Raw genomic sequence first — 57,671 nt, forward strand, 5'->3', positions numbered from 1 at the left:
ATTTGAGCGAGGACGCTCTTTGCAGACTGCTAGAGTTGCGCGCACAGAGTGACGGTCAGAGACCGGCTTAGAGGCAGCTGCTTGGGGGGGGGGGGCGCCCCCCCCCCCCCCCCCCCGGGGGGGGGGGGCCCTCAGCGCCGGCGCCAGTCACCCCTCCCCGCCGCTTCGCGGCGACCCTCCCCATCCAGGGGAGGGTAAAGCGCGATCGGCCGAAGGCCGCAAGCCCGACCGGGCGTCCGAGCCGTTGCGAGGCGACTCCCGCGACGCCGAAGGCGCGCAAAAAAGAGGGGGCGGAGGGCCCGCGCCGGCAGGCGTGGAACAGCCCGTGAGCGTGAATATTTGCTGCGTCGGCGACGACGACCAGTCCATCTATGGCTGGCGTGGCGCCGAGGTCGACAACATCCTGCGCTTCGACAAGGATTTCCCGGGCGCCACCATCATCCGGCTGGAACGCAACTACCGCTCGACGGCGCACATCCTCGGCACCGCCTCGCACCTCATCGCCCACAATGAGGGTCGCTTCGGCAAGACGCTGTTCACCGAGAAGGTCGCCGAGGACGACGAGAAGGTGCATGTTCACGCCGCCTGGGATTCCGAGGAGGAAGCCCGCGCCGTCGGCGAAACCATCGAGACCTACCAGCGTGCCAAGCACAAGCTGAACGACATGGCCATCCTGGTCCGCGCCTCCTTCCAGATGCGCGAATTCGAAGACCGCTTCGTCACGCTCGGCCTCAATTACCGCGTCATCGGCGGCCCGCGTTTTTATGAGCGCATGGAAATCCGCGATGCGCTGGCCTTCTTCCGCGTCGTCGCGCAGGGCGCCGACGACCTCGCCTTCGAGCGCATCGTCAATGTCCCCAAGCGCGGCCTGGGTGAAGCCACCATCCGGCAGATCCACGACACGTCGCGTGCGTTGCGCATCCCGATGCTGGAGGCAGCCTCCAAGCTCGCCGAAAGCGATGAATTGAAGCCCAAGCCCCGCGCGGCCTTGCGCGAAGTGGCGGCCAATTTCGAGCGCTGGCAGAAGGCGCTCGAAACCACGCCGCACACCGAGCTCGCCGAGACCATTCTGGAGGAGAGCGGCTACACCGACATGTGGAAGAATGACCGCTCGGTCGAGGCGCCGGGCCGGCTGGAAAACCTGAAAGAGCTGATCCGCTCCATGGAGGAATACGAGTCATTGCGCTCCTTCCTCGAACATGTCGCGCTGGTCATGGACGCCGAGCAGAATGCCGAGTTGGACGCCGTCAACATCATGACGCTGCATTCGGCCAAGGGCCTCGAATTCGAGACGGTTTTCCTGCCCGGCTGGGAGGAAGGCCTGTTTCCGCACCAGCGCGCGCTGGACGAAGGCGGTCGCTCCGGCCTGGAGGAAGAGCGCCGTCTCGCCTATGTCGGCCTGACCCGGGCCAAGAAGAACCTGCATTTGTGGTTCGTCTCCAACCGCCGCATCCACCGCCTGTGGCAGTCGACCATCCCGTCGCGCTTTCTGGACGAACTGCCGGAAGCCCATGTCGAGGTCGCCGAAAGCGGCAACTCCTACGGCGGCTACGGCAATTCCTATGGCGGCGGTTCGTTCGCGTCGGGCCGTGGCGGCCAGGGCGCAGGACGGCAGAACCCCTACGGCGCCTCGCGCTTCGACAATGTCGGCGCGGAAAAATCCGGCGCCTTTTCCAACACCTATGCCACGCCGGGCTGGCAGCGCGCCCAGGCCAACCGCACCGAAGCGACCGACCGCAACTGGGGCTCGCGCTCTGGCCACCAGGTCGAGCGCATCGGCTATGGCGAGACCGACAGCGGCTACGGCGCCGGCCGCACCTCGGTCAAAGGCCGCACCATCGACGGCGAACTGGTCGCCAAATCCGTCGCCGACACGCCGTCGCCCTTCAGCGTCGGCGACCGCGTCTTCCACCAGAAATTCGGCAACGGCAACATCTCCAACATCGAAGGCAACAAGCTGACCATCGACTTCGACAAGGCCGGCCAGAAACGCGTGCTGGACGGGTTTGTGGCGGCGGTGTGAGCGCCCGCTTGTCCTGTTGTCCTACAAGCGACCACATTGTTGTAGTCTGGCGGAGCCCTCCCCGCCTCGTCATCCACGGGCGGAGCAAGGAGCGTAGCGACGCAGCGTAGACCCGAGGATCCATCCCGCGTCTTCAACGCGTTGCCACGGTGCGGAATCCTGCGCAGCTGCACGCCAAGGTCGCGGAATGGATTCCAGGGTCTACGCGACGGAGCTTCGCTCCTGCTCCGCCTTAGAATGACGAAGCGACGGGCGTCTGCCCAGTCGTCGGGGCATGCGGTCCGCAACATGAGCGTCCCCGTCAATTTAGCCCGCCCCTCACCTGTACCGCGCCTGGTTCCACTTGTGCCCCAGCAGCGACAGGATGATGATCAGCCCGTTGAAGAACTGGACGTAGAAGCCGCTCAGGCCCGCCGCCACGACGCCGGTCTGGATGAACGACACGGTGACCGCGCCGATCGCTCCACCGGCAACCGTACCGATGCCGCCCCAGGTCGGCGTGCCGCCGACGAACACCGAAGCCAGCACCGGCAAGAGATAGCCGTCGCCCGCGGTCGGCCACCAGGTGAAGTTGATCATCACCGAAAACGTGCCGGCGATCGCGGCCCCGATGCCGGTGAAGATGAACACTTTCACCCGCACACGCTTGACGTCGATGCCCATTTGCTGGGCGCTGTCGGGGTTGTCGCCGACGACCCTCACCTGCGCGCCGAAGCGGTGCCGGTTGTAGAGCATTGCCGAAAAAATGACGAAGGCGAGTGCCCATAAGACCTGTACCGGAAAACCCCACACCTGACCGGAGAAGATGGTGTACGCCCAGCTGTCGCTGAGACCGGTCAATGCCGTCGATCTGCCCTCGTTGATGATCTGGATCAGTCCCCGCAGCAGGAAATTCATGCCGAGGGTGGCGATCAGCGACGACAGCCCCCCATAAACGACCAGGGATCCGACGAGAAAGCCGAGCAGCGTGCCGGTGAGAATCGCCGCTGCGATGCCGAGAAACGGATCGTAGCCGGCCTGCACCACCAGCGCGAACACCCAGGAGGCAAAGCCCATGGTTGCGGGAAACGACAGGTCGATCTCGCCGCAGGTGACGACGAAGACCAGCGGCACCACCACGAACAGGGCAACCGGCAGCGTGGTCAGCACGGATCTGTAGAGATACCAGGTGGTGAACACGGTCGGGTTGGCGATCAGGAACGCCGCCATCATGATGATGAACACGGCGAGCGTGCCGAGCGCTGCGCGGTTGTCGATGACGAAACCGCGCAGCCAATGGTCGGACGGGTGCTTCCACTCAGGCCGGGCCGCCTTGCCGCCGAGCGGGCTCTGCAGATCGGGTTCCATGGTCTTGCTCATCGTGCTGCCCTCTCCGCGTCGCCGGCCTCGTGCAGCCCCGGCAATCCTCCGGGATGCGCAACGTCTTCCATGAAATTGATCAGCTCTTCGGCCGACTTGACCTCGGTGCGATCGGCGGTCAGCGCCACCTTGCCGCGGTCAATCACCACGAAGCGGTCGGCGATGTCGAAGACATGGTGGATGTTGTGGCCGATGAACAGGATCGAACGGCCGCTCGCCCGCACCTGGCGCACGAAATGGAAGACCTTGGCGGTCTCGGTCAGCGACAGCGCCGTCGTCGGCTCGTCAAGGATGATCAGCTCGGCCTGCTTGTAGATGGCGCGCGCGATCGCCACGCCCTGGCGCTCGCCGCCCGAGAGCTGGCCGACGATCGAGTGCGGCGTGAACACCTTCGAGGTGAAGCCGATCTCGCGCATCAGCCGGCTCGCCTCCTCTATCTCTTTATTGACCTTCAGAAAGCCCATGAAGCCGGTGAGTTCGCGGCCCATGAAGATGTTGCGCACAATGGTCTGCTGCACGGCCAGCGCCCGATCCTGGAAGACCGTCTCGATGCCGGCGTCGCGCGAGCGTGCCGCACTCCAGCCGGTCACCGGCTTGCCGCGCACCAGGATCTCGCCGCTGGTCGGCTTGACGACGCCGGACAGGATCTTGATCAGCGTCGATTTGCCGGCGCCATTGTCGCCGATCAGGCCAACCACCTCGCCGCGGTCGACCGAGAGATTGACCCCGCCCAGCGCATAGACCTGGCCATAGGATTTGCTGATGTCGCGCAGTTCGATGATGCGTTCGGCCATGGCGATCCTCGCTCCTGTGGTATCATCCCGGCCTGGTGCCGGCGGTCCTGCCGGCCGGGCTTGCGCCCAGCCGGCAGTTTGGGAGGTCAGCGCAGCGCCTGCTTGGCGAGCTCGGCGACGATCTCGTAATTCTGCGGCGTGACGAAGCCCGCCCCGGTGTCGACATTCATCGGCGCCAGGCCCAGCACCACCTGCTGGCAAAGGCTGAGGATCGGCAGATAGCCTTGCAGAAACGGCTGCTGATCAGCCGTCAGCTGCACCCAGCCGCCCTTGAACGCCTCGACGATCTGCGGGCTGGTATCGAAGCCGAAGTTGAAGACGTCGCCGGGCTTGCGTCCTGCCGCCTGCATGTAGGTGGCGACGTTGCCCAGCATCTGGCCGCCGGGATAGCCGACCGCCTTGACGTCGGGATTGTTGAGCAGGGCCGCGGTGATCACCGGTATCGCCAGATTGGGGTCGGACGCCCATTCGCCGCTCGGCGGCGACGACAGCTGGATGACCTCGACGCCGGCTTCCTTGAGTGCTGCCACCGTGCCGCGCTCGCGCGCGCCGCGGGCCTCGTTCTCGAACGGACCGATCATGATTGCCTTGTCGCCGGACTTGAGCTTCCCGAGCTTGAACGCCTCAGTGCCGAGCGCGCGGCCCTGCTGCTCCTGCTGGGCGCCGACATAGCCGCCGCCGAACGCGTCCACCACCTTCGGCACCGGCACGTTCTGGTACATCATCTTGATGCCGTCCTTATGCGCCTGTTCGGCCAGCGGCATGATCGCGGCGTCGCCCGGATGGCCCATCATGGCAATGCCGTTTGGCTTCACGGCGACGGCCTCACGCAATTGCTGCACCATCTTCTCGACGTCCCACTGCGAGAAGATGTAGTCGACCTTCGGCCCGAGATCGGACGCCGCCTGCTTGGCGCCATTGTAGACGATGGTGCCGAAAGCGTCGCCCTCGGCGCCGCCGACGAAAAAGCGGATGTGGACATCCTTGCACCACTGGGCGTCGAGCGCCTGCGCCGGCAGAGTGGAGATGGCAGCGCACAGCGCCGTGGCGGCGGCCACGACGGTCGAGCGCAGAAGTGTCGTTCTCATTGCGATGCTCATGCACGTTCCTCCCTTTTGTCCTCGGTGAGCCGAGGGGTTTCGTCGTTCGCCTGTCGGCAGTGCTTGTCGGCAGTGCTTGGCAATCTGTCAGGCCGGCTCCTCCCACCGGCCCTCGGTCACGCCGGGTTCGGCAGGTAGGTCGCTCCTCCCCGGCATTGCTTGAGGTATTCCAGCCCGCGCACCTGGCCTGTGATTTCGAGGTCGCCGCGATAGACCGGGTCGTGCCAGCCCTCGATGTCGATGGCGCCCTTGTAACCGGCCAGCCGCAATTCGCTGATCACCCGCGTCCAGTCGCTGTCGCCAAACCCGGGCGTGCGCATCTGCACGAAGGGCAGCTTGCCGAACACGCCGTGCTCGCGGATCACATCCCAGCGCACCGTCGCGTCCTTGCCGTGGACATGGAAAATGCGCGGCGCCCATTTGCGGATCTGCGGCATCGGGTCGATGAGGTAGACAAGCTGGTGGCAGGGCTCCCATTCGAGGCCGAGATTGTCGTCGGGCAATTCGTTGAACATCAACTCCCAGGCATCGGGATTGTGGGCGATGTTCCAGTCGCCGGCCGCCCAGTTGCCATCCATGGCGCAATTTTCGAAGGCAATGCGCACGCCCTTGTCTGCGGCGCGCCTGGCCAGCGGACCCCAAACCTCACGGAAGCGCGGCAGGCTGTCTGTCAGCTTCTTGCCACGCAGACGTCCGGTGAAGCCGCTGACGATCGAAGCGCCGAACAGATGCGCATTGTCGATGACGGTTTCCCAGGCCGCGAGCACGCCGCGATCGACCTCGCCATCCTCCAGCGGATTGCCGAACACGCCGATCGACGACACGGCGACATCGGCATCGCCGATCGCCTCGCCAATCTCACCGGCGAGCCGCGCCAAATCCTTGCCGCCCAGCGTCTGCCAGAAGAAGGGCTGGATGCTCTCGAAGCCGAGCGGCAGAATCTCTTTGATGTAGGCGGCCGGGTCTTCGAGATTGGCCCGCACCATGGTGCCGATCCGGATGTCGAGAAGCGGGTTTGGCATCATGATGCTTCCTGTGTGATTGCGACGCGCCGTCCGGTCTCGGCGCTTTCGATGGCGCCAAAAACCATGGCCAGGCTTTTGATGTTGTCGCTGCCACGGGTTTCCGGCTCGCTGCCGGTCTCGATGGCGTGCATGAAATCCTTGATGATGCCGAGATGACCGCCGACGCGGTCGGCGGAATCGAGCGGCGGTACTGTGATGGGCTGGGTCAGGTCGAACAGGCCGTCGCGGACCGACAACACAACTTCGGCCTTCAGTCCGTCCTCGCCGTCCCAGAGCAGGCTGCCGTGCTCGGCGACGATGCGCCATGTGCTCTCCCAACTGGTGCGGAAGCCCGCCGCGCACCAGGAGCCTGCATAGGTGAAGCGCTTGCCGCCGCCGAGATCGAAGATAGCGCTGGCCGACGAGCCCTGCCGGTACCAGGAATTCGCCGGATCCCATTCCTGGCAATAGACGCCGGCGGGATCGCCTGCGACCATGTAGCGGGCGGCGTCGAATGTGTGGATCGCCATGTCGAGCAAGAGCACATGCGCCATCTCCTCGCGAAAGCCGCCGAAATGCGGCGCGACGAAGAAGTCGGCATGGATGCTGGTTGGCTTGCCGATGGCGCCGGAGTCGAGAAAGCGCCTTATGCGCCGGACATTGGCGACATAGCGGCGGTTCTGCACGACCGCATGGACGCGCCCCGCGTTACGCGCCGCATCGACGATGGCGCGCGCATTTTCCGGAGTATCGGCCAGCGGCTTTTCCGTCAGCAGATGGCAATTATGGGCAAAGGCGGCAAAGGCGACATCACGCCGGGCGGCTGGAACCACGACATCGAACACCGCGTCGGGCCTGGTCTGGTCGAGCACCGCGTCGAGGCTGGTGCGGATGACCGCGCCGTCGAGCCCGTATTCGTGCGCCCTCGCCTTCGCCCGTTCGGCGTCGAGATCGACAAGGCCGACAATGGCCAGCCCGTCGATCTGCCTCGCGGCATCGAGCCAGGCCTTGCTCATCGCACCACAGCCGACGAGGACGGCATTCATCATCCGGCATTCCTCCCGTCCGGTCCCTCCAGACCGAATGTCACGGCATTTCCGGCATCACCGTAAACGTTTCTCCGTAAACGTTTACGAGAACACACCCGATGGCGTAGAATGTCAATCGGCTGTCAGCGAAAATCATCCCGAAGCCTTGGCCTGGGCGGCAGCCGGTGCTAGCCAAGACAGGGGGAGAACTGTCCTTGGCGTCCAGCATCCATGACCTCGCGCGTCACCTGAACATTTCGATCGGCACCGTGTCGCGGGCGTTGAACGGCCGCGCCGACGTCAATGCCGACACCCGCCAGCGCGTGCTCGCCGCCGCCAAGCAATTGAACTATTCGCCCAACCAGTCCGGCCGCAGCCTGCGGCAAGGCACCACCCATTCGATCGCCTTCATGCTGCAGCCGCATCCGGGCGACCAGCAATATGGCGAACCGTTCTTCATCCCGTTCCTGATCGGTCTGCAGGGCCGGCTGGCCGAGGATGACCTGGATCTGATGGTCGTCATGGGCGAGCCCGGCCAATATCAGCAGGAGAGGCTGCGCCGCGTGGTTGAGACGCGCCGGGCCGACGCGGTCGTGTTGGCCAATACACGGCGGGAAGACGATCGGATCGACTATCTCAGCAAGGCCGGCTTTCCCTTCGCCACGCTTGGCCGAAGTCAATCCGGCGACGACACCTATCCTTCGCTCGATATAGATTTCGAGAGGGCGGGTGATGAAGCCGTCGACCGGCTGGTCGCGCGCGGCCACCGCCGCATTGCCGCCATCCGCCCTTCGCTTGATCTCAACTTCGGCTACCTTTTCCTCGACGGCTACCGCAAGGGGCTGGAGCGGCATGGCATCGAAGTCGACCCCGGCCTGATCGCCGACGGCTTCATCAACGAGGCAGGCGGCTACCAGGTGACGCCGCGCGTGATGCTCTCCAAGGACCGGCCCACAGCCATCATCTTCAACAATGACGCAATGGCGCTCGGCGGCTGCAAGGCACTGGCCGAGATGGGCATCAGGCCCGGCCACGACATCGCGGTGATCGTCATCGTCGACACGCCGCTCTGCCGTTATTTCTCGCCGGCGCTGACCGCCTTCCGTCCGTCGCTGGAGCCCATGGGCCGGCGGCTGGCCGAAATGCTGCTGGCATCGCTTCCGGCCTTTGCCGGCCCGGAAGGCCCGCGCATCATCCGCGAAGTCTGGCCCCTGGAGCTGATCGCGCGCGACAGCGATTGATCATTGCGCTCTTCCCTCTCCTACAAGGGAGAAGGAAGAGGCCCTCTCTGTCACGCAAGTATCATGTTCGCGTCCTAGACCGCTTTGCGAGAGGGCGACATCGTCCATGCGATGCGGTGGCCCCTTTGCGCCGCTCAAGGCTTGTCACAAAGAGGATCTCCATGAAAAATCTGCACCGAACCGTGTCGCTCGGCGCCGCATTGGCGCTGTTTACCGCCCTGACCCCTGCCCTTGCCGACAGCACCGCCACCGTTGGCGGCTTCGTCAACAAGGGCCTGGTCGGCGTCGGCCGCATTCCGGCCGATCAGAAGGACAAGTTCGGCGAGACCTTCGGCTCCGGCTCCGGCATGTCGATCGACGCCGCAAGCTGGACCCGTGGCGCGGACGGCTACAAGGGCTCGCTCTGGTTGCTGCCCGACCGCGGCTACAATGTCGTCGGCACCACCGACTACCGGCCGCGCCTCAACACTATTCATATCGAATTCACGCCGACCGCACTGGGCGCCACGCCCACCGCCGGCCAGGAACGGACCGGCGTCAAGGCGACGCTAGCCGATTCCCTGCTGCTCACCGACGACAAGGGCGCAGACGCCACCGGTCTCGATCCGCTCAACGGCGTGCGCGCGGCCAATGGCGACCTGCCGATCCTGCCCGAGGCCAATGGCAAGCTGGCGCTCGACAATGAGGCGATCGCGCGGCTGCCCGACGGCACCATGTTCATCTCTGACGAATACGGCCCCAACATCTACCGCTTCTCGGCCGACGGCCATCTGTTGTCGGCAACGCAGCCGCCCGCCGCTTTGGTGCCGATGCGCAAGGGCGCGCCGAACTTCGCCTCCGACAATCCGGGCCCCGGTGCAGCCGAACCCGATCCGAAGGATCCCGAAACCGGCCGCCAGAACAATCAAGGCCTCGAAGGCATGGCGCTGACGCCGGACGGCAAGTCGCTGATCGCTGTGCTGCAGTCGGCGCCCCGCCAGGATGGCGGCGATTCGCCCGCGACGCGCCAGAACACCCGCGCGCTGGTCTACGACGCCGCCGACCCGGCCCATCTCAAGCTGGTGCATGAATATGCCGTGCCGCTGCCGGTGTTCAAGGACGCCAAGGACAAGACCAAGGTCGCCGCGCAGAGCGAAATCGTGGCGCTGTCCGACAAGACCTTCCTGATGCTGGCGCGCGATAGCGGAAACGGCCAGGGGGTGAAGGGCGATACTTCGCTGCTGCGCCAGATTTTCGTCGTCGACGTCTCTGGCGCCACCGACATTGCCGGCGGCGCCTTCGATGCCGCCGACAAGCCGCTGGCGCCCAAGGGCGTGCTCGACCCCTCGGTGACCCCGGCCAAGCTGACGCCGTTCATTGACATCAACGACAACAAGGAACTCGGCCGTTTCGGCCTGCATGACGGCAAGCCGAACGACAAGGACAATCTCTCGGAGAAGTGGGAAGCGATGTCGGTGGTCAGCGTGCTCGATCCGGCGCTGCCCGACGACTATTTCCTGTTCGTCGGCAACGATAACGACTTTCTCACCCAGGACGGTTTTCAGGTCGGCGCGCCCTACAAGGCCGACGACGGCGCCGATGTCGACACCATGTTCCTGGTCTATCAGGTCACGCTTCCGGGCCTCGCCAACAAGTAGCCGTATACGGAAAGGGGGACGCGCCCGGCGCGTCCGCCTCTAACCGTTTGTCGGCGATCAGCGATGCCGTGAAGGCACCTATTTCAAGATCTCCGCATCCCTTGGCACGCCGGCATCGATCGGCTCGGCGGTCCGGCTCGACACAGCCATGATCTTGCCCGCGGCCGACAGGTTCGGGCGCACATAGACCTGGGCTACGCCGTTGACCCGGCTGTAGAGGTCGATGATGTCCTGGTTCATGAAGCGCACGCAGCCCGACGACGCGTTCTTGCCGATGGAATCCCATTCCGGCGTGCCGTGCAGCCGGTACATCGTGTCCTTGCCGTCGCGGAACAGATAGAGCGCGCGCGCGCCGAGCGGACTCTGCGGTCCGGGCGGCATGCCGTCCTTGTATTTCGCCAGTTCCGGCCGGCGCTGGATCATTTCGGGCGGCGGCGTCCACACCGGCCATTTCTTGCGCGCCTGGATCACGGCGCTGCCGGTCCAGCCAAACCCGGCCTTGCCGAGGCTGACGCCATAGCGCATTGCCTTGCCGCCGTCGCGCACCAGATAGAGAAAATGCTCGGATGTATCGACAACGATCGTGCCGGGTTTTTCGCCGGTCGGATCGTCCACGATCTGGCGCACGAACTTCGGATCGAGCTTGGCCACGGGGATTGCCGGCAATGAAAAGCCCTCATCGACGCGCGCCGAATACATGGTGGGCGGCATCGCCCAGAGCCGGTTCAGGCGCCGGGGCGGGCGTTGGCGGCACCACGACATCGGTCGTGGTGCAGGCCGAAAGTGCCATGGCAGCGGCACCCAAAGTGGATATTCCAAGAAACGCGCGCCGGTTCAGGCGCTCGGAAAAAAGCGGATTGTCGGACATGATCCCCCCAGCCTATTCATCATATCCAACAGGATATGCGACCCCACGCGGCGACGACCCATATCCCATTCCGGATGTTTTGAGAACTGATTAGCGTGAAGCCGCCAGGTGGCATGTTCCAATGCCGCATCGACCTTGTCCGTCAAATCGGCGATCATTGCCGGGCGGACTTTGAGATGAACCTTCGCCGAACAGCCCATGGACGAAAAAATACCACCGCGCCGGCGCACCGGCGACCTGACCAGCGGCCCGATTCCGCGCACGCTGCTTTTGTTCGCTCTGCCGGTGCTCGGCTCCAACGTGCTGCAATCGCTCAACGGTTCGATCAACGCCGTCTGGGTCGGCCGCTTCCTCGGTGAATCGGCGCTGACCGCCACCTCCAACGCCAATCTGGTGCTGTTCCTGATTCTCGGCACCGTGTTCGGGATCGGCATGGCCGCGACCATCCTGGTGGCGCAATCGGTCGGCGCCCGCGACCTGCCCGAGGCGCGGCGCATCGTCGGCACCAGCGCCAGCTTCTTCTTCCTCGTCTCGGCTATCTTCGCCGTCTGCGGCTGGATCTGGGTCGACGCCATCCTCAACACACTGGGCACCCCGCCCGATGCGCTGCCGCTGGCGCGCTCCTATCTGCGTATCATCTTCGTCGCCGTGCCGATGATGAATCTTCTGTCCTTCGTCATGACGGTGCTGCGCGGTGCGGGTGATTCGCGCACGCCATTCTTCTTCATGGCGCTCGCCGTCGTGCTCGACATCATCCTCAATCCGCTGCTCATTCGCGGCATCGGCCCCTTCCCCGAGCTCGGCATCGCCGGCTCCGCCACCTCGACGCTGATCGGCCAGACAGTGAGCGTGATCGCCATCCTCGTCGTGCTTTATGCCAGAAAGCATCCGCTGCGGCTCGCCGGCGCCAACCTCGCTCTGCTGCGGCCGGATCCGGCGCTGCTCAGGATCGTCGTCTTCAAGGGCGTGCCGATGGGCCTGCAGATGATCGTCATTTCGGCGGCGGCGCTGACCGTCATGGGCATCGTCAACTCCTACGGCTCGCAGGTCGCCGCCGCCTACGGCATCGCGGCGCAGCTGTGGACCTATATCCAGATGCCTGCACTGGCGATCGGAGCCGCAGTCTCGTCGATGGCGGCCCAGAATGTCGGCGCCGGGCGCTGGGACCGCATCGGTCGCATCGCGGCGTCCGGCGTCGGCTTCAACCTGGTGCTCACCGGCGCCCTGGTGGCGCTGCTGTTCCTCTTCGACAGGCCGGTGCTCGGCCTGTTCCTTAGCCGCGACAGCATCGCAATCGACATTGCAGCCCACATCAACAAGGTGGCGTCCTGGTCGTTCATCCTGTTCGGCGTCACCATCGTGCTGTTCGCCACCGTGCGCGCCACCGGTGCCGTGATGCCGCCGCTGATCATTCTGGTGATTTCCGTGCTGGTCGTGCGTACCGGCTTTGCCTACTTCTTCAGGAGCTACATCGGCGAGGAAGCGCTGTGGTGGAGTTTTCCGGCGGGATCGATCACCTCGCTGGTGCTGGCCGCCGCCTATTATCGCTTCGGCCGCTGGCGCACCATGCACATGATCGAGGACCGGCCGGCCGCCGGCGAGCCGCCCGACACCGGCCTCGGCATCCCGCGCGGACGGGCAAACATGGCGCCCGAGACGCCAAACGGGTGAGGCTCAGCGCGCGTATTTGACGCCGAACCCCAGCGCTACGACAGAGAACAGCGTGATCATGCCGGCGAAGGCCAGGCTTGCCGTCGTCGGAGTGGCCCAACTCGACAGCAGCCCAATGCCGATCACCGGCAGCGCATTGCCGCAGAAGCAGCAGATGAAGAACGCCGACACCAATTCGGCGCGACGCTCGGCAGGTGCGATCTGGTTCACCACCTGCAGGCCGCCGCGATAGCCGAGCGCCGCCGCCACGCCGCACACAGCGGTGGCGGCAACCATCAGGGACATCGACGCGAAAAACTGAGCAGCAACCATCAGCCCTACGGCCGGGATCATCAGCGCCAGCGCGGCCAGCATGCCGGCGCGGCTGGACAGTCGGGTCGTGGCCAGAATGGTCGCGGCCGCAACGATCGACAGTTCAAAGAACAGCGCGCCGGCCTCGGCATGGTTGGCCACATGCAGTTGCTGCGCCAGGATGCTCGGCGCCAGGGCTGCATAGAAGCCGACCAGCGCCATGGCGCCGAAACCGGTGACCGCCGGCGCCACGAAGGCAGCGCGGATATCGCTCGGCACCGATAGCCGTGGCCGCAACGAAACGTCGGTCAGCCTGCCCGGCCGGGACACGGTTTCGCGGGTACGCCAGATCAGCAGCGTCACCACCACCAGCAAGGCAAGATAGACCGCAAACGTTAGTCTCAACGGCCAGGGCGCATATTCGGCGAGCAGGCCCGATGCCAGCGCGCCGAGGCCAAGGCCAACGAAGTTGGTGCTGGTGGCGATGATTGCCGCGCGCGATTTGTCCTTACCTTCGATCAATTCGGCAAGCCAGGCCGTGCCGGTTCCAGCGCCGACGCCGATGCCAAGGCCGCTCAATATGCGGGCGACATCGAGCCATGCGACATTCTCGGCCAGCAGGAACACCACCGCGCTGACCACCGCTATGGCCATCGACGCCAGCGCCGCAGGACGGCGGCCAATGCCGTCGGACAAGCGCCCGAACATCAGCAATGCGCCGAGATTGCCGACGACATAGACGGCGTAGACCAGCGTCAGCGTGATCTGCGAGAAACCGAAGGCCTGCTTGTAGATGACGTAAAGCGGCGTCAGCACCGTGCTGCCGGCGAACAGCGCGGCGATCATGGCGGCAACCGCGGCCATCGCGGGCCGGCCATCGAGTCCGTTGTCGCGCGTCGTGGTCTCGGCATAGCTGGTCATGGCAACCTCCGGCCAATCGCCCAACGCCCAATTGCGCCCCAACGTCCATGTAAGGATGGCCGTTCCACGCGCCGAACTTCATCCTGACAACCTTGTCAGGATGGTCTTGCCCGAAGTCCTCGCTTAACGTCTTTCCATCGAGAGGGAGAAACCATGGGAAAAGGTAGAGTCGAGGCATTCACCGATGGGGTGGTCGCCATCATCATCACCATCATGGTGCTGGAGCTGAAAGTGCCGCATGGCGAGGATTTTTCAGCGCTTCTGCCGCTGTGGCCGATCTTTTTCAGCTATGTCTTGTCGTTCATCAATGTCGGCATCTACTGGAACAATCTGCACAACATGTTCCACACCGTCCAAAGGGTCGACGGCCGCGTGCTGTGGGCCAACCTCAACCTTCTGTTCTGGTTGTCGCTGATGCCGGCAACGACGGCCTTCATGGGCGAGAACCATTTCGCGCCGGTCCCCGTCGCCGTCTATGGCATCGACCTGGTGCTGTGTGCGGTCGCCTACACCTTTCTCGCCACCAAGCTGCACCATTTGCACGGCAACGACACCGCCTTCGCCAAGGCGCTGGGCAATGACCGCAAGGGCAAGATCTCGGTGGCCCTCTACGCCGCAGCCGTCCCGCTTGCCTTCGTCAACCAATGGATCGGCGTTGCGATCTTCGTGCTGGTGGCCGCCGTCTGGTTCGTGCCGGACACGCGTTTTTCGCGGGTGCTGGAAAAGTAGCGTAGGACGTCTCTACTTGCGCATCGCCTTCAGCTTTTCGGCAACCGACGCCGCAAGGTCGGCATAGCGCTCCTCCAGCCGCTCGGCCGCCTTGATGATCGAAAAATCATGGCCGAATTTTTCCAGCGCCATGCGCAATTTCTCGACGAACTCGGCCTGTTTTTCGAGTGCCGAAAACAAGGTCTTCACCTGCGCTTCGCTTATGTCCGGATTGGCAAGCATCTGTGGCACCTCGCGGCCCATCTGGTCGCCGGTGGCGGTCTGCTCCTTCAGGATCGCAACCCAGTCGGTCAATCGGCAGTCTCCTGTTCAGCCGCAGCATGCACGGCCGCCGTTGATGCGGTCAACCCGAACACGCGGGACGGCCTTGCACGATGCGCGTCCCGCGCTAAGTTCGGCGCCACCCGAACCCTAGGAAAAAGATCATGACCTCCGACGCCGAAATCCAATCCGCTTTGCCCGCCCTCAACCGAGGCAACGTCGCCGTCGTCACCGGGGGCGCCAGCGGCATCGGGCTTGCCGCCGCCAAAAGGCTGGCGGCTATGGGCATGAGACTGGTGCTGGCCGACATTGGCGGCGCGCGCCTCGATGCGGCCCGCCAGGCAGTCGCCGCGATCACCGGCGAGAATGCCGTGCTTGCCGTCGCCACCGACGTGTCGAAGGCCGACGAACTCGGCCGGCTGGCGGAAAAGACGCATGCCGCTTTCGGCGCCGTATCGCTGCTGATGAACAATGCCGGCGTCGGCAACAATCCGGGAAAACCGTGGGAGAACGGCGACGCCTGGAAGCGGCTGATCGACATCAATTTCTGGGGTGTCGTACATGGCGTCGAGGCCTTCGCTCCGGCCATGCTGGCCTCCGGAGAGCCTGGCCTGATCATCAACACCGGCTCCAAGCAAGGCATCACCACGCCACCCGGCAATCTCGCCTACAACGTCTCCAAATCGGCGTTGAAGACGTTCACCGAAGGCTTGGCGCACGCATTGCGCAACGAGCCGGGCGCGAAGGTCGCGGCGCATCTTCTCATTCCCGGCTTCACCTTCACCGGCCTCACCGAAGGAGCGGTCGAAAAACCGGCTGGCGCCTGGACCGGCGAGCAGGTGGTCGACTTCATGCTGGCTTCGCTGGCGCGTGGGGACTTCTACATCCTCTGCCCCGACAATGAGGTGATGCGCCCGACCGATGAAAAGCGCATGGCCTGGGCGATCGGCGACATCATCGAGAACCGGCCTGCTCTCTCGCGCTGGCACCCCGACCATAAGGACGCTTTCGCGGCCTTTATGGGAAACTGATCGTCGAACTCAGCCAAAGCCGAGACTCAGGCGGGCGCGCGTTTTTTCGCGGTGCGCTTTTGCGCGACGGCCTTCTTGGCCGCGAGTTCGGCGAGCTCGTGGTCATGGCGTTTTGCCGCCCGCTCGCATTTGTCTCTGATCTCCTCGACCTCGGATTCGGTCAGGTGCTCGATGCCGATGAAATGATTGTGGCCCTCGCTGACGCGGATCAGTTCGTCGAGCTTGGCCTGAACCGCGGCGCCGTCGCGGTTCTGGGTGTTCTGGATCAGGAACACCATCAGAAAGGTGATGATCGTCGTTCCCGTGTTGATGACGAGCTGCCACGTATCGGAAAAGCCGAAGAATGGCCCGCTTACCGCCCAGACGATAACGATGGCGCAGCAGGCGATGAAAGTCGGCGGCAGGCCCGCCAAGTGCGAAACGGTGTTGGCGATTCTGGTAAACAGCTTTTCGATCATTCACATCCTCGACCGTTCAAAGCGCGATAAACTGCCCGACGCCCATTCATCGCTCCAACAATAAACAACCGGCAGCCGCTTCCGGTTCCCTGTCGCAGAGGGCATCGCTGATGCAATTGTATGCACGCCAAAGGCGCAGCGCCGTGAAAAGCCGCCTTATCGGTTTGTTGCCATAGTCGCCATGCAGGCCAAAACCTGTTCCTTCCGCTTCACGCGGATTTGTCTCCAAGCCCCTTCCGCTGCGCCACCCCCGCATGGCGGAAGGGGTTCGTTGCGTTGCCGCAGCCGGCGGAACTCTTCCCGACACGTGCCGTTCAGAATTTTGGCGCCAGGATTTCGGCCAGCCAGTCGATGAAACCGCGCACGCGCGGCGAGCTCTCAGGAATGCTCTTGCTCCCAGCGATGGAGGAAATCCTCAATCGGCAAGGCCTGCATGTCGGGAACCGCTTTGGCGAGTTTCTCCGGCGGCCAGTCCCACCAGGCGAGGCTTTCGATCCGCGCCGCGATCTCGGAGGGAAAGCGCATGCGCAACGGCTTTGCCGGTACGCCGGCGACGATTGTGTAGGCCGGTACATTCCGCGTCACCACCGCATTGGCGCCGACGATGGCGCCATTGCCGATGCTGATGCCGGGCATGATGACGGCGCCATGGCCGATCCAGACATCGTTGCCGATGCTGACCGCCTTGGCCTGCCGCCGCGCGCGGAACGCTGCGTCGACGCCCAGCCAGCGGAAATACTCGTTCGGCCGGTAGCTGAGCTTGTGCTGCGTGATCCGCTCGATCGGATGCTCTAGCGCATTGATGCGGCTGTTGGCGGCGATCGAGCAGAATTTTCCGATCGTCGTGTAGATCGCCTCGGCGTGGCGCTCGAAATAGGAGAAATCGCCGACATTGACCTCGCGCAGCACCACCCGTTCGCCGATCGAGGCATAGCGGCCAAGCTTGCACGCTTTCAGCTCCGCGGTCGGATGGATGCGCGGCTCCGGATCTTTCAGGACGAGGTTTTCGGTACGGTCCATCTGGCGGATTTACCCCCGCACAATTGCGGAAGCAATTGTCGCGTTGCGCCCGGAGAATCCGCTATTTCGGCTTGCCGCCGGTCCACACCACGTTCTGGCTGAACAGCGGCACGGTCGTCACCGACATTTTCGCCGAGCCGTCCTGCACCTGGCGCGAATGCGAGAGATAGATCAGCGTCTCGTTCTTCTTGTCGTAGATGCGGTTCACCACCTGCTTCTTCCAGATCAGGCTGATGCCTTGCTTGAACACCTCTTCGCCGCCCTCGCTCATGTCGATGTCGCCGATGGTGATCGGCCCGGTCTGGCGGCAGGAGATCGAGGAATCAGACGGATCCTCGAACCAGTTGCCCTTGTGCAGCCGGTCGATGACGCTGCGGTCGAAATAGGAGACATGGCAGGTCACGCCGTCGATCTTGGGATCCTTGATCGCCTCGACGATGATGTCGTTGCCGACCCAATCGACGCTGACCTTGCCGACTTCCTCTGCCGCTGCGGCACCGGCGCCAAGGGCAATGCATGCGGCCAGCGCGCCGCCGATCAGTTTCTGCCCAATCCGTCTCTGCCCAGTCCGTCTATGCAAGGGAGCCTCCTCAGGTTCAGTTTGCCGGTCTCAGGTGGGATAAGGGCCAGCTGTTTGCAAGGTAGCGCCCAGCCCGGTTGCGGCAACGCGGCATCTTTGCCTTGCCCCCTGCGACCGGCTAAGACTGCCGGCAGAGAGGCGCCGATCCGGCGCTCGATGATTTCTGCTACGGACAATTCCTGATGATGCGTTCAATTCTGGTCGGCATTCTCGTTCTGATGGCGGCGGGCATCGGCTGGCTCACCTTTGACTTCTATCGCGGCCACTATGGTGGCGAACCGTATGGCGCGCCATTCACGCTGGTCGACCAGAAAGGCGCGCCAATCACCGAAGCCGCCTTCCGGGGAAAACCCAGCATCGTCTTCTTCGGCTTCACCCATTGCCCGGAAGTCTGCCCGACCACTTTGTTCGAAATGGCCGGCTGGCTGAAGACGCTGGGCGACGACGGCAAGAACCTCAACGCCTACTTCGTTACCGTCGATCCAGAGCGCGACACGCCGCCTGTGATGAACACTTACGTCAGCAATTTCTCCGACCGCATCGTCGGCATATCGGGCGATCCCGACAAGGTGCACGCCATGGCGAAGTCCTTCAACATCTACTGGAAGAAGGTCGACACCGGCGACGGCGATTATACGATGGACCACACCGCCTCGGCGCTGCTGCTCAATGCCAAGGGCGAGTTTTCGGGCACCATCGCCTATGGCGAAAGCGCCGATACCGCGATTGCCAAGCTGAAGCGGCTGGCAGCAGGCTAGGCATGATCCCTAAATGTGGAATCCGGTTTTCTCGGACAGAAAAGTGTTGTCCAGAGATCATGCTCAAGCAAGAGACCAACTGATGGGTCAGACCAGGCTCCACTTCATCGCTGGGAAGATCGAGGCCGACCGCATATTTGCCGCGCTCGAGCCGGCTTTCGAGGATGAAGGCCTGCCGATCGCCGTGCTCGAAGTCGATGAAGACCGCGACATCTATGAGGTTTCGCTCTACACCGACGGCAATGTCGACGCGGTTGAGGCGCGGCTAAAAGACAGCCTTGTGGGACTGTCCCTGTCGAAGCCGATCGAGCGCGAGGTTTTGCCCGACATCGACTGGGTGGCGCGCTCGCTGGAGGGACTGAAGCCGGTGCGCGCCGGACGTTTCTTCGTCCATGGCGCGCATGACCGCCGGAAGCGCCACAGCGGCGAACTCGCCATCGAGATCGAGGCCGGCCTTGCCTTCGGCACCGGCCATCACGGCACCACGGCCGGCTGCCTCGAAATGCTGGAACGGGTCGTGCGCCGCGAACGTCCCAGGAATGCCCTCGACCTCGGCACCGGCAGCGCGGTGCTGGCAATCGCCGTCGCCAAACTGGCGCATATTCCGGTGCTGGCGACCGACATCGATCCGATCGCCGTCAGGGTCGCCGCCGCCAATGCCCGCCTCAACCACGTCAAGGCGCTGGTTGAAACGGTGACGGCGCCCGGCTTCCACCACCCGATCTTCGGCAAGCGCGCGCCTTTCGACCTCATCGTCGCCAACATATTGGCGCGGCCGCTGATGCGGCTGGCGCCTGAGATGGCCAGGCACATCAGCCTCGGCGGCTCGATCGTGTTGTCCGGCATCCTCGAGCGCCAATGCAATGCGGTGATCTCGGCCTATGTCGGCCAGAATTTCCGGCATGTCAGGACCCTGCATCGCGAAGGCTGGGTGACGATCCACCTGAAGCACTGAGACGCAACGCGCTTTGGACCAATCCGAGCCTGTTGCGATTGGCGAAAATCGATTCCGGTTTTCCGAGTCATGCGCTACGGTCGCGCCCGATACAGGAGGCATACCATGTTCCAGACCTTCGATTCCGCAGGCGACCCCAGCGTCGGCAAGCCGCGCGTGACGTTGCTGCGGCGATGGCTGGCGGATAATGGCCTCGACGGTTTCCTGGTGCCGCGCGCCGACGAGCACCAGGGCGAGTATGTCGCCGATCGCTCGGCGCGGCTGAAATGGTTGACCGGCTTCAGCGGCTCGGCGGGCGTAGCACTTGTGCAGCGTGACCGCGCCTTCATGTTCGTCGATGGCCGCTATACCTTGCAAGTGCGCCACGAGGTCGATCTCGACATTTTTGCGATCGAGAGTCTCGTCGACAACCCGCCGGCCTCCTGGATCAAGGACAATCTCGGCAAGGGCGCCAGGCTTGGCTTCGACCCGTGGCTGCACACGATCGCTGAGGTCAAGGCGCTGAAAACCTCGGCCGAGCAATCCGGCGCGACGCTGGTGCCGCTCGACAGGAACCCGATCGACATCATCTGGAAGGATCAGCCGGCGCCGCCCGTGGCGCCGGTCGAAATCCACCCGATCGGCTTTGCCGGGGAACTCGCCAAGGACAAGCTGGCGCGGCTGGTGGCGGCAATCGGCAAGGAGGGCGCGACGCACGCCGTGCTCACCGACCCCTCCTCGATCGCCTGGGCCTTCAACATCCGTGGCGGTGACGTGCCGCACACGCCGCTGGCGCTCGGCTTCGCGATCCCTGCCGCCGACGGCAAGCACCAGCTGTTCATGGACCAGCGCAAGTTTTCGCGCACGGTCGCCGCCTATCTCACCCAACTCGCCGATCTGCACGAGCCCGGCGAATTCGAGGCGGCGGTCGTTACCCTTGCCAAGGGCGGCGCCAAGATCGCGCTCGACCCGGTGCTGGCGGCGGAGAAGCTGAGAATGCTGGTCGAGGACAATGGCGGCGCATTTGTTTCAGCGGCCGATCCCGCCCGCATTCCGCGCGCCACCAAGAACCAGGCGGAAATCGCCGGCAGCCGCGCCGCGCACCGCCGAGACGGGGCGGCCGTGGCGAAACTGCTGTGCTGGCTGGAACGGCAAAAGCCGGGCACGCTCGACGAAATAACCGTTGTCACCAAGTTGGAGGAGGTGCGCCGGCAGACCGGCGAGGAAACGCAGATGCCGCTGCGCGACGTCTCCTTCGACACCATTTCAGGCAGCGGTCCGAACGGCGCCATCATGCACTACCGCGTGTCGCGCGCCACCAACCGCGAGCTGGCAAAGGGCGAGCTGTTCCTGCTCGATTCCGGCGCCCAGTATCAGGACGGCACCACCGATATCACCCGCACGGTGCCGATCGGCCAGCCGACCGAGGAGATGCGCGAGCGCTTCACACTGGTGCTGAAAGGTATGATCGGCATTTCCACGCTGCGCTTTCCCGCCGGCACGCGCGGCTCGGAAATCGACGCGGTGGCGCGCATGGCGCTGTGGAAGCATGGCTGCGACTTTGCCCACGGCACCGGCCATGGCGTCGGCTCCTATCTGGCGGTGCACGAAGGGCCGCAGCGCATCGCCCGCACCGGCACCGAAAAGCTGCTGGCCGGCATGATGCTGTCCAACGAGCCCGGCTATTACAAGGAAGGCTCCTACGGCATCCGCATCGAGAACCTGATCCTGGTGACACCGGCTGAACAGGTGGAGGGCGGCGACATCGCCATGCACGGTTTCGAGACGCTGACGCTGGCGCCGATCGATATCAGGCTGATCCGCACCGACCTGTTGACGCGCGAGGAGTTGCACTGGCTGGATACTTACCATGCCTGGGTGCTGGCCGAGATCGGCCCGATGCTCGACGGCGAGACGCTGGCTTGGCTGGAGAAAGCGACAGCGCCGCTGCCGCACGACGCCAAGATCTGAAATGAGCTTCTTTCTCCCCGTCACTATACGGGGAGGTGAGGAGCGGTCCGCGAAGCGGACGAAAAGCCAATTGCTTGGCTTTTCGAGTGACGAACGCCCGCCAGGGCAATGAGCGGCGGCGCCGACAGTTCGAAACTGTTCCGCGCGCAGGCGCCCTATGCCACAAACTGCCGCGCGAGGACCAGCACCACCGCCCCGGCCAGAAACATCGCCATCAGGCCGCCGCGCAGCGAGACCACAGCGGCGACGACCAGCGCCGCCCATTCCGCCGGTCCGGCGCTAAGTGCGGCGGGCGCCACCAGCGTCGTCAACACTGCGGCCGGCACGGCATTCAAACCCGCCTCGACGCGTGGATGGATGTGGTCGAAGCGCGAGATCACCAGATGGCCGCCGACGCGGGTGAGATAGGTGGCGATCGCGCCGGCAATGATGATCCACAAGGTCGCGCTCATCGTTTTGCCTCCACACCGCTATGGTGCGGCGGCAGGATGACGGCCAGAAGCACGCCGGCAACGGCGCCGATGGAGACGTGCCAGGGCGAGCCCACAGTTTTGTAGGCAATGATCGATGCGGCGGCGCTGGCGATCACCACCGGCAGCCACAGCGGCCGGTTGCGAAAGCCCATGACCAGCCCGAGGAAATAGATCGGCAGCAGGAAATCGATGCCCAGCGCATGCGTGTCGGGGATCAGCTTGCCGAACACCGCGCCCAACGCGCTTTCAATCCCCCAGAACACATAGACCGGCAGGCCAAGGCCCATGTACCAGGCAAAACCGACGGTCTCGCCGGCTTCGGCCCTGCGCTCGGCCACCGCGAACTGCGGATCGGTGAGCACGAAATAGCCCAGCGCTTGGCTGATAACCGGCCAGTGCGCGATTCGCCGGCCGATGCTGGCGGAGTAAAGCACGTGGCGGAAGTTTACCGCGAAGATCGACAGCACGACCAGCCATGGCGCGACATGCTGGCCGAACAATTCGATGCCTACCATCTGGCTGGCGCCGCCGAAGATCAGCGCGCTCATTAAAAAAGCTTCGAGAACGGAAAAGCCGTTGTCGACGGCGATGGCGCCGAACAGCAGCCCAAATGGCGCCGCGGCGACAACCACCGGCATCGACAGCCGCACGCCGTCCCAGAAGTCGCTGGCCACAGAATTTTCGCTTAAGGTCTCTGCCGACATGTCACATTCCCATCTCGCGCTGCTATGTAGGAGCCGGCGTTTGAAAAGTCAGACGAATTCGCTTGAGCCAACAAATCAGCGAAACTGATGTTGTAAAAAATGAGGGGTTCGGATGATCGCTTATGATTTCACCGGCAGGCACGCGGTCGTCACCGGCGCCGGTGGCGGTATGGGCGAGGCGATCTCGCTGGCGCTGCTCGAGGCCGGCGCCTCGGTCACCGCCATCGACGTCAAGCCGCGTCCGGCGTCGCTTGCCGCCTATGACGACCGGCTCACCTTTGCCCAGGGCGACCTCACCGACGCCGCCTTTGTCGAGCAGACCATCAATGCCGCGGGCCGCGAGCGCGGCGGCATCGACTATCTCGCCAATGTCGCAGGCGTGCTCTGGTTCGGCCGCGACAAGTCGGCCCTCGAGATGGACCTTGATGTCTGGGACCAGGTCTTCAACATCAATCTGAAATCCTTCGTCCACACCGCGCGGGCGGTCGTTCCGCATATGCGGGCCGGCGGACGCGGCGGCGCCATGGTGCATTTTTCCACCATCCAGTGGTATCGCGGCGACCCGACCCCGCAGGATGCCTACCAGGCCTCCAAGGCCGGCGTCTGTGCGCTGTCGAAGTCGCTCGCCATGCAGTTGGCGGGCGATGGCATCCGCTCCAATTCGATCTGCCCGGGCATGGCGTTGACGCCGCTGCAGGCGCGCTGGGACACCGAGGAGAAACGCGCTGCCGTTGCCAATTATGCGCCGCTCGGCCGCATCGGCACGCCGCAGGACATGGCCAATGCCACGCTCTTCCTGCTTTCCGATGCGGCAAGCTACATCACCGGCATCGAACTGGCAGTCGACGGTGGGCTTTTAATGCGGATGTAGCCGTGCAGCGCGCGGGGCTGATTTAGCTCCGCGGTGCCGTGCCCTGGATCGCCCTGCCCCAGTCGAGCAGCGGCTTGGCGCGCAAGGCGAAATCGACAAGCTCGTCGACCAGCGTCGGCGCGTGAATTCCAGCCGGATCGATCATGTGCTGGACATAGAAGTGCCGGTTGCGGATGGCGTCGACAAGATCGGGTTCGTTGACCTGCTCGAAGCCGCGCGGCGTGCGCTTCATGCGGCCCTCGGTTTCGAGTTCGAAGCCGTTTTTCCTAAGGGTTGAAAGCAGTTTTCGGAACTCGGCCGGCCGGGCGACGATCGCCTTGCGCATCGCCAGCAGCAGGGACGGCTCCGGATTCCACCAGGCGACATCGGCAAAGCAGCGGTCGATCCCGACATAGACGAAGAACACGCCCTGCTCCATCTTGGTGCCATCCGGCGACAGCATGGCCGACAAATGCTGGTTGTAGGGCCGCTTGTCCTTGGCGAAGCGCACGTCGCGGTTGATGCGAAACAGTGACTTCTTGCGGTCTCCGCGTAAGCCCAGACCCGCCGCCGCGAAGCGCTCCGTCAGCGTCTCGACCAGATCGCAGAACGGCTCATGCAACTCGCTGTCGTAAAGCGCGCGGTTTTCCTGGAACCATTCGCGGCTCTGGTGGAAGTCGAGCGCCTTGAGGAACGGTATAGCTTTTTGCCCGAACCCTTTGAACGAACCGGCCATCACGCCTTGCCGACCCGTTGCAGCCAGGTGTCCTCGTCGATGACTTCGACGCCGAGTTCGCTGGCCTGCTTCAGTTTGGAGCCGGCGCCCGGCCCGGCCACCAGCAGATCGGTCTTCGCCGACACCGAACCCGCCACCTTGGCGCCGAGCCGTTCGGCCATCGCCTTGGCTTCGGAGCGTGTCATCTTTTCCAGCGTGCCGGTGAAGACGATGGTCTTGCCGGCAACCTCGCTGTCGGTCGACACGGTGACGACATACGGCTTCGGCTTGACCTGTTCGAGCAGTCTGTCGAGCACGTCGTCATTGCGTTCATTGCCGAAGAAATCGCGCAACGCATCGATCACTGTATCGCCAATGCCGTTGATGGAGGGGAAGACGCTGTGCGGATCCTCAGCCGCCGCCGTTTCCTTGCCGACGCGGATCAACTCCTCGATGGTCGAAAACGTCCGGGCAAGCACGGCCGCCGTCGTTTCGCCGATATGGCGGATGCCGAGTGCGAAGATGAAGCGGTCGAGCTCCGGCTCGCGGCGCGAATCGATGGCCGCGAACAGCTTGTCGAGACCTTCATAATTGCGGTCCTCGACACCACGCACATTCTTGCGCGCCTTGCCCGATGCCGCCTCGCGCAGCCGCGCCTGCTCCTCGCGCCGCTCGGCCAGCGCCCTGGTGACGGCCGGGCGGCGATCCCTGAGGGTGAAGATATCGGCGGCGGTCTTGACCAGTCCCGAATTGAAGAACAGGTCGATATTCTCGGCGCCCAGCCCCTCGATGTCGAGCGCGCCGCGCGACACGAAATGACGCAGCCGCTCCACGGCCTGCGCGGCGCAGATCAGCTCGCCGGTGCAGCGCCGGCGCGAATCCTCCTTGCCGGTCTTCTCGTTGATTTCGCGCGTCGCCGGCGAGCCGCAGACCGGACAAATGTGCGGGAATTCATAAGGCACCGCATCAGCCGGCCGCTTGTCGACGACGACGCTGACGATCTGCGGAATGACATCGCCCGCCCGTTGTATGACAACCGTGTCACCGATGCGGACATCGATGCCGTCGCGAATCGGCAGGCCGTTGCTGTCGAAGCCCTTGATGTAGTCCTCATTGTGCAGCGTGACGTTTTCGACCACCACGCCGCCAACCGTGACCGGCGCCAGCCGCGCCACCGGCGCCAGCGTGCCGGTACGGCCGACCTGGATGTCGATCTTCTGCACCGTCGTCATCGCCTGTTCGGCCGGGAATTTATGCGCAACCGCCCAGCGCGGCTCGCCGGTGACAAAGCCCCAGCGACGCTGCAATTCCAGCTGGTCGACCTTGTAGACGACACCGTCGATGTCGTAGCCGAGCGACGAACGCAGCTCCTCGATCTTGTGGTAGTGCGCGATCAGCTCCTCGACCGACTTCGCCCGCACCATCAGCGGGCTGACCTTGAACCCCCATTCGGCGAATTTCTGCACCGAATCATATTGGGTCGGTGCAGGATCCGCTGTCGTGTAGCCCCAGGCATAAGCAAAAAATTTAAGATTGCGGCTGGCGGTGACGGACGCATCCTTCTGTCGCAAGGAGCCCGCTGCCGTATTGCGCGGATTGACATAGTCCTGGCCGCCCACCGCCGCCGAGCGGGCCTTCAGTGCCTCGAATTCCGCATAGGTCATGTAGACTTCGCCGCGGATCTCGATGGTCTCGGGCCAGCCCGATCCTTTGAGCTTGGCGGGGATGTCGGCGATGGTCCTGAGATTGGCGGTGATGTCTTCGCCGACAGCGCCGTCGCCGCGCGTAGCACCCTGCACGAACACGCCGCGTTCATAGCGCAGCGACGCCGACAGTCCGTCGATCTTCGGCTCGGCAGTAAACGCGATGTCGAGATCCTTGTCGCGGTCGAAGAAGCGCCGGCCACGCTCGATGAAATCGGTGACGTCCTCGTCTGTGTAGGCCTTGGCGAGGCTGAGCATCGGCACCGCATGGCGCACCTTGGCAAAGCCTTCCGCCGGCGCGGCGCCGACCCGCAGCGAGGGCGAATCCTCGCGCACCAGACCGGGAAACCGCTCCTCGATGGCAAGGTTGCGCCGCCGCAGCGCGTCATATTCCGCGTCCGCAATCGTCGGCGCGTCCTCGGCATGATAGCGCCTGTCATGACCGGCGATCTCCTCGGCCAGCCGCTGGAGCTCATCCGCGGCTTCGCTTTCGCTCAACGATTCGACTGGTTTTTCAGACATGCAGCGGTCCCTGGACAGTGGCGCGACACCATAAATCAGGATTTCGGAAAAAGCATTCCTGAACAGCGGGATGGAGCCATATCCTGACTCAGTCCGAAAGCCTTGCGACGACTACGCTGCAGCAATATTCTCGCGCAGCAGCCGTTCCGCGGCTGCGCGCGCCTCTTCGGTGATGGTGGCGCCGGCCAGCATGCGTGCGATCTCTTCCTGGCGCGCCGCCCGGTCCATCTCGGCAATGCCAGTGGCAACCTTGTCCGAGCCGCCGGATTTGGAGATCAGGAAATGCGTCGCAGCACGTGCCGCCACTTGCGGAGCATGCGTGACCGACAGCACCTGCACGCGCTTCGACAGCCTGGCCAGCCTTTGGCCGATCGCATCGGCCACTGCGCCGCCGACGCCGGTGTCGATCTCGTCGAAGACCAATGTCGGCGCCGAGCCACGGTCGGCCAGCGCCACCTTGAGCGCCAGCAGGAAGCGCGACAGCTCGCCGCCGGAAGCGACCTTCATCATCGGGCCGGGCCTGGTACCGGGATTGGTGCGCACCCAGAACTCGACCTGGTCGATGCCCTCTTCCGTGCGGTTTTCGCCATCGCTGGCCAGTTCGACGATGAACTCGGCCCGTTCGAGCTTCAGCGCTGGCAGCTCGGCCATGACAGCCTTGGTCAGCCCGACCGCCGCGGCATGGCGAAGCGAGGACAGCTGGGCTGCGGAGATATCGTAGGCCTCGCGCGCCGCCGCGGCCTGCTTTTCCAGGACATGCAGGCGCCCCTCGCCGGCATCGAGATCGGCAAGGTCGGCCAACATGGTGTCGCGCAGTTGCGCCAGATCGTCGACAGCGACACTGTGCTTACGTGAGGCCGCACGCAGCGAAAACAGCCGCTCCTCCGCCTTCTCCAGCCGCTGCGGGTCGTATTCGGTAGCGCGCAGTGCCGCCTCGACGCCCGATTGCGCCGCATCCAGCGACAGCATCGCCTCGTCCAGCGACTTCACCACATCCTCGAGCAGTCCCGGCGCTTCGCTGGCCTTGCGCTGCAGGCGCCTCAACAGGCTGGCCAGTTGCGGCAGCGGCGAGGACGGGCCTGACAGCACATCCTGTGCGTCGTGTATTTCCGAGGCGATCTTTTCCGCCCGCATCATCGTTGCACGCAATTCCGCCAGCTGTGTCTCTTCGCCGGGCTGCGGATCGAGCTTTGCCAGTTCCGCCACCGAGGCCCTGAGATAATCGGCCTCGCGCGCCGCTGCCTCGACCTTGGCGCGGTGCCTGGCAAACTCCTGCTCGGCGCCGCGCCAATAGCGCCAAGCCTCGCCGGTCGCGCGGGCAGCGCCCAGATGGCCGCCAAAACTGTCCAGCAATTCGCGATGGGCGCCGGGATCGACCAGAGCGCGCTCGTCATGTTGGCCGTGGATCTCGACCAGCGCGTGGCCGATGTCGCGCATCAGGGTGACGCTGGACGGCTGGTCGTTGACGAAGACACGGGTGCGGCCATCCGCGGTCTGCAGCCGGCGCAGGATGATGTCGCCGTCATCCTCGATGGCGTTTTCGGCCAGCAGCGCGCGCACCGGGTGGTTGCGCGGCACATCGAAGACGGCAATGACCTGGCCCTGGGCAGCACCGTGCCGCACCAGCGAGGCGTCGCCGCGGGCGCCAAGCGCCAGCGACAGCGCGTCGAGAAGGATGGATTTGCCGGCGCCGGTTTCACCGGTCAGCACGGAAAGGCCGGGCTGGAAGTCGATATCCAGCTTCTCGATCAGGACGATATCGCGGATCGACAGTCTGGAAAGCATCAGAACCCGGACCTCAAGCAATTCCAGGAAAAGTGCGTAGCGGTTTTCCGTCCGGAATTGCGTAGAACAAAAAGTTAGGACGGTTCAGCGCCTCAATCAAACCACTGAACCGCTGTGAAGCGGCATGCGACCGATGGAGTCGCAGCGCCGCACTATCTTTTTGTTTGAGCGTCGGATCAATCCGAAAAGCGCGTTCCGCCTCAGTCGATGCTCGGGCGTCAGGCGCCGGTGATCAGCTTGCCGGCCTTGGATATCCACGATCCGGCATTCTCGCGCGGCTCAAGCCCGTTGCTCTGCAACAGCTTGTAGGTATCCTTGTACCATTGGCTGTCGGGATAATTGGTGCCGAGCACCGCAGCGGCGGTTTGCGCTTCCGAGGTCAAGCCCATCGCGTAGTAGCTTTCGGCCAGACGCGCCAGCGCCTCTTCGACATGGCGGGTGTTGGAATAGTTCTCGACCACGTTGCGGAAGCGCTTGACGGCAGCAATGTATTCGCGCCGCTCGAGATAATAGCGGCCGATCTGCATCTCTTTGCCGGCCAGCTGGTCGTTGGCGAAACGGATCTTTTCCTTGGCGTCGTCGACATATTCCGACGTCGGCCAGCGCGTCACCAGATCCTGCATCGTCTGCACGGTCTGGCGTGCTTCCTTCTGATCCTGGGTGACGTCCTTGATCTGCTTGTAGTAGCTCAGCCCGATAATATACTGGGCGTAAGCCGCGTCGTCGGTCGACGGATAAAGCGTCAGATAGCGCTTGGCCGAGCCGATTGCTTCGTCATAACGGCCTGCGCGATAGTCGGCGAAGGCGCCCATCACCATCGATTTGCGGGCGAATTCCGAATAGGGGTGCTGGCGGTCGACGGCGTCGAACTTCTTGCTCGCCTCATCCAGGCGGCCGGCATTGAGATTGGCAAGGCCTTGATTGTAAAGGACGTCGGCCGGTTCGGTCTGGTCGACATAGGTCGACAGGTCGACGTCTTTCTCGGACGACATGCAGGCCGAGAGGAACAGCGATGGCACAACCACCGAAAGCGCCAGGAAAACAGCCCGATACGGCGCTTTCGATTGACCAACTCGCTTGAAGAACATGATTGGATTGCGCCCTTTCGGCGTTAGTTCAATGCCTTTCGCATGGCGTTCCCTCAAAACTGATCCCACCTTTGAGCGACATGCGCCTAACAGACGGCAGCAGCCATAAACCATAACTGCCTTGCCCAGCAACGCTATGTCTAGCCAATCGCACATTTTTGTGGCGGCTTGGTGTTGCCCGGAAAGCTATGCACTTTCACGGCCGGTGATGCATCCGTGCAACACCGGCCAGCGTTCAGAAAGCCAGAAATACGTTAAGAATCAGATCACCCAAGGTGCAAAGACAGGGCCGGTGACGGCGCTCATCTCGGCGGTGCGGCCGCGCTCGCGGCGCGTGGTCTCGACGACCTCGAAGGCCGAACGGTCGGACAGAAGCCGCCGCAAAGCAGCCGCATTCATCCGGTGACCGCCGCGATAGGAGCGGAAACAACCGATGAAACGGGCGCCGGCCAGCGCCAGATCGCCCATCGCGTCCATCGTCTTGTGGCGAGCGAACTCATTGGGGTAGCGCAGGCCGCCCATGTTGATCACCCGGTTGTCGTCGCCGATCACCAGCGAGTTCTCCAGCGAGGAGCCCAGCGCATAGCCGGCCGCCCACAGCCGCTCGACATCCTTCATGAAGCCGAAGGTGCGGGCGCGCGCGATATCCTGGCGAAAGATGTCGGGGTTGATGTCGGAGGCGAATAGCTGGCGGCCGATCGCCGGGCTTTCGAAATCGATCTCGACCTCGAAGCGCGTGCCGCTATAGGGCCTGAACTCGGCCCAGGACGCGCCATTCTCGATGCGGACGGGCTTGACCACCCTGATGTAGCGGCGCTTGACCGCCAGCGTCTCGATGCCGGCCTGGTCGATGGCTTCCACGAACGCCACCGCACTGCCATCGAGGATCGGAACCTCATGACCGTCGATCTCGATGACGATGTTGTCGATGCCGAGCCCGAAAAGCGTCGCCATCAGATGTTCGACGGTGGCGATATGCTCGCCTGCCGGATCGCCGAGCATGGTGCAGAGATCGGTCGCGCCGACTTCAGCAACCAGCGCGCGGAACTCGCGGCTCTCGCTTCCGTTCGAAAGGTGGAAGAGCACGCCGGTGTCGGCGTCCGCAGGGAGGAAATTGACGGTGACCGGTTTGCCGCTGTGAACGCCGGTACCGGTCAGCGTTGCACGCGATTTCAGTGTCGTCTGATAGTCTTGCAAGACAAACCCCATAGCCCAAACGCCTAAGTCCGCTTTAACCCAAAAGGCGCGGCTCTTTTTTTATCGGCAGGCAGGGCCACTTCCCCGAATCCCAGCACACCGAAAGTGCTGCGGCAAAGATAATGGTCTGTCAGGGAGACTCCAAATCACGGTTTCTTACTCTGTGTAACCGCGACAGACCTTGAGCGTCACATCGTAACGCCTTGTTATTAAACCCCTTTAAACGTTAACAGGCAGACAATCTCTCGTCTGCCTGTTAACAAGTGTTACATACCGTTAACGGCTCAGTTGGCCTGGCGGCGCAGGAAAGCCGGTATCTCCAGCTGGTCGTCTTCCTGGGTCGACCTGGTCTGCGGCGTCAACCGGCCCTGATCGTCGAGCTGGCCGCGGCGCGGCGCGTAAAGCTGCGGATCCTGGCTGGCAAGGCGGCGCATTTCCGGCGCCGCCTGGCGCAGTTTCGGTTCGCGCGGCTGTGCCGGCTGCAACCGGGCCGGCTCTTCTTCGCGGCGCGTCAGCCCGTTGGTCAGCCGCTTGAGCAGCCCCATCGGCCCGCTGTTTTCATGGTCGGCCGGACGGCCCTTGGCTTCCACCTCGGCCCGCACCACAGGCGGAAAATCCTCCACCCGCGGCATGCGCTGCGGTGCGGCAGCCACCGGCTGCGGCATTTCCCGCATCGGCGCCGGTTGCATCACCTGCTGCACGACAGGCTGCGGCTGGGCAGGCGGGGCCTGGAAGATCTTGCTCTGCGGGCGGAAATCTTCCGCCTGGGCCATCGGCGCCGGACGAGCCATTGCCGCCGCATTGGCCTCGGCAAGCTGGATCGCCTCGGCCACCGGATCGGCCGCGCGCTGCTCATAGGTCTGCTGCTGGACCGGTGCCGGACGGCCTTCCGCCCCCGGAGCCGCTGGGCGGCTGACCGGCTTCTGCTGCGGGGGCACGGCCCGGATCGAGATCGGCGCCGCGGCAATTTCAGCTGCCGATTTGTCGATGCCGGTGGCGACCACCGAGACGCGGATGACGCCTTCGAGTTCCTCGTCGAAGGTGGCGCCGAGGATGATGTTGGCGTCCTGATCGACTTCCTCGCGGATGCGGGTCGCGGCCTCGTCGACTTCGAACAGGGTTAGGTCGCGGCCGCCGGTGATCGAGATCAGCAGGCCCTTGGCGCCCCTCATCGAGGTCTCGTCGAGCAACGGATTGGCGATCGCCGCCTCGGCGGCGGCCATCGCGCGGCCCTCGCCCGAAGCTTCGCCGGTGCCCATCATCGCCTTGCCCATTTCGCGCATCACCGAACGCACGTCGGCGAAGTCGAGATTGATCAGACCTTCCTTGACCATCAGGTCGGTGATGCAGGCAACACCGGAGTAGAGCACCTGGTCGGCCATGGCGAAGGCGTCGGCAAAGGTGGTCTTGTCATTGGCCAGCCGGAACAGGTTCTGGTTGGGGATGACGATCAGGGTATCGACACATTTCTGCAGCTCCTCGATGCCGAGATCCGCCGTCTTCATGCGGCGCTGGCCTTCGAAATGGAACGGCTTGGTGACGACGCCGACGGTGAGGATACCCCGTTCGCGCGCCGCGCGGGCAACCACGGGAGCCGCACCGGTTCCGGTGCCGCCACCCATACCGGCGGTGACGAAGCACATATGGGTGTTGGAGAGATGATCGATGATCTCATCGATGCACTCTTCCGCCGCCGCACGGCCCACTTCAGGCTGCGAGCCGGCGCCGAGCCCCTCGGTGACATGCGCGCCGAGCTGGATCAGCCGCTCGGCCTTCGACATGGTCAGCGCCTGTGCATCGGTGTTGGCCACGACGAACTCGACACCGCGCAAGCCCGCGGTGATCATGTTGTTGACGGCATTGCCGCCGCCGCCGCCGACACCGAATACGGTGATCCGCGGCTTGAGCTCGGTGATGTCCGGCTTTTGCAGATTGATCGTCATTGTCTCCGTCCTTTGCCTTTCCCGCCGCTTCGCCGCCGCGGCCGCCTATGGGGCTGTCCCCGTCAATTAGAAACTGTCTCTCAACCACTGACTCATGCGATGCAGTTTTCCGCCCGTCCCGGTCATCCTGAGACCGGAAATTCCTTTCGCCGGATGGCTCTCGAAGCTCGCCATCTGCGGATAGATCAGCAGCCCGACCGCCGTCGAGAAAGCCGGCCCCTTGGCAGCTTCCGGCAGGCCCGCCACGCCGAGCGGGCGTCCGATGCGCACATTGCGTCCCAGAATGCGGCGCGCCGCCTCGGGGAGACCCGCAAGCTGGCTGGCGCCGCCGGTCAGCACGACGCGTTTTCCCACGGCATTGCCGTAGCCCGACTTGTTCAGCCGGTCGCGCAACAGTTCCAGCGTCTCGTCGATGCGGGCGCGGATGACGCGCGTCATCACCGAGCGCGGGATCTGCAGCGGCATCTCGCCGTCTTCGCCGATCGGCTGGATCGAGACCAGGTCGCGATCGTCGGCACTGCCAGGCAGCGCCGAACCATGCATCACCTTCAGCCGCTCCGCGGCGTCGAGCGAGGTCGACAGGCCCTTGGCCATATCGAGCGTCACATGATTGCCGCCGATGGCAATGGCATCGGCGTGGACGAATTTGCCTTCCGAAAACACCGAGATGGTCGTCGTGCCGCCGCCCATGTCGATGCAGGCCGCACCCATTTCCAGTTCGTCGTCGACCAGGGCCGCAAGCCCGCTGGCATAGGGCGTCGCCACCATGCGCTCGACCGAAAGATGCGAGCGGTTGATGCAGAGCTCCAGATTGCGCAGCGGCGCGGCATCGCCCGTCAGCACATGCATGTCGACGCCGAGCTGGTCGCCGACCATGCCGCGCGGATCGCGCACGCCGCGCTCAGCGTCCAGCGAAAAGCCGACGGGCAGCGAATGGATCACGTCGCGTTCGGCCTTGAGTGCCTGCTTGGCGCCGGCGGCAAGCACGCGCTTGATGTCGGCTTCGTCGGCCTGATGGCCACCGAGATTGATCGTGGCCGAATAGGTTTCGCTCTTCAGCCGGCCCGCCGTCATGTTGACGATCAGCGAATCCACGGTCAGTCCCGCCATGCGTTCGGCGGCGTCGACGGACAGGCGAATGGCGTGCTCCGCGCGGTCGAGATCGACGACCACGCCCGACTTCACGCCTTGCGATTTCTGGTGGCCGATGCCGATCACCTGGATGCGGTGCGAGCGGCCGCGCAACAGCTTGCCGTCCTCGCGCGGCTTCAGTTTCGCCACCACGCAGCAAACCTTGCTTGAGCCGACATCCAGCACGGTGAGCGTGCCGGAACGCCGCGAAGAGGCATCGCTGTTGCCGCCAAGCCAGCTCATATCTTCGTCCCCGACTTGCGCTTCAGATTTTGCGGCTTTTCATTGAGCGCGGCCTGGCGCTGCGTCGCCGCTTCCGGCGTCAGCTGCACCACCAGGCGATCGGAGATGCGCATGTCGACGGCGGCGATGTCCCGCGTCAGAAGCCCGTTGTCGTGGTCCATCCGAACCAGATCGGCGATCGCCTGATCCTCGCCATCCTCGGGCAGCTTGATCGTGATGCCGTTTTCCAGCTTAAGGTCCCAGCGCCGTTCGCCGATGCGGATATAGCCTTTGACCCGAGCCGCGAGCTCGGGAAATTTGTTGATCTTGGCCACGAAGTCGGGGGCCTTGGCCGGCGCGCCGGTGCCGATGATCAGCGGCAGCAGCGCCTGCTTGCCGCCGGAGAACGGCGCGATCACCGCGCCAGAGCGTTCGATGACCGAAAGCTCCGCGCCCTGCTGCCAGAGCGCGAAGGGCTCGCGCTCCTCGACACGCACTTCCAGCGTATGTGGATAGACCTTGCGCACCGCCGCCACCTCGACCCAGGGCAAGGTATCAATACGTTCACGCGCGGCCTCGGCATCGAAGCCGATCAGTGACGTCCAGCCGTCGAGCTCGAGCCGGTCCAGTATGTCGATCTCCGAAGTCTGGCGGTTGCCGACCACCTTGATCTGGTCGACGGCAAAGCCGGTCCGGGCGGTGATGCTCTGGACGATGTCGTCGGCATGACCGCCGAGAATGGCGCCGTAGAGGCTGCTCGATGCAATGAGCGAAGCCGAAAGGATGGCCGCGGAAAAGCGCGGCGCGACGAAGTCGCCGCCGCCCAGGCGCGCCAGCACGCGCACCGGCCGGCGCAGCACGCGCGGCAGCACGAAATGGTCAAACGACAACGACATGCCGAACAGCGCCGGCCCGGCGCCGCCCCTGCCCTTGTCCTGTCCCCATTTCAACGCAGACACGAAGCGTCCTCCACCATCCAACTCAACAATTCGCCAAACGAGTGCCCGGCCTGGGCGGCGATTTCAGGCACCAAAGACGTCGGCGTCATGCCCGGCTGAGTGTTGATCTCGAGCCAGACAATCTCGCCGTTTTCGGAGTGACGGTCGTCATAGCGGAAGTCCGATCGGGAAACGCCCCGGCAGCCGATAGCCAGATGTGCCTTGAGTGCCAGTGTCTGTATTTTTTGGTAAATATTTGATGAAATTTTAGCAGGGATTTCGTGTTTTGATCCGCCGGCGACGTATTTTGAATCATAGTCGTAGAAGGAATGGCCGGTCGGAATGATCTCGCAGACGCCGAGCGCCACGTCGCCCATGACGGCGCAGGTCAGCTCGCGCCCATGGATGTAGCGCTCGACCATGACGGTCTCGCCATATTTCCATTCGGACGAGCCGATGACCTGCGGCGGATGCGACTGGCCTTCATGCACGATGACGACGCCGAAGCTTGAGCCTTCATTGACCGGCTTGACCACGTAGGGCGGCTTCATCGGATGCTTGTTCTGGATGGCAAAGCGGCTGGCAACCTTCGATTCCGCCACCGCGATGCCGGCAGCCTTGGCGACCTTCTTGGCTTGCTCCTTGTTCATGGCGAGCGCCGAGGCGAGCACGCCCGAATGGGTGTAGGGAATGGCCAGATATTCGAGGATGCCCTGGATGGTGCCGTCTTCACCGAACGGGCCGTGCAGTGCGTTGAAGACGACATCGGGCTTGAGTTCGGTGAGCACGGCGCCGACATCGCGCGCAACATCGACGCGGGTAACCTGGTAGCCTTCATTCTCAAGCGCATCCGCACACGCCTTTCCCGAAGACAGAGACACGGGCCGCTCGGACGAGAATCCGCCCAGGAGGACAGCCACATGCTTGTTCTTCATATCCCGTCATCCCTCTCACGGCGGGCCCGCAACCACGCATTCAGCGACCAGATTGAGTCCGAGTCTCCCGGCAGGTTGCCCCCCAGACGGAAAACGCGGTCGACGCGTCGAACGACTCAAATCAGGAAACGCTTTAAGGCAGAGAATCAGAGAGTTGATTCGCTGGCAAGTGCTTATGATTCCGACAGTTTCACTTTCCGCGAAAACGGCCGGAAAAAGCGTGTTGTGAGTCTTTGGAGCAACGGTGGCGCTGTTGTTTCAGACCGTTTGAAGTTCAAGCATCACATGAACTTCAGCTTGCGCTAAAGAAGCTGTCCGAGGAATTCCTGCACGGCATGGCCGGGGCGGAAATTGCCGAGCCGCTTGATTTCCCACTGCAGGCGGATGCCTGAATTTTCAAGCACGCGGGCGCGCACCGTCTCGCCGAGATATTCGAGGTCGTATCCGGTCGCTGTTCCGGTGTTGATCATGAAGTTGCAGTGCATCGGCGACATCTGCGCGCCGCCGATCATCAGCCCGCGGCAGCCGGCCTTGTCGATTTCCTTCCAGGCCGAGGTGCCTTCCGGATTCTTGAAGGTCGAGCCGCCGGTCTTCTCGCGGATCGGCTGCACCGTCTCGCGATGCGTCTGGACGGCGTCCATGGCCGCCTTGATCGCCTCCGGGTCTTCCAGAACACCTTCGAAAACGGCGGAGGTGAAGATCAGCCCGGCAGGTGCGGCCGAGTGACGATAGGCATAGCCCATGTCGTCATTGCTGAGGGTGTGGAGATTGCCCTTGCGGTCGAGCGCCCGCACCTCGACGACACGTTCCCGCGTCTCGACGCCATTGGCGCCGGCATTCATCCTCAGCGCCCCGCCGATGGCGCCGGGAATGCCGTGATAGAAATGAAAGCCGCCAATGCCGGCCTCATAAGCGACGGCCGCGACGCGCTTGTCGGGCGTCGCAGCACCGGCCTTGATGACGGTCGGCGAAACCACCTCGGCCTCGCCAAAGCCCTTGGCCGAAAGCCGGATGACGAAACCTGGAATGCCGCCGTCGCGCACCAGGAGGTTGGAGCCGATACCGACGATGGTGAGCGGGATGTCCTCCGGCACGGCGCGCAGGAAGGCAGCCAGATCCTCCTCGTCGGCCGGCTGGAACAGGGCGTCCGCCAGACCGCCGGCGCGGAACCAGGTGATCTTGTCCATCTCGGCATTGGGCGTGATGCGGCCGCGCAGGCCGGCAAGCCGGTCGCCAAGTTTGTCGAGCAGGTCCTGGCCGCGCATCATGAGACGGTACCGCCGAGTTCCCCAGGCAGCGCATAGGCCCATTGGGTGATGTTGCCGGCGCCCAGGAAGATGACGAAGTCGCCCGGTTTCGCCAACGCGCGGATGACGGGCGAAATCGCGGCAGGGGTTTCGACGTAGCGCGCATCGCGATGGCCGCCGGAGCGGATGCGCGACACCAGCGCCTCCGAGGTCACGCCGTCGATCGGCTCCTCGCCCGCCGCATAGACCGGCGCCACCATCACCGTGTCGGCATCGTTGAAACAGACCGAAAATTCGTCGAACAGATCATGCAGCCGGGTGAAGCGGTGCGGCTGCGCAATGGCGATGACGCGGCCCTTGGTGGCGCTGCGCGCCGCTTTCAGCACCGCCGTGATCTCGACCGGGTGGTGGCCGTAATCGTCGAAGATGTCGACGCCGTTCCACGAGCCGGTGTGGGTGAAGCGCCGCTTGACGCCGGCAAAGGACGACAGCCCTTTCTTGATCGCTTCGGCCGACAGGCCGAGTTCATGCGCGACCGCAATTGCGGCGGTGGCGTTGGAGACGTTGTGGCGGCCGGGCATCGGCAGCCGCAGATCCGATATCGTCGTCTGGCCGCCGGTCTTGCGGTCGCGGATCACCACGTCGAATGCCGAGACGGCACCGGCCATGCGGTGGTTGGTGAAACGCACATCGGCCTGCGCGTTCTCGCCATAGGTGATGACGCGGCGGTCCTCGATACGGCTGACCAGCGCCTGTACTTCCGGATGGTCGGTGCACATCACGCCAAAACCGTAGAACGGCACGTTCTCGACGAATTGCCGGAACGCCTCGCGCACCTTGTCGAAACTGCCATAATGGTCCAGATGCTCGGGATCGATGTTTGTGACGACGGCGATCTCGGCCGGCAGCTTGAGGAAGGTGCCGTCGCTTTCGTCGGCTTCGACCACCATCCACTCGCCATCGCCCATGCGGGCATTGGTGCCATAGGCATTGATGATGCCGCCATTGATCACCGTCGGGTCGAGCCCGCCGGCATCGAGCAGCGTCGCCACCATCGACGTGGTTGTGGTCTTGCCATGCGTGCCACCGATCGCGACCGCCTGGCGGAAGCGCATCAGTTCGGCCAGCATCTCGGCCCGGCGCACGATCGGCAGCAGTTTTTCGCGCGCGGCCTTCAGCTCGGGATTGGATTTCTTGATCGCGGTGGAGACGACAACCACTTCGGCCGCGCCGATATTCTCGGCCTTGTGGCCGACAAAGCATTCGATGCCCTTGTCGCGCAGCCGCTGGACATTGGCGCTGTCGGCCTGGTCCGAACCCTGCACCTTGTAGCCGAGATTGTGCAGAACCTCGGCGATGCCGCTCATGCCGATGCCGCCAATGCCGATGAAATGCACAAGGCCGATGGTCTGCGGCATCTTCATCAATGCGTCCCTTTCCTGAAATCCGAAACGGTTTTTCTGGACGCAATAGCCTCTGTGAGATCAGCGAGCAACCGTGCCGCGTTGGGCCGGCCAGCCGACTTCGCTCCGGCAGCCATGGCCGTCAGCCGCTCGGGAGTGTCCATCAGCCCGCCAATGAGAGCCGCGATGCGCTCCGGCGACAGTGACGATTGCGGATGCACCTCGCCGCCGCCCGCCGCGGCAAGGGCGGCTGCGTTCGCCGCCTGATCGTGATCCAGCGCATAGGGATAAGGCACCAGCAGCGCCGGCCGGCCGATGACGGCGATCTCCGAAACCGTCGAGGCGCCGGAGCGCGAGATCACCAGATGCGCCGCGCCCATGCGCTGTGCCATATCGGTGAAGAAGGGCGAGACCTCGACATGGACGCCGAGTGCCGCATAGCCAGCCTTCACCCGCGCCACGTCGTCGGCGCGGGCCTGCTGGGTGATCACCAGCCGCTTGCGCTGCGCCTCCGGCAGAAGTGCGATCGCCGTCGGCATGGCGTCGGAAAAGAACTGCGCGCCCTGGCTGCCGCCGAACACTAGGAGCCTGAACGGATCCGCCCCTTGGGATGCGGTGTAGGGCGTCTTGGCCGCCTCCAGGATTGGCGGCCTGACCGGATTGCCTGTCGTCACCGTCTTGGCGCCTGTGGCACTTTCATCTTGCGGCAGGAAGCCGCCGGCAATGGCATCGACGCGCCCGGACAGCGCCCGGTTGGCGCGGCCCATCACTGCGTTCTGCTCATGGATCAGCGTCGGCAGCTTGCGACGCGTCGCGGCATAGAGCGGTGGCAAGGTCGGATAACCGCCAAAGCCGACGACCGCATCAGGCTTGATCCTGGCGATGACGGCGGAGGCCTGGCGCACGCCGCGCCAGATCTTCCAGAACGCGCCAAGCAGCGCGACAGGGTTTTTCGAGCCCATCGTCGCCGACTGGATCGGATGGATGGCGGCGGCCGGGAAATGGCCGGCAAAGCGCTCGGCGCGGTCGTCCGTCGCCAGATGCACGCCCCAGCCGCGCTCGATCAGCTCATGCGCCAGCGCCTCGGCCGGAAACAGATGTCCGCCTGTTCCGCCAGCAGCGAGAAGGATGACACCCCGCGCCATATCACTCCGCCGGCAGGGCGCGCTGCGACAGGGCAAAGCCCATCTGCTTGCGCTTTTCCGGTCGCTTGCGCGTCAGCGCCAGCACCATGCCCATCGAGATGGCAATGGCGATCTGCGAGGAGCCGCCATAGGAGATGAAAGGCAGCGTCATGCCCTTGGCCGGCATCAGCTGCAGGTTGACGCACATGTTGATGACCGACTGCAGGCCGAACACGGTGACCAGACCGCCGACGGCATAGCGGGTGAAATCATCATGTTCCTTCAATGCCGTGCTCAAGCCGCGCAGCACGATGAAGGCGAAGATCGACATGATGAAGAAGCACATGATCAACCCGAACTCTTCGCCGGCGACCGAAAACACGAAATCGGCATGCGCGTCGGGAATGACCCGCTTGACCGTGCCCTCGCCCGGCCCGACGCCGAACCAGTGGCCGTTGATCAGCGCCTCGCGGCCCATGTCGACCTGGAACGTGTCGCCTTCGCCGGTCAGGAATTTGTCAATGCGGGCGGCAACGTGCGGGAACACAGTGTAGGCGGCAAACAGGCCGCCGGCGCCGGTGGCGCCAAGCGCGATGATCCATAGCCAGGGCAGGCCGGCCATGAAGAACATGACGCCCCAGGTGCCGGTCACCAGCATGGTCTGGCCGAGATCGGGCTGCGCCACCAGAAGCGAGATGACCAGGATCAGCAGCAGCATGGCAAACAAATTGCCCGGGATGTCGGGCTGGCGCTTGTGTTCGGCGAACAGCCAGGCGCAGACGATGACGAAGGCGGGTTTCAGGAATTCCGACGGCTGGATCGACATGCCGACAAACGACACCCAGCGCCGTGCGCCTTTCACTTCGACGCCGATATAGAGCACGGCCACCATCAGCACCAGCATGATGCCCAGGATGATCAGCGCCATGCGCCGGATCTGCCGCGATTCCAGGAAGGACACTGCCAGCATCACGCCGAGCGCCGGCACGGTGAAGATGATCTGCCTGGTGGCAAAGTGGAAACTGTCGAGGCCGATGCGTTCGGCCACCGCCGGGCTTGCCGCAAAGGACAAGACAATGCCAAGCCCCATCAGCGACAGGAACGCCGCCAGGAACCAGCGATCGATCGTCCACCACCAGGTTGCAACCGGGCTTTTGTCGAGACGGCTTTGCATTATCGTGCCCCTCCGATGGGTTTGACACCCTCGATAGCATTCGCAGCTTGCCTGAAGGCTTCGCCGCGAACTTCGAAATTCTTGAACTGGTCGAAACTGGCGCAGGCCGGCGACAGCAGCACCACCGCCTCGCCGCTGTCATCCTTGGCCGCGTCTTTCGCGGCATGGTCGACCGCGGCGGCCAGGGTGCCCGAGATTTCATAGGGCACGGCTTCGCCGAGCGTCGCCGAGAACGCGGGCGCCGCCTCGCCGATCAGATAGGCCTTGGCGATGCGTGGGAAAAAACCGCGCAGCGGCTCGATGCCGCCTTCCTTGGGCAGTCCGCCGGCGATCCAGTAAATGCGCGAAAAACTCGACAGCGCGGGTGCCGCCGCATCGGCATTGGTCGCCTTGGAATCGTTGACGAACAGCACGTGGTCCTTGCGTCCGACCTGCTCCATGCGATGCGCGAGGCCTGGAAAGCTCTCCAGTCCCGCCTGGATCTCGCCCAGGCTCAAGCCGACCCTGAGGCAGGCGGCAACAGCGGCAAGCGCGTTCTGCGCATTGTGCTGGCCGCGCAACGAACCGATGCCTTCGAGGAAGGCGACGCGGCTGTAGCGGCCATGGACGGCTTCCATCAGATCGGAACCGTCTGCGAAATAACCGTCGGTCAGCGGCAGCCGCTTGGAGATGCGGATCACCTCCCGGCCCGCCCTCTCCAGCCGGTCAGCGATCTGCGCGCACCAGGAATCGTCAACGCCGACGATCGCCGTCTCGCTGCCGGCAACCAGCCGCTCCTTGATCGAAGCGTAATGCTGCATGGTGCCGTGGCGGTCGAGATGGTCGGGCGTCAGGTTGAGCAGGATGCCGGCCGTCGGGTTGATCGAGGGCGCGAGATCGATCTGGTAGGACGAACACTCGACGACATAGTCCCGGTCAGCCTGCGGTGGATCGAGCGTCATGATGGCCCGGCCGATATTGCCGCCCATCTGCGTGTCGCGCCCTGCCGATTTGAGGATATGCGCGGTCAGCGCCGTGGTCGTCGACTTGCCGTTGGTGCCGGTGATAGCGATGAACGGCGCATCAGGCTCGCGCGCAATCCGCTCGCGGCAGAACAATTCGATATCGCCGATCACCTCGACGCCGGAGCCACGCGCCAACTCCACCGTCCAGTGCGGCTTGGGATGCGTCAGCGGCACGCCGGGCGAGAGCACGAAGGCCGAGAATTTCGACCAGTCGGCGCCGCGCAGATCGGCGGTCGCAATGCCTTGGTCAGCAGCCTTGGCGACGCTATCGGGATTGTCGTCCCAGGCAAGCACGTCGGCGCCGCCCTCGATCAGCGCGCGCGCCGTGGCGATCCCCGAGCCACCGAGCCCGAAGAGCGAAACGCGTTTGCCCGAAAAGGATGCGGCGGGGATCAAGCGGGTTCCTATCTCAGCTTGAGGGTCGACAGGCCGACCAGCGCCAGGATGACGGCGATGATCCAGAAGCGGATCACCACCTGGCTTTCGGTCCAGCCGAGCTTTTCGAAATGATGATGGATCGGCGCCATCAGGAACACGCGCTTGCCGGTCATCTTGAAGTAGCCGACCTGAATGATGACCGACAGGATTTCCACGACAAACAATCCGCCGACAATGACCAGCACGATCTCGTGCTTGGTGGCGACCGCGACCGTACCGATCAGGCCACCCATGGCCAGCGAACCGGTGTCGCCCATGAAGATCGCCGCCGGTGGCGCGTTGAACCAGAGGAAGCCGAGGCCGGCGCCGATGACGGCGCCAAGCACGACAGCCAGCTCGCCGGTGCCGGGCACGAAATGGATCTGCAGATATTCGGCGAACACCGCATTGCCGGAGAGGTAGGCGATGACGCCAAAGGATGCCGCCGCAATCATGATCGGCACGATCGCCAGCCCGTCGAGGCCATCGGTCAAATTCACCGCATTGCCGGCGCCGACAATGACGAAGCAGGAGAACGGCACGAAGAACCAGCCGAGATTGATGATGAATTCCTTGGCGAAGGGGAAGGTCAGCGACGACGAGAACGGCGCCTGGCCATTATGCATGATCGCCCAGGCGGCGATGCCGGCGATGACGAATTCCAGCGCCAGCCGCGCCTTGCCGGAAAAGCCGAGATGCGACTGCTTGGTTACCTTGAGATAGTCGTCGTAAAAGCCGATCGAACCGAAGCCCAGCGTCACCAAGAGCACCACCCAGACATAGATCGAGGAGAGGTTCGCCCATAGAAGCGACGAGCCGACGATGCCGCACAGGATCATCAGCCCGCCCATCGTCGGCGTGCCGGCCTTCTTGAAATGCGTCTGCGGGCCATCGGCGCGGATCGGCTGGCCCTTGCCTTGCCGCAGCCTAAGCGAATTGATGATGGTCGGCCCGAAGATGAAGACGATCAGCGCCGAGGTGATCAGCGCACCGCCGGTGCGGAAAGTTATGTAGCGGAAGACATTGAAGACCGAGACCTTGTCCGCAAAATCGACGAGCAATGTAAACATACGATTCCGTTCCCCGGACTAGTTCTGTTTCGTGCCTGCGGCTTCCGCCGGATATTTGCCGAGCAAGGCCTCGACCAGCTTTGAAAAGCCGATGCCTTTCGACGATTTGATCATCACCACGTCGCCGGCCTTCAGCGTCGACAACAGCAGCGGCTTCAATTCCTCGGCGCCGGCGCGGTATTCCGTTTTGATCTCGTCGGGCAGGATGTCTGCCAGCGCCTGCATTTCCGGACCGCCGAGAAAGACCGTGTTTGTGCCGGTGCCGACGATCAACTCGGCAAGGGCTGCATGGAGCTTGGCCGAATGGTCGCCGAGCTCGAGCATGTCGCCGAGCACGGCGATGCGCCGGCCCTCGCCCGTGACAGGCGTCGCGTTGAGCAGCGCCATGGCAGCAGCCATCGAGGCCGGATTGGCGTTGTAGCTCTCGTCGATCAGTGTGATCGGTCCCTTGGGGTGGCGAAGCATATGGCGCTTCCCACGGCCACGCTCGGCCGACAGATCGGCCAGTGCCAAGGCCACCTTGCCGATATCGGCTTCAACCAAATGCGCGGCGCCGAGCACCGCCAGGACGTTCTGTACCATGTGGCGGCCGGGCGCGCCGATGCGCGCCGTCACATCCTGCCCGCCGATCCTGGCGGTGATGTCGGAATGATCGGCATGCAGCTCGCATTTGGTCAGCTTGTAGGTCGACCGTGCATTCTCGCCGAAGCCAAAGACATGTTCGACGCCGGCGGCTCGCGCCATCTTGTCGAGCAGCTTCCATCGCGCATCGTCGCGGTTGAGCAAGGCCGCACCGCCGGGCTCGATGCCTTCAAAAATCTCGGCCTTGGCCTTGGCGATCTCTTCGAGGTTTTTGAAGAAGCCGAGATGGGCGGCGGCGATCAGCGTGACGATGGCGACCTGCGGGCGGACCATCTTGACCAGTGGCCGGATTTCGCCGGGATGGTTCATGCCGATCTCGAACACGGCGTAATCGCAATCGTCGGGCATGCGCGCCAGTGTCAGCGGCACGCCCCAATGGTTGTTGAACGACTGCGCCGACGCGTGCACCTTGCCAACGGCCGACAGCACATGACGCAGCGCCTCCTTGGTGGTGGTCTTGCCGGCCGATCCGGTCACCGCGATGATTTTTGCGTTGGAACGGGCGCGGGCGGCAACACCGAGTTTCTCCAGTGCTGCCAGCACATCCTGCACGACGATCATCGGCGCCGTCAGCCGCCCAAGCGACGGCAATTTGCCTTCGGCGACGACCAGAACGCCGGCGCCGGCCTTGATCGCCGCGGTCGCGAAGTCATGGCCGTCCATCGCCTCGCCCTTGATGGCGAAGAAGGCGTCGCCCGGCTGCAGGCTGCGGCTGTCGATCGAGATCCCCGAAATTCCCTCCGGCATCGGCCCAAGCGGCCGACCGCCCATGGCGTCGACCAGCGCCTCGGAAGTCCAGAGCACGCTCATGCGGCCCGCTCCCGCAGCGCCGAGCGGACTTCTTCGTGGTCGGAGAACGGAAACGTCTCGGCGCCGATGGTCTGGCCCTCTTCATGGCCCTTGCCGGCAACGATCAGCGTATCGCCCGCTTTGAGCATGGCGACCGCTTCGTGGATCGCCTTGCGGCGGTCGCCGATTTCAATGGCGCCGGGTGCGGCTGCCAGGATCGCGGCACGAATCGTTTCCGGCACTTCCGAGCGCGGATTGTCGTCGGTGACGATGACGACATCGGCGAGCCGCGTGGCGATTCCGCCCATGATCGGCCGCTTGCCCCGGTCGCGGTCGCCACCGCAGCCGAACACGACGATGACGCGGCCGGTGGTGAACGGGCGCACGGCGGCCAGCACATTTTCCAGCGCATCCGGCTTGTGGGCATAGTCGACATAGACGGGCGCGCCATTGGCGGTGGCGCCGACAAGGTCGAGCCGTCCCGGTGCCCCCTGAAGTTTCTCTAATGCCATCAAAGCTTTGGCGACCGGCGTTCCAGTGGAAATGGCCAGCCCGGCCGAAACCAGGGCATTGGCGATCTGGAAGTCGCCGGCGAGCGGCAGGTCGATCTCGTAGAGCACGCCGTCGGCTTCGACCTCGGCGCGCTGGCGGTGGCGCTCGTGCTCGACCCGCTTCAGGCGCAGGAAATCGCCATGGCGGCCGACCGTCAGCACCTTGAGCCCGGCGGCCTGCGCAGCCTGGATGGTCGGCGCCGACCACGGATCGTCGGCAAAGATGACCGCCGGCGCGCCTTTCGGCAGCAGCGTGTCGAACAGGCGCAATTTCGCGCGATGGTAATCCTCGACCGTCGGATGATAGTCCATATGGTCGCGGCCGAGATTGGTGAAGCCGCCCGCGGCGAGCTTGACGCCATCGAGGCGGCGCTGGTCGAGACCGTGGCTGGAGGCTTCCATCGAGGCGTGTGTGACGCCGGCCTCCGCCAATTCCTTGAGCAACTGGTGCAAAGCCACTGGATCGGGTGTGGTCAACGAACCGTAGTCGTTGCGGCCCGGCGCCACCACGCCGGTGGTGCCGATGGACGCGGCGGCAAAGCCGGCCTGCTCCCAGATCTGCCGGATGAAGGCGGCGACCGAGGTCTTGCCTGCGGTGCCGGTAACCGCGACCATGGTCTCCGGCTGGCTGCCGAAGAAACGTGCCGCGCTCAGCGCCAGCGCCAGGCGTGCGTCGTCGACACTGAGCACCGGGACGGACAGACCGGAAACGGCGCTGGCCTTGCCAACGACAACCGCCGCTGCGCCGCGCTTTGCCGCATCGGCGGCATAGGCCGAACCATCCGCCTTGCTGCCGGCGAGCGCGAAAAAGACCACGCCGGTCTTGACCGAGCGGGAATCCGACGAAATCCCGGTTACCTCCACATCGCGGGAAGATGTTCCCTCGACAGGCAGGATACCGGCTAAATCTCTCAGGTGCATCGAACCCCGTTTATCTCAACAAAATGGCGCGCAGTTGCCGGCGCGCCCTAAGAATCACTGATAGGAAACCAGCGTTGCGCCATTTTCATGGCTGAAATCTGGCTTCACGCCAAGCATGGCGGCTGCCCGCCTGATGATGTTTCCGGCCATGACACCCGCATTGTTGGCGGCGACGTCGGTCATTCCGGGCTTTTCCGGGTGCGGAGCGTCAGCGATCGTAAACACCAGATACTGCGGATCGTCCATCGGGAAGGCGGCGACGAAGGTGTTGAAATTCAGTTCCTTCGAGTAGCGGCCATTGATCACCTTCTCGGCGGTTCCGGTCTTGCCGCCAACGCGGTAGCCGGGGGCCCTGGCGTTTCTGGCCGAGCCTTTCTCGGCATTGAGCGTGTAGAGGTAGCGCATGCCCTCCACAGTCTTTTCGCTGACCACTCTCTTGGCCACCGCCATGGCATCCTGCTCGCTGCGGACCAGGAAAGTCGGCGGGATCAAATAGCCCTGCATCAGCGCCGCGCAGCCGACGGCCGCCTGCAGCGGCGTCGTCGACACGCCATGGCCGAAGGCGATGGTGAAGGAGTTGACCTGCTTCCAGACCTTCGGTTCGGTCGGGCGGGCGACTTCAGGCAGTTCGGTCTGCATCCTGTCCAGAAGGCCAAGGCGATGCAGGAATTCGCGGTGCCCCTCGATGCCGACCATTTCGGCCTCACGGGCCGATCCGATATTGGAGGAGTAAAGGAACACCTCCGGCAATGACAGCACGCGGTTCTTGCCGTGGAAATCGTGGATGGCCTGATGGCCGACCCGGATTGGGTGCGAGGCGTCGAAACGGCTGTTCATGTTCGCCTTGCCGGAATCGAGCGCCATGGCCGAGGTGAAGCTCTTGAAGGTCGAGCCCATCTCGTAGAGGCCGGCCGACATGCGGTTCAGCCGATCCTTGTCCTGCGCATTGAAGGGATTGTTCGGATCGAAATCCGGCACCGAGGCCATCGCCACCACTTCGCCGGTCTTGATGTTGAGCACGACGGCGCCGGCGCCCATGGCCCGATAGCGCTCGAGGCCGGCGGCAATCTCGTCGCGCACCACATGCTGGACGCGCAGGTCGATCGACAGCTGAACCGGCTTCAGATCCTTGGCGATCGCAAGGCCTGAGGCCTGCAGGTCGCTCAGGCCCTGCTCGTCAATGTATTTCTCCATGCCGGAGATGCCCTGATTGTCGATGTTGGTGAGGCCGACAATGTAGGACGAGGTCACGCCGGCAGGATAGAAGCGGCGCTTTTCGGTGCGAAAGCCGATGCCGGGAATGCCGAGCTGCATGATGTCGGCCTGCTGCTTGGGCGTCAGCTGCCGCTGCAGCCAGACGAAGCCGGCGCCGCTCTTCAGCTTGTGATAGGTCTGCTCGGGGTCGATATCTGGCAGAATGGTCGACAGCTTTTCGATCGCCTCGTCGGCATCGACGATGCGGCGCGGCTCGGCAAACAGCGATGCCGTCTTGATGTCGGTCGCCAGCACCTCGCCGTTGCGGTCGACGATGTCGGGACGCGACGCCGTCACCCGGCTTTGCGGCCCATTCGACATGTCGGGGGACTGGAAACCGAGATAGACCAGCCGCCCGGCGATGGTCGAATAGATGCCGAAGAACACCGCCATCGTCATCACGATGCGGGTCTTGGCCTTGCCGCCGGTCGCCTTGCGCGCGCCTTCGACCACGATGGAGCCGTCCTCGCCGGTCCGTGCGCGGCGCTTCAGCAATTTGCCGACCGACGGAAGTTTGGCGCGCATTGGAAATCCAGCGATCATTGGACGATGGCTCCGGTGACCACGGGATCCTTGTCGGCTGGTCCTTTGCCGGAATTGTCGGCCATGCCGCCAAGCCGTTGCGACGACAGGTCCTCGATGTTGAGCGGTTTTGCCGGCAGGTCGTCGAGCCCGACGATCTGCCGCGCATTGACCGGCTCGAGTGCGAGCTGCGATTTGTAGATTTCAGCCAGCTTCTGCAGGCGCGACGGCTGGGTCAGCAGGCTCCAGTCGGCCTTGAGCAGGTCGATCGTGTCCTCCTCATAGCGGATCTGCGCCTCGATCTTCTGCACCGAAGCCAGCTGTTCCTCGGCCTCGCGCTTGGCCTTGTAGGTCAGGGCCGCGGCCGAGACCATGACGGCGATCAGGACTATGTCGCTGGTTCGAAACACGTATTCACCTCTCTCGCGGCGCCTGGATGCCGGGAAGCTTTGGAAGGCCGAAAATGGTGAGATCACCGGCGCGCGCCGGCGCCTCGGTGCGGATGGCGGTACGCAGCCTGGCCGAGCGCGCCCGCGGATTGGCAGCGACCTCGGCATCGCCTGCCGTCACGCCGCCACCAGCCTTGCGGAAGGTCGCAGTGCGCGCGTGCGCCTCGGGCAAATGACGTGAGCCGGTGGCGACGTCGGCGCGGTCGGCGATGAACCGCTTGACGATGCGGTCTTCCAGCGAATGGAACGTCACCACGGCAAGCCGCCCGCCGGGCTTCAATACCCGCTCGGATGCCATTAGGGCTTTGGCCAATTCGCCCAGCTCGTCATTGACGAAAATGCGCAGCGCCTGGAAGACGCGGGTGGCCGGATGAATCTTGTCCTTCGGCGCGCGGCCGATATGCGTCTCGATGGCGTCGGCGAGATCGAGCGTGCGCTCGAACGGACGTTTTTCGCGGCGTGACTCGATCATGCGGGCAATGCGGCCGGCATTCCGCTCTTCGCCGAGGAAGCCGAAGATGCGGGCAAGGTCGCCTATCTTGAACGAATTGACGACGTCGGCAGCACTCAAGCCCGCCTGCGCCATGCGCATGTCGAGCGGCCCGTCGGTGCGGAACGAAAAGCCGCGCTCGGGCTGGTCGACCTGCATGGAGGAAATGCCGATGTCGAGGACAACGCCGTCGGCGCTTTCGACCTGCTCGTCCAGCGTCGAAAATGGCGCCTGCACCAGCCTTAGCCTGCCGCCGGATTGCTGTTCCAGGCCGCGCCCGGCGGCAATCGCATCGGGATCGCGATCGATCGCCACCACCGAGGCGCCGCTCGCCAAGATCGCCTTGGTGTAGCCGCCGGCGCCAAACGTGCCGTCGACGATCACATCGCCGGCTTTGGGTGAGAGCGCCTCCAGCACTTCGGCGAGGAGGACCGGAATGTGGCGGACCGGTCCGCCAACGGCGCTGAGATCATCGCCGTGATCCGCCATCATTCCGGCCGTTCCCCAGCCTTGGCCTCGTGAGCCTTCGTCCCCTGCCGAAGCTGCAAAAGCCGAGCGCGCGCCTGCGCCCCATAGGCGGCCAGCCGTCCAGGCTCCCAAACTTGAAAGAAATTGCCACGGCCGACAAAGGCCACTTCGCTCGTGATGCCCGTATGCTCGCGGATGAAATCGCTCATCGTGATGCGGCCATCCTGATCGAGCTTCAGGAACGTCCCGTCGCCATGGCAGAAGAACGACATATCGTCCGCCGTCTGCAAAAAAGGGTCTTCCACCGCGATGCGCTGCTCGTAGCGGTCGAGCAGATCGAGCCCGCCGACATCCATCGCAGGCACGTCCAGGCCGCGCAGCGCATAGAGTTCCGAATAGCCGCGCTTCTGCACGACCGCGCGGAAATGCGCCGGAACGGAGACCCGCCCCTTCGCATCGATCCTGTTCACCGCGCTTGACAGAAACCGGTCCATGACACGCTGCAGCCGCTTCCGCCGCCGCACCCCTCTCCATGTTTTCGTCCGCGCCGAAGCGCGTCCCCTGCCGAAAATCCGCTTCGATCCCAGCGGCAAAACCCCGCAAACGCACAGCCGCCGCGGCTGCCCGATTGGCGTACGCTTTACCCTGACGCGGAACGAAGGCTTTGGTATCGAAATGGGATATCATGGGGCACTATGGGCGTCAACGGGAACAGGCTTCACAAACGCGCGCGCCACAACCGGTGAGAGCAGCTCTGACAACACTCCCGTCTTTATCTCCCATTAAGCCTAACGAACCGTTTAGAGCGGGCTGGCCCAAGCGGAAGCGGCTTGCCGCGCATCACTGCCGCGAATAGCGTCGTCAGTCTTTTCGCTGAGCAACAAGGTCAGAAATCCATGTCCGAAACAGCAAGGTCCCGCGCGGCCTCCCTTGCCCATCTGCGGCGCGACGGACTTGCCAAAGGCGACCCCATCCCATTGCCGCTGACCATGGCCGCTATTTTCCACAACCCGGGCGACGGCGCCGGCTACAGCCAGTACGGCCGCTACAGCAACGCCACCTGGGATGCAGTCGAGCACATGCTGGCGCATCTCGAAGACGCGCCATGCGTCGGCTTCCCATCCGGAATGGCGGCAATCTCGGCGGTGTTTTTCGGCCTGTTGAAATCCGGCGACCGCGTGCTTTTGCCTTCGGACGGCTACCATGCCACACGCGCGCTGGCCGAACGCTTCCTCAAGCCCTTCGGCGTCGCCTATGATCTGCGGCCGACAGCTACATTCCTCGATGGCGGCTTCGGCGGCTACCGCCTTGTCTACGTTGAAACCCCGTCAAATCCGCGATTGGACATTTGCGACATCACAGCCGTCACCGAGGCCGCGCACCAAGCGGGCGCGATCGTCGTCGTCGACAACACCACGATGACGCCGTTCGGCCAGCGCCCGCTCGATCTCGGCGCCGACATTGTCGTTGCTGCCGACACCAAGGCGGCCAATGGGCATTCCGACGTGCTGTTCGGCCATGTCGCCAGCCGCAATCCAGACATCATCGCGGACGTCACCGGCTGGCGCGAGACCGCGGGCGGCATTCCCGGCCCGTTCGAGGCTTGGCTGGTGCATCGCGGCCTGGAGACGCTGGAGGTACGCTTCGACCGCATGTGTTCTTCTGCCGAGGTGATCGCGAAGCGCCTGAAAAACCATCGCGCCGTTAGCGGCTTGCGCTACCCCGGGCTGGAGGGCGACCCGTCGCACAACCTCGCCCGGGCGCAGATGGAGCGCTTCGGCTTCCTCGTGTCCTTCGAACTCGCTTCCCAGGAGAAGGCCGAGGATTTCATCAACAACTGCACGCTGATGCAGGCGGCAACGTCGTTCGGGGGTGTCCACACCTCCGCCGAGCGGCGGGCCAAGCGAGGAGATTCGGTTCCGCCCGGCTTCGTGCGCCTGTCGGTGGGCTGCGAGCCGGTGGAAGAACTCTGGCAGGCGATCGAGGCATCGCTGGACAAGATCGGCGTCTGAGGCGGCTTGCCCCTTCTCCCCGTCACTGTACGGGGAGAAGGTCCCGGCAGGGGGATGAGGGGCAGCGTCAACCTCTGAAGCGATCTCACTTCTTCGAGTCCCTTGCCTCAGTCACTGCGGCATATTTGGCTCGCAAGCGCTTCATGAACAGAGGTCCGTCTATCCTCCCGCTCTCAAGGTCGTCAGACAACCTGTCCTTACGTGCTTCGGCTTTGATCTCGTCCATCGACGCAAATCGTCCCGTTCCGCTGTAAATCCCCTCCTGAACCAGCCTGCGCAGTTCCTCGACCGTGTAGCCGAGCAGGTCGCGGCGGTCTTTCCATTGCCGCAGCGCATCACGGATGACTTGCTGGCCGAGGCGTATTCGCCGGCGGCCACGACATCGTCGACCGCCGCCGCCAGTTCCGGCGAAAGCGTGATGCTGCGTTTGTCTCGACCCGCCCGGTGCAGTTGATTCAATCGCTCAAGCACCTGAATCGCCAGCTGCGCCCGAAGGCGCAGACTGCTGATCCAAAGGATTAATCGCGATATGGGGGAGAAATTGCCAGCTGGCCTGTAAGCCGGGTTTTGTATGGCCCTCGCCCCTTTCGGGGCGAGAACGTGGCGGCCATTCATCTTGGGCGCATGTTGCCATGCGCCTCACGCAACCTACCCGGACGGTGAGCCGGAAACAGCCCTCGAAGGTTTCCCCTCGCACCGTCCCTATTCGGTTTTGCTCCCGGTGGGGTTTACCGTGCCGCTCCTGTTGCCAGTCGCGCGGTGGGCTCTTACCCCACCCTTTCACCCTTGCCCCGATAAATCGTGGCGGTTTGCTTTCTGTGGCACTTTCCCTGGGGTCGCCCCCGCCGGCCATTAACCGGCACCGTGTTTCCATGGAGCCCGGACTTTCCTCACCCGCAGCCTTTCGGCTTTGCGGGTGCGGCCGCCCGGCCAGCTGGCAGAGCGTATAAAGGGGTTCACGTTCCAAAACGCAAATGAAAAAGCAGACTTATGCCGGCGATCCCAATGCCGCCAACTGCACCTTGACCTTGCCACAATAGGCCGCCGACACCGGGTTCATCCTCGTCGCGGCATGGCCGGCATTGTATTTCAGGATCGTGCCGCAGGTGGTGCCGCCGCCGAGATTGCGCGCCATGGCAAGGTACTTCATGCCGTATTTGATGTTGGTGTCGGGATCGAACAGACCCTTGGCGGAGCCGCTATAACCCATCATCCGCGCCGTTGCCGGCTTGATCTGCATCAGGCCGATTTCACCCGCGCCGCCGACGATGTTCGGCCGGTAGTTGCTCTCGATCTTGATGACCGCCTGGGCTAGCGACACCGGCACGCCTTCGGCCGCGGCATAGCGGGCAATGATTGCCGAATACTGGCCGCCAAGCGCGGCTGCCGCAGTCGACTCCGCAGCGGTGCTTGGGCGGATCGATGCGGTCGTCGTCAGGTCGACGCTCTTCCTGTTGCGCTTAAAATGCCTCTTGGCCGTGGCTTTTCTGGCCTTCACCACGGCTGCTTTGCGCACTTTCGCGGTGGTTGCCCTTTTTGCTTTCGGGTTTGCCTTCGTCATGGTGGCCTTGGCGGGTGCGGCGATGAAGCCCTGGTCTGCCCTCTGGCTCAGTGGTGCGGCATCGGCCGTGCTGAAGGCAAAAGTCATTACTCCGGCAGCAATAGCTGCCGTTACAACGGTCAATTTCTGCATGTGGTCCTGTTCTGTTTGGCCGCGCGAAGATCTTCACGCAGCAACGCCTAATCAATATCGGAGCATCCGGGGGGCTGGAGGTCCGATAACTTGCACGAACTGCCTTTGAGGGCGGAATTTGTGTCGAACAAGGCGAGGCAATTCACTTTCAGTGACAGGCTGTAACTTGAATATCAGGAAAAGATTATTTAGACGCAACTGACCTAAGGGAAGTCAGCAGGCTTTGCAGCGTGCTAGACGTAGAGCCGTCGGCGACGCCATCCACCAGGCGTGGTCGGAAATGCCGCTGAAAAGCTTCGACGACGATTTCGGTCTGGCGGTCGAAGACACCTGATATCTCGACGCCATAGCCATAGAGCGCCAGCATAGACTGCAGTGCCTCGATCTGGGCGCCGGTATCGCCGGCTTTCAGCACCGCGCCGCGCCGGACCGGCGCCGCAGGCACGAGATGGCCGACCCCGGCCGCAAACAGCGCATTCCAGGGGAATTTCTCGCCCGGGTCGATCTTGCGCCCCGGCGCGATGTCGGAATGGGCAAGCACCCTTTGCGCCGTAATGGAATGGCGTTCGATGATACCAAGGCAAAGCCCGATCACCGCTTCCACCTGCCGCTTGGGAAAGGCCGAATAGCCGAGCGAATGGCCGGGATTGACGATTTCGATGCCGACCGAACAGGAGTTGATGTCGCGACGACCGAACCAGGAACTTGCACCGGCATGCCAGGCGCGGTCGCTTTCGCGCACCATCTGGATGATGCGGCCATCCTCATGGACGAGGTAGTGCGACGAGACTTCGCTTGCGGGGTTGCACAACCAGGCTTCCGCGGCAGCACCAGTCGCCATGCCGGTATAGTGCAGCACGATCATGTCGGGCCTGAGCGTTTCGCGCCGCGGGCCGAAATTCGGCGATACCCTGACCTCCGCGCTTGGCTCGTCGGGCGAGAAGCCGGTCATGCGTGCCTGAGGCCCCGCTCGATCATTTCATAGGCCGCGTTGATCGCCGCGACCCTGGTCGTTGCAATCTTGATGAATTCCTGCGGCAGGCCGCGCGCGATCAGCCGGTCCGGATGATTGTCGGAGACCAGCTTGCGGTATCGCTTCCTGACCTCCTCGAACGGCTTGCCGCGCTCAATGCCGAGCACGATATAGGGATCGCCGGCGCCGAGATTGACGTGCCTGGCCATGATGGCCTCGTAGTGCACCTCGTCGATGCGGAAAATCTCGGCAATACGGTGCAGGAAAATCCCTTCGCGCTCATGCACCAGCCCATCCGCCTTGGCGATATGGAACAGACCGTCGAGTATGTCTTCCAGCATGACGCAGTTCGAATGGCCCGAGCCGCACATCTGCGCCATACTCTCGGCATAGGTCTCGAACCCGGCGACGTCGCGCTTGGCCAGATCGTAAAGCCGCGCCACATTGCGGGTCTGTTCTCGCGGCACCTCGAATATTTCCTGGAACGCGCGAACCTCGTCCTGGGTGACGATGCCATCGGCCTTGGCCATCTTGGCTGACAGCGCAATCATCGCCACAGAGAAGGCAACACGCCGGCGCAGATCAGCGTCACCGGAGAAAACCGTGCGCACGGCCTCAACCACATCGGCTACGCCGGACGTGGCTGAAGATGAAACGCGGGTGATGAAGTCGCCGAGGCGATCCCAAATCGACATGAGCGCTTATTAGGGCCGCCGGCCATTGCTATCAAGCCAAGACAGCGCCGCAGAGTGGACCGAATTTACGCAAGCAACCGACGCGCCAGATCCCAAACCGTAGGAAAGAGCCGGTTCAAGGCCCTTGAGCCCCGAATCGACCTAAACGCAGGAAGGCCGGCGCGAAGCCGGCCTCCTCTCTCGTCACGTCAAAGTGACCGGGACTGCTGCTACTGCGCGGGGGCAGGAGCAGGTGTTGCCGGAGCCGGTTCTGCAGGCTTCGGTGCATCCGGCGTCGCCGGCTTCATGGGCTCGGCGGCTGGCGGATTGGTGCTCTGGGTGGTGGTGTTATCCGTACCGCTGTCGCTGCAGGCGGCAACGCCGAACAGGGCCAGGGCGGAAACGGAAGCAAGAATGAGCTTTTTCATGACATCTCTCCTTCAACACACGCTCACGTTGCGGTGAACGGTCGAAGGCAAAATGCATCAAACGGCCATGAGTTTCGTAACGTTGCGTTTCCTGATGTAACATCCGCGCACTACCGATTGCGGGCCGGGCGATGCCGAACTAACAGTCTGGACCCAAATGCAATGCCGGAGTTCTGCGTGGACAAGAAATGGGATTTTTGGATCGACCGCGGCGGCACCTTTACCGACGTGATCGGACGTGATCCGCAAGGCGGTTTGCATCCCAGGAAATTCCTGTCGGAAAATCCCGAAGCCTATCCCGACGCGGCCATAGCCGGCATCCGCGAGCTTCTGGGGCTGAAATCCGGCACCGCTATTCCTCCGGGCCTGGTCGGTGACGTCAAGATGGGTACCACCGTTGCCACGAATGCGCTGCTGGAGCGCAAGGGCGACCGTGTGCTTTTGCTCATCACCAAGGGCTTTCGCGACGCGCTGAAGATCGCCTATCAGGCGCGGCCGGACATCTTCGCCAAGGAGATCATCCTTCCCGAACAGCTCTACGAGCGAGTCATCGAGATCGACGAGCGTGTGCGCGCCAATGGCGAGGTCGAGCGCTTGCTCGACATCGCCGCCTGCCGGCCCGCCATCGAACAGGCGAAGGCCGACGGCATCGATGCGGTGGCCATCGTCTTCATGCATGCCTGGAAATATCCCGACCACGAGAAGGCGGTGGCGAAAGTCTGCCGCAAGATCGGGTTCAGCCAAGTCTCGGTCAGCCATGAAGTCTCGCCGCTGATCAAACTGGTCGGCCGCGGCGACACCACCGTGGTCGATGCCTATCTGTCGCCGATCCTGTCGCGCTATGTGCAAAGGGTGGCGGGAGAACTGGGCGCGACGCCAATCTCCCCACTTGTGGGGGGTGAGGAGCGGTCGGCCAAAGGCCGAGAAAAAGCCAACGATTTGGCTTTTTCAGCGACGAACGCCCGGAGCCATAGCGAAGGGCAGTCGGCAAAGCCGACAGAGGGGGTTCTCTCAGGAGGCACCACCAAAGCGTCGAGCACTGCCGCGGCGACCCCACCCGGCGGCTTCGCCGCCACCCTCCCCTCGAGGGGGAGGGAGAACCCTCGCCTGATGTTCATGATGTCGTCGGGCGGGCTTACCGCCGCCGACATGTTTCAGGGCAAGGACGCGCTGCTGTCCGGCCCGGCCGGCGGTGTCGTCGGCATGGTCGAGACGGCGAAACTCGCCGGATTCGAGAAAGTCATCGGTTTCGACATGGGCGGTACCTCGACCGACGTCGCCCATTATGACGGCGAGTATGAGCGCGCCTTCGACACCGAGGTCGCCGGCGTGCGCATCCGTGCGCCGATGATGCGCATCCATACCGTCGCTGCCGGCGGCGGCTCGATCCTGCACTACGAAGCCGGCCGTTTCCGCGCCGGCCCGGATTCCGCCGGCGCCAATCCTGGCCCCGCCGCCTACCGGCGCGGCGGCCCGCTGGCCGTCACCGACGCCAATGTCATGCTGGGCAAGCTGCAGCCCGATTTCTTCCCGGCAATTTTCGGCCCAGGCCAGGACCAGCCGCTCGATGTGGCCGCCGTGCGCAAAAAATTCGCTGCGCTGGCCGTCGAAATCGGCGATGGCCGCACGCCGGAAGCCGTCGCCGAAGGCTTCGTCACCATCGCGGTGGAAAACATGGCCAATGCCATCAAGAAGATCTCCGTGCAGCGCGGCTATGACGTCACTGAATATCTCTTGAACTGTTTTGGCGGCGCCGGCGGCCAGCATGCCTGCCTGGTTGCCGACGCGCTCGGCATGGAGGCGGTACTGATCCACCCCTTCTCCGGTCTGCTCTCAGCCTATGGTATCGGCCTGTCGTCGGTTTTCGCGTCGCGCCAGCAGGCGCTCCTGAAGCCGCTTGCCGAAGAATCCAGGACCCAGATGGGCAGCCTCATCGGCACGTTGAAAAAAGCCGTCATCGCCGAATTGGTAGCGCAAGGCATCGCCGAGGACAAGATTGCGGCAAAGCCGGTGCTGCACATCCGCTATGACGGCACCGACACCACGCTGCCGGTGAATTTCGAAGGCGACTCGATCTTCCAGGCCAGGCGCGATTTCGAAATCGCCCACAAGGCGCAGTTCGGGTTCGTCTATGATGACAAGCCGATGATCGTCGAGACCGTTGGCGTGGAAGGCGCCGAGATCGTCGAGACCACGGCCGAAGCCGTTGCGCCCGCCGGACCGGCAAGGGTTGAAGCGGGTGCGTCCGGAACGCGGCGCATCTACACCGAGGGCCGCTGGCATGAGGCCGGCATCCATCGTCGCGAAAATCTGCGCCCATCCAACCTGATCGCAGGCCCCGCTTTGATCATCGAGCCGAACCAGACCATCGTCGTCGAGCCGGGCTGGCGGGCCGAAATCACCAACCTCAATCACGTCGTCATCCGCCGCACCGAACGGAAAGTTCGCACGGCTGCCCTCGGTACCGAAGCCGATCCGGTG

The 57,671-nt window shown here is 63.8% G+C and carries 48 protein-coding genes, 1 other RNA gene and 3 pseudogenes (1 of these 52 running past the window's edge); 12 read left to right on the plus strand and 40 right to left on the minus strand.

The features are described from left to right. Positions 1–325 precede the first annotated feature (325 nt). A pseudogene (locus tag NKI05_RS18755) lies at positions 326–2,023 on the plus strand (ATP-dependent helicase); the annotation flags it as partial. Positions 2,024–2,341: 318 nt separating this feature from the next. On the opposite strand, the gene NKI05_RS18760 reads toward NKI05_RS18755, so the two are convergent. The 5 genes from NKI05_RS18760 to NKI05_RS18780 form a co-directional block, all read right to left on the minus strand. Next, complete coding sequence (locus tag NKI05_RS18760) at positions 2,342–3,382, minus strand: ABC transporter permease (protein ID WP_023682111.1); 1,041 nt, start codon at positions 3,380–3,382, stop codon at positions 2,342–2,344. Continuing rightward, positions 3,379–4,176: an ATP-binding cassette domain-containing protein gene (locus NKI05_RS18765; protein ID WP_023668308.1), complete on the minus strand. Its 798-nt coding sequence runs from the start codon at positions 4,174–4,176 to the stop codon at positions 3,379–3,381. Before NKI05_RS18765 ends, NKI05_RS18760 begins: the two co-directional genes overlap by 4 nt. A gap of 86 nt (positions 4,177–4,262) precedes the next feature. Then, positions 4,263–5,276: a substrate-binding domain-containing protein gene (locus tag NKI05_RS18770; protein ID WP_023815561.1), complete on the minus strand. Its 1,014-nt coding sequence runs from the start codon at positions 5,274–5,276 to the stop codon at positions 4,263–4,265. Positions 5,277–5,392: 116 nt separating this feature from the next. Further along, the gene (locus tag NKI05_RS18775; RefSeq protein ID WP_023832879.1) at positions 5,393–6,301 is read right to left on the minus strand and encodes a sugar phosphate isomerase/epimerase family protein; all 909 of its coding nucleotides are present in this window, start codon (positions 6,299–6,301) and stop codon (positions 5,393–5,395) included. Further along, on the minus strand, positions 6,298–7,329 hold the full coding sequence (locus NKI05_RS18780) for a Gfo/Idh/MocA family protein (RefSeq protein WP_352792891.1): 1,032 nt from the start codon (positions 7,327–7,329) through the stop codon (positions 6,298–6,300). Before NKI05_RS18780 ends, NKI05_RS18775 begins: the two co-directional genes overlap by 4 nt. 194 nt (positions 7,330–7,523) lie before the next feature. Between NKI05_RS18780 and NKI05_RS18785 the strand changes: the two genes are divergently transcribed. Beyond that, complete coding sequence (locus NKI05_RS18785; RefSeq protein ID WP_023682116.1) at positions 7,524–8,549, plus strand: LacI family DNA-binding transcriptional regulator; 1,026 nt, start codon at positions 7,524–7,526, stop codon at positions 8,547–8,549. A 161-nt stretch (positions 8,550–8,710) separates the two neighbouring features. Next, positions 8,711–10,186, plus strand: coding sequence for an esterase-like activity of phytase family protein (locus NKI05_RS18790; RefSeq protein ID WP_023815563.1), 1,476 nt, complete (start codon positions 8,711–8,713; stop codon positions 10,184–10,186). A 78-nt stretch (positions 10,187–10,264) separates the two neighbouring features. Here the strand turns inward: NKI05_RS18790 and NKI05_RS18795 are convergent. Next, positions 10,265–11,054 (minus strand): annotated as a pseudogene (locus NKI05_RS18795) (L,D-transpeptidase). 198 nt (positions 11,055–11,252) lie between these two features. Here NKI05_RS18795 and NKI05_RS18800 point away from each other — a divergent pair. Then, positions 11,253–12,725 (plus strand): MATE family efflux transporter, encoded by a 1,473-nt coding sequence (locus NKI05_RS18800; protein ID WP_023746911.1) that lies wholly within the window; start codon positions 11,253–11,255, stop codon positions 12,723–12,725. A gap of 3 nt (positions 12,726–12,728) precedes the next feature. Here NKI05_RS18800 and NKI05_RS18805 read toward each other — a convergent pair whose 3' ends face one another. After that, on the minus strand, positions 12,729–13,937 hold the full coding sequence (locus tag NKI05_RS18805) for an MFS transporter (protein WP_023690889.1): 1,209 nt from the start codon (positions 13,935–13,937) through the stop codon (positions 12,729–12,731). Between the two features lie 153 nt (positions 13,938–14,090). Here NKI05_RS18805 and NKI05_RS18810 point away from each other — a divergent pair, with 153 nt between their 5' ends. Further along, on the plus strand, positions 14,091–14,666 hold the full coding sequence (locus tag NKI05_RS18810) for a TMEM175 family protein (RefSeq protein WP_023682120.1): 576 nt from the start codon (positions 14,091–14,093) through the stop codon (positions 14,664–14,666). Positions 14,667–14,678: 12 nt separating this feature from the next. Here NKI05_RS18810 and NKI05_RS18815 read toward each other — a convergent pair whose 3' ends face one another. After that, entirely contained in the window at positions 14,679–14,960 is a 282-nt protein-coding gene (locus NKI05_RS18815; protein ID WP_023668298.1) for a hypothetical protein, read from the minus strand. Positions 14,961–15,091: 131 nt separating this feature from the next. Between NKI05_RS18815 and NKI05_RS18820 the strand changes: the two genes are divergently transcribed. Next, positions 15,092–15,958: an SDR family NAD(P)-dependent oxidoreductase gene (locus NKI05_RS18820; protein ID WP_023815565.1), complete on the plus strand. Its 867-nt coding sequence runs from the start codon at positions 15,092–15,094 to the stop codon at positions 15,956–15,958. A gap of 26 nt (positions 15,959–15,984) precedes the next feature. Here the strand turns inward: NKI05_RS18820 and NKI05_RS18825 are convergent, their stop codons facing one another. The 3 genes from NKI05_RS18825 to NKI05_RS18835 form a co-directional block, all read right to left on the minus strand. Beyond that, positions 15,985–16,416, minus strand: coding sequence for a low affinity iron permease family protein (locus NKI05_RS18825; protein ID WP_031197915.1), 432 nt, complete (start codon positions 16,414–16,416; stop codon positions 15,985–15,987). 378 nt (positions 16,417–16,794) lie between these two features. Beyond that, positions 16,795–17,436 carry a DapH/DapD/GlmU-related protein gene (locus tag NKI05_RS18830; RefSeq protein ID WP_023697007.1) on the minus strand — a complete coding sequence of 214 codons (642 nt, stop codon included), beginning with the start codon at positions 17,434–17,436 and terminating at the stop codon, positions 16,795–16,797. Between the two features lie 61 nt (positions 17,437–17,497). After that, entirely contained in the window at positions 17,498–18,016 is a 519-nt protein-coding gene (locus tag NKI05_RS18835; protein WP_032885447.1) for a CreA family protein, read from the minus strand. Positions 18,017–18,198: 182 nt separating this feature from the next. Between NKI05_RS18835 and NKI05_RS18840 the strand changes: the two genes are divergently transcribed. The 3 genes from NKI05_RS18840 to NKI05_RS18850 all read left to right on the plus strand — a co-directional run bounded on the left by NKI05_RS18840 (position 18,199) and on the right by NKI05_RS18850 (position 21,679). Then, positions 18,199–18,774, plus strand: a complete 576-nt coding sequence (locus NKI05_RS18840; RefSeq protein ID WP_023697009.1) for an SCO family protein — start codon at positions 18,199–18,201, stop codon at positions 18,772–18,774. A gap of 82 nt (positions 18,775–18,856) precedes the next feature. Next, positions 18,857–19,729: a 50S ribosomal protein L11 methyltransferase gene (locus NKI05_RS18845; protein WP_023733063.1), complete on the plus strand. Its 873-nt coding sequence runs from the start codon at positions 18,857–18,859 to the stop codon at positions 19,727–19,729. Positions 19,730–19,834: 105 nt separating this feature from the next. Next, positions 19,835–21,679, plus strand: a complete 1,845-nt coding sequence (locus tag NKI05_RS18850; RefSeq protein ID WP_023753103.1) for an aminopeptidase P family protein — start codon at positions 19,835–19,837, stop codon at positions 21,677–21,679. A 155-nt stretch (positions 21,680–21,834) separates the two neighbouring features. Here NKI05_RS18850 and NKI05_RS18855 read toward each other — a convergent pair whose 3' ends face one another. Then, positions 21,835–22,131, minus strand: a complete 297-nt coding sequence (locus tag NKI05_RS18855) for an AzlD family protein (protein ID WP_023741691.1) — start codon at positions 22,129–22,131, stop codon at positions 21,835–21,837. Continuing rightward, a complete protein-coding gene (locus NKI05_RS18860; RefSeq protein ID WP_023741692.1) occupies positions 22,128–22,856 on the minus strand; it encodes an AzlC family ABC transporter permease in 729 nt (242 codons plus the stop codon). Before NKI05_RS18860 ends, NKI05_RS18855 begins: the two co-directional genes overlap by 4 nt. A gap of 112 nt (positions 22,857–22,968) precedes the next feature. On the opposite strand from NKI05_RS18860, the gene NKI05_RS18865 reads away from it, so the two are divergent. Then, positions 22,969–23,727, plus strand: coding sequence for an SDR family NAD(P)-dependent oxidoreductase (locus tag NKI05_RS18865; RefSeq protein ID WP_023815566.1), 759 nt, complete (start codon positions 22,969–22,971; stop codon positions 23,725–23,727). 22 nt (positions 23,728–23,749) lie between these two features. On the opposite strand, the gene NKI05_RS18870 is transcribed toward NKI05_RS18865, so the two are convergent. The 21 genes from NKI05_RS18870 to mraZ form a co-directional block, all read right to left on the minus strand. After that, a complete protein-coding gene (locus NKI05_RS18870; RefSeq protein WP_023815567.1) occupies positions 23,750–24,442 on the minus strand; it encodes a DUF2461 domain-containing protein in 693 nt (230 codons plus the stop codon). After that, positions 24,442–26,646 carry an NAD-dependent DNA ligase LigA gene (gene ligA / locus NKI05_RS18875; RefSeq protein WP_352792897.1) on the minus strand — a complete coding sequence of 735 codons (2,205 nt, stop codon included), beginning with the start codon at positions 26,644–26,646 and terminating at the stop codon, positions 24,442–24,444. Before ligA ends, NKI05_RS18870 begins: the two co-directional genes overlap by 1 nt. Positions 26,647–26,757: 111 nt before the next feature. Then, the gene (gene recN / locus NKI05_RS18880) at positions 26,758–28,431 is read right to left on the minus strand and encodes a DNA repair protein RecN (RefSeq protein ID WP_023815568.1); all 1,674 of its coding nucleotides are present in this window, start codon (positions 28,429–28,431) and stop codon (positions 26,758–26,760) included. Between the two features lie 218 nt (positions 28,432–28,649). Continuing rightward, complete coding sequence (locus NKI05_RS18885; protein WP_023668284.1) at positions 28,650–29,519, minus strand: outer membrane protein assembly factor BamD; 870 nt, start codon at positions 29,517–29,519, stop codon at positions 28,650–28,652. A gap of 261 nt (positions 29,520–29,780) precedes the next feature. Then, the gene (lpxC, locus tag NKI05_RS18890) at positions 29,781–30,728 is read right to left on the minus strand and encodes a UDP-3-O-acyl-N-acetylglucosamine deacetylase (RefSeq protein WP_023668283.1); all 948 of its coding nucleotides are present in this window, start codon (positions 30,726–30,728) and stop codon (positions 29,781–29,783) included. Positions 30,729–31,000: 272 nt separating this feature from the next. Further along, complete coding sequence (ftsZ, locus tag NKI05_RS18895) at positions 31,001–32,659, minus strand: cell division protein FtsZ (protein WP_023705548.1); 1,659 nt, start codon at positions 32,657–32,659, stop codon at positions 31,001–31,003. A gap of 66 nt (positions 32,660–32,725) precedes the next feature. Then, a complete protein-coding gene (ftsA, locus tag NKI05_RS18900) occupies positions 32,726–34,033 on the minus strand; it encodes a cell division protein FtsA (protein ID WP_023688034.1) in 1,308 nt (435 codons plus the stop codon). Next, a complete protein-coding gene (locus NKI05_RS18905; RefSeq protein WP_023682134.1) occupies positions 34,030–34,971 on the minus strand; it encodes a cell division protein FtsQ/DivIB in 942 nt (313 codons plus the stop codon). The genes ftsA and NKI05_RS18905 overlap by 4 nt, the downstream gene beginning before the upstream one ends. Beyond that, positions 34,959–35,885, minus strand: a complete 927-nt coding sequence (locus tag NKI05_RS18910; protein ID WP_023668279.1) for a D-alanine--D-alanine ligase — start codon at positions 35,883–35,885, stop codon at positions 34,959–34,961. Before NKI05_RS18910 ends, NKI05_RS18905 begins: the two co-directional genes overlap by 13 nt. 302 nt (positions 35,886–36,187) lie before the next feature. Beyond that, positions 36,188–37,153: a UDP-N-acetylmuramate dehydrogenase gene (murB, locus tag NKI05_RS18915; protein WP_031199085.1), complete on the minus strand. Its 966-nt coding sequence runs from the start codon at positions 37,151–37,153 to the stop codon at positions 36,188–36,190. After that, positions 37,150–38,556: a UDP-N-acetylmuramate--L-alanine ligase gene (murC, locus tag NKI05_RS18920; RefSeq protein ID WP_023668277.1), complete on the minus strand. Its 1,407-nt coding sequence runs from the start codon at positions 38,554–38,556 to the stop codon at positions 37,150–37,152. Before murC ends, murB begins: the two co-directional genes overlap by 4 nt. Continuing rightward, positions 38,556–39,680, minus strand: a complete 1,125-nt coding sequence (gene murG, locus NKI05_RS18925; RefSeq protein WP_023815571.1) for an undecaprenyldiphospho-muramoylpentapeptide beta-N-acetylglucosaminyltransferase — start codon at positions 39,678–39,680, stop codon at positions 38,556–38,558. The genes murC and murG overlap by 1 nt, the downstream gene beginning before the upstream one ends. 1 nt (position 39,681) lies before the next feature. Further along, positions 39,682–40,833, minus strand: coding sequence for a putative lipid II flippase FtsW (gene ftsW, locus NKI05_RS18930; protein ID WP_023668275.1), 1,152 nt, complete (start codon positions 40,831–40,833; stop codon positions 39,682–39,684). Beyond that, positions 40,833–42,233 carry a UDP-N-acetylmuramoyl-L-alanine--D-glutamate ligase gene (gene murD, locus NKI05_RS18935; protein ID WP_023815572.1) on the minus strand — a complete coding sequence of 467 codons (1,401 nt, stop codon included), beginning with the start codon at positions 42,231–42,233 and terminating at the stop codon, positions 40,833–40,835. The genes ftsW and murD overlap by 1 nt, the downstream gene beginning before the upstream one ends. Before the next feature lie 8 nt (positions 42,234–42,241). Next, on the minus strand, positions 42,242–43,324 hold the full coding sequence (gene mraY / locus NKI05_RS18940; RefSeq protein ID WP_023668273.1) for a phospho-N-acetylmuramoyl-pentapeptide-transferase: 1,083 nt from the start codon (positions 43,322–43,324) through the stop codon (positions 42,242–42,244). Positions 43,325–43,342: 18 nt separating this feature from the next. Then, positions 43,343–44,776, minus strand: a complete 1,434-nt coding sequence (locus tag NKI05_RS18945; protein WP_023815573.1) for a UDP-N-acetylmuramoylalanyl-D-glutamyl-2,6-diaminopimelate--D-alanyl-D-alanine ligase — start codon at positions 44,774–44,776, stop codon at positions 43,343–43,345. Beyond that, the gene (locus tag NKI05_RS18950; protein WP_023815574.1) at positions 44,773–46,227 is read right to left on the minus strand and encodes a UDP-N-acetylmuramoyl-L-alanyl-D-glutamate--2,6-diaminopimelate ligase; all 1,455 of its coding nucleotides are present in this window, start codon (positions 46,225–46,227) and stop codon (positions 44,773–44,775) included. The genes NKI05_RS18945 and NKI05_RS18950 overlap by 4 nt, the downstream gene beginning before the upstream one ends. A gap of 54 nt (positions 46,228–46,281) precedes the next feature. Further along, complete coding sequence (locus NKI05_RS18955) at positions 46,282–48,006, minus strand: peptidoglycan D,D-transpeptidase FtsI family protein (protein WP_023682141.1); 1,725 nt, start codon at positions 48,004–48,006, stop codon at positions 46,282–46,284. Positions 48,007–48,020: 14 nt separating this feature from the next. After that, positions 48,021–48,413: a cell division protein FtsL gene (ftsL, locus tag NKI05_RS18960; RefSeq protein ID WP_023682142.1), complete on the minus strand. Its 393-nt coding sequence runs from the start codon at positions 48,411–48,413 to the stop codon at positions 48,021–48,023. A gap of 4 nt (positions 48,414–48,417) precedes the next feature. Then, complete coding sequence (gene rsmH, locus NKI05_RS18965; protein ID WP_023714771.1) at positions 48,418–49,434, minus strand: 16S rRNA (cytosine(1402)-N(4))-methyltransferase RsmH; 1,017 nt, start codon at positions 49,432–49,434, stop codon at positions 48,418–48,420. Next, a complete protein-coding gene (gene mraZ / locus NKI05_RS18970) occupies positions 49,431–49,904 on the minus strand; it encodes a division/cell wall cluster transcriptional repressor MraZ (protein WP_023815575.1) in 474 nt (157 codons plus the stop codon). The genes rsmH and mraZ overlap by 4 nt, the downstream gene beginning before the upstream one ends. Before the next feature lie 402 nt (positions 49,905–50,306). Here mraZ and NKI05_RS18975 point away from each other — a divergent pair, with 402 nt between their 5' ends. Beyond that, positions 50,307–51,422 (plus strand): cystathionine gamma-lyase, encoded by a 1,116-nt coding sequence (locus tag NKI05_RS18975; protein ID WP_023815576.1) that lies wholly within the window; start codon positions 50,307–50,309, stop codon positions 51,420–51,422. A gap of 85 nt (positions 51,423–51,507) precedes the next feature. Here NKI05_RS18975 and NKI05_RS18980 read toward each other — a convergent pair. From NKI05_RS18980 to NKI05_RS19005, 6 genes and pseudogenes are all read right to left on the minus strand, one after another. Continuing rightward, positions 51,508–51,872, minus strand: a pseudogene (locus NKI05_RS18980) (type II toxin-antitoxin system ParD family antitoxin). A gap of 90 nt (positions 51,873–51,962) precedes the next feature. Next, positions 51,963–52,360: RNase P RNA component class A (rnpB, locus tag NKI05_RS18985), an RNA gene on the minus strand. Between the two features lie 50 nt (positions 52,361–52,410). Next, entirely contained in the window at positions 52,411–53,115 is a 705-nt protein-coding gene (locus NKI05_RS18990; protein ID WP_023682146.1) for a lytic transglycosylase domain-containing protein, read from the minus strand. Positions 53,116–53,299: 184 nt separating this feature from the next. Then, the gene (locus NKI05_RS18995; RefSeq protein ID WP_023682147.1) at positions 53,300–54,067 is read right to left on the minus strand and encodes an N-acetylmuramoyl-L-alanine amidase; all 768 of its coding nucleotides are present in this window, start codon (positions 54,065–54,067) and stop codon (positions 53,300–53,302) included. Next, positions 54,064–54,783, minus strand: coding sequence for a J domain-containing protein (locus tag NKI05_RS19000; RefSeq protein ID WP_023668261.1), 720 nt, complete (start codon positions 54,781–54,783; stop codon positions 54,064–54,066). Before NKI05_RS19000 ends, NKI05_RS18995 begins: the two co-directional genes overlap by 4 nt. Positions 54,784–54,992: 209 nt before the next feature. After that, positions 54,993–55,190, minus strand: a complete 198-nt coding sequence (locus tag NKI05_RS19005) for a hypothetical protein (RefSeq protein WP_023668260.1) — start codon at positions 55,188–55,190, stop codon at positions 54,993–54,995. Positions 55,191–55,367: 177 nt separating this feature from the next. Here NKI05_RS19005 and NKI05_RS19010 point away from each other — a divergent pair, with 177 nt between their 5' ends. Further along, positions 55,368–57,671, plus strand: partial view of a hydantoinase B/oxoprolinase family protein gene (locus tag NKI05_RS19010; RefSeq protein ID WP_023815577.1) — the 5' portion only. Its footprint extends 1,656 nt past the window's final position; 2,304 of the gene's 3,960 nt are visible here — the first part of the coding sequence; the start codon lies at positions 55,368–55,370; its stop codon lies beyond the right edge, outside the window.

It is taken from the genome of Mesorhizobium sp. M0771 (genome assembly GCF_040320155.1).
Taxonomy (GTDB): Bacteria; Pseudomonadota; Alphaproteobacteria; order Rhizobiales; family Rhizobiaceae; genus Mesorhizobium.

Bases quoted from the DNA above. Each gene is read 5' to 3' on its own strand.
- ftsA (WP_023688034.1), bottom strand. From the start codon at position 34,033: ATGAGCTGGCTTGGCGGCAACAGCGATGCCTCTTCGCGGCGTTCCGGC.
- NKI05_RS18810 (WP_023682120.1), top strand. From the start codon at position 14,091: ATGGGAAAAGGTAGAGTCGAGGCATTCACCGATGGGGTGGTCGCCATC.
- NKI05_RS18830 (WP_023697007.1), bottom strand. From the start codon at position 17,436: ATGGACCGTACCGAAAACCTCGTCCTGAAAGATCCGGAGCCGCGCATC.
- NKI05_RS19000 (WP_023668261.1), bottom strand. From the start codon at position 54,783: ATGTCGATTTGGGATCGCCTCGGCGACTTCATCACCCGCGTTTCATCT.
- ftsZ (WP_023705548.1), bottom strand. From the start codon at position 32,659: ATGACGATCAATCTGCAAAAGCCGGACATCACCGAGCTCAAGCCGCGG.
- NKI05_RS18800 (WP_023746911.1), top strand. From the start codon at position 11,253: ATGGACGAAAAAATACCACCGCGCCGGCGCACCGGCGACCTGACCAGC.
- murG (WP_023815571.1), bottom strand. From the start codon at position 39,680: ATGGCGCGGGGTGTCATCCTTCTCGCTGCTGGCGGAACAGGCGGACAT.
- NKI05_RS18845 (WP_023733063.1), top strand. From the start codon at position 18,857: ATGGGTCAGACCAGGCTCCACTTCATCGCTGGGAAGATCGAGGCCGAC.
- NKI05_RS18775 (WP_023832879.1), bottom strand. From the start codon at position 6,301: ATGATGCCAAACCCGCTTCTCGACATCCGGATCGGCACCATGGTGCGG.
- ligA (WP_352792897.1), bottom strand. From the start codon at position 26,646: ATGTCTGAAAAACCAGTCGAATCGTTGAGCGAAAGCGAAGCCGCGGAT.
- NKI05_RS18950 (WP_023815574.1), bottom strand. From the start codon at position 46,227: ATGCACCTGAGAGATTTAGCCGGTATCCTGCCTGTCGAGGGAACATCT.
- rsmH (WP_023714771.1), bottom strand. From the start codon at position 49,434: ATGATGGCGGATCACGGCGATGATCTCAGCGCCGTTGGCGGACCGGTC.
- mraY (WP_023668273.1), bottom strand. From the start codon at position 43,324: ATGTTTACATTGCTCGTCGATTTTGCGGACAAGGTCTCGGTCTTCAAT.
- NKI05_RS19005 (WP_023668260.1), bottom strand. From the start codon at position 55,190: ATGAAAAAGCTCATTCTTGCTTCCGTTTCCGCCCTGGCCCTGTTCGGC.
- ftsW (WP_023668275.1), bottom strand. From the start codon at position 40,833: ATGCAAAGCCGTCTCGACAAAAGCCCGGTTGCAACCTGGTGGTGGACG.
- NKI05_RS18805 (WP_023690889.1), bottom strand. From the start codon at position 13,937: ATGACCAGCTATGCCGAGACCACGACGCGCGACAACGGACTCGATGGC.
- NKI05_RS18820 (WP_023815565.1), top strand. From the start codon at position 15,092: ATGACCTCCGACGCCGAAATCCAATCCGCTTTGCCCGCCCTCAACCGA.
- NKI05_RS18770 (WP_023815561.1), bottom strand. From the start codon at position 5,276: ATGAGCATCGCAATGAGAACGACACTTCTGCGCTCGACCGTCGTGGCC.
- recN (WP_023815568.1), bottom strand. From the start codon at position 28,431: ATGCTTTCCAGACTGTCGATCCGCGATATCGTCCTGATCGAGAAGCTG.
- NKI05_RS18765 (WP_023668308.1), bottom strand. From the start codon at position 4,176: ATGGCCGAACGCATCATCGAACTGCGCGACATCAGCAAATCCTATGGC.
- mraZ (WP_023815575.1), bottom strand. From the start codon at position 49,904: ATGGACCGGTTTCTGTCAAGCGCGGTGAACAGGATCGATGCGAAGGGG.
- NKI05_RS18975 (WP_023815576.1), top strand. From the start codon at position 50,307: ATGTCCGAAACAGCAAGGTCCCGCGCGGCCTCCCTTGCCCATCTGCGG.
- NKI05_RS18860 (WP_023741692.1), bottom strand. From the start codon at position 22,856: ATGTCGGCAGAGACCTTAAGCGAAAATTCTGTGGCCAGCGACTTCTGG.
- NKI05_RS18945 (WP_023815573.1), bottom strand. From the start codon at position 44,776: ATGAGCGTGCTCTGGACTTCCGAGGCGCTGGTCGACGCCATGGGCGGT.
- NKI05_RS18910 (WP_023668279.1), bottom strand. From the start codon at position 35,885: ATGAAGAACAAGCATGTGGCTGTCCTCCTGGGCGGATTCTCGTCCGAG.
- NKI05_RS18850 (WP_023753103.1), top strand. From the start codon at position 19,835: ATGTTCCAGACCTTCGATTCCGCAGGCGACCCCAGCGTCGGCAAGCCG.
- NKI05_RS18855 (WP_023741691.1), bottom strand. From the start codon at position 22,131: ATGAGCGCGACCTTGTGGATCATCATTGCCGGCGCGATCGCCACCTAT.
- NKI05_RS18885 (WP_023668284.1), bottom strand. From the start codon at position 29,519: ATGTTCTTCAAGCGAGTTGGTCAATCGAAAGCGCCGTATCGGGCTGTT.
- NKI05_RS18995 (WP_023682147.1), bottom strand. From the start codon at position 54,067: ATGACCGGCTTCTCGCCCGACGAGCCAAGCGCGGAGGTCAGGGTATCG.
- NKI05_RS18870 (WP_023815567.1), bottom strand. From the start codon at position 24,442: ATGGCCGGTTCGTTCAAAGGGTTCGGGCAAAAAGCTATACCGTTCCTC.
- NKI05_RS18825 (WP_031197915.1), bottom strand. From the start codon at position 16,416: ATGATCGAAAAGCTGTTTACCAGAATCGCCAACACCGTTTCGCACTTG.
- murC (WP_023668277.1), bottom strand. From the start codon at position 38,556: ATGAAGATGCCGCAGACCATCGGCCTTGTGCATTTCATCGGCATTGGC.
- NKI05_RS18780 (WP_352792891.1), bottom strand. From the start codon at position 7,329: ATGATGAATGCCGTCCTCGTCGGCTGTGGTGCGATGAGCAAGGCCTGG.
- lpxC (WP_023668283.1), bottom strand. From the start codon at position 30,728: ATGGGGTTTGTCTTGCAAGACTATCAGACGACACTGAAATCGCGTGCA.
- NKI05_RS18955 (WP_023682141.1), bottom strand. From the start codon at position 48,006: ATGCGCGCCAAACTTCCGTCGGTCGGCAAATTGCTGAAGCGCCGCGCA.
- NKI05_RS18790 (WP_023815563.1), top strand. From the start codon at position 8,711: ATGAAAAATCTGCACCGAACCGTGTCGCTCGGCGCCGCATTGGCGCTG.
- NKI05_RS18990 (WP_023682146.1), bottom strand. From the start codon at position 53,115: ATGCAGAAATTGACCGTTGTAACGGCAGCTATTGCTGCCGGAGTAATG.
- NKI05_RS18840 (WP_023697009.1), top strand. From the start codon at position 18,199: ATGATGCGTTCAATTCTGGTCGGCATTCTCGTTCTGATGGCGGCGGGC.
- NKI05_RS18865 (WP_023815566.1), top strand. From the start codon at position 22,969: ATGATCGCTTATGATTTCACCGGCAGGCACGCGGTCGTCACCGGCGCC.
- NKI05_RS18760 (WP_023682111.1), bottom strand. From the start codon at position 3,382: ATGAGCAAGACCATGGAACCCGATCTGCAGAGCCCGCTCGGCGGCAAG.
- murB (WP_031199085.1), bottom strand. From the start codon at position 37,153: ATGATGCGCGGCCAGGACCTGCTCGACAAACTTGGCGACCGGCTTGCC.